At 60.7% G+C, this 51643-nt stretch carries 50 protein-coding genes; 5 read left to right on the top strand and 45 right to left on the bottom strand.

What is annotated here, in order from left to right:
* Positions 1-850 precede the first annotated feature (850 nt).
* The 24 genes from BV106_RS12790 to BV106_RS12675 form a co-directional block, all read right to left on the bottom strand.
* Positions 851-1309: a hypothetical protein gene (locus BV106_RS12790; protein ID WP_038165188.1), complete on the bottom strand. Its 459-nt coding sequence runs from the start codon at positions 1307-1309 to the stop codon at positions 851-853.
* A 38-nt stretch (positions 1310-1347) separates the two neighbouring features.
* Complete coding sequence (locus tag BV106_RS38450) at positions 1348-2181, bottom strand: GNAT family N-acetyltransferase (RefSeq protein WP_063767930.1); 834 nt, start codon at positions 2179-2181, stop codon at positions 1348-1350.
* Positions 2182-2307: 126 nt separating this feature from the next.
* Positions 2308-2973, bottom strand: coding sequence for a hypothetical protein (locus tag BV106_RS12780; RefSeq protein WP_051945728.1), 666 nt, complete (start codon positions 2971-2973; stop codon positions 2308-2310).
* Between the two features lie 76 nt (positions 2974-3049).
* Positions 3050-3955 (bottom strand): hypothetical protein, encoded by a 906-nt coding sequence (locus tag BV106_RS12775; RefSeq protein ID WP_038165186.1) that lies wholly within the window; start codon positions 3953-3955, stop codon positions 3050-3052.
* A gap of 1012 nt (positions 3956-4967) precedes the next feature.
* The gene (locus BV106_RS12770) at positions 4968-5480 is read right to left on the bottom strand and encodes a hypothetical protein (RefSeq protein WP_051945726.1); all 513 of its coding nucleotides are present in this window, start codon (positions 5478-5480) and stop codon (positions 4968-4970) included.
* Between the two features lie 107 nt (positions 5481-5587).
* A complete protein-coding gene (locus BV106_RS12765) occupies positions 5588-6742 on the bottom strand; it encodes an ABC transporter permease (RefSeq protein WP_038165184.1) in 1155 nt (384 codons plus the stop codon).
* Between the two features lie 10 nt (positions 6743-6752).
* Positions 6753-7907, bottom strand: coding sequence for an ABC transporter permease (locus BV106_RS12760; protein ID WP_038165183.1), 1155 nt, complete (start codon positions 7905-7907; stop codon positions 6753-6755).
* Between the two features lie 13 nt (positions 7908-7920).
* The gene (locus BV106_RS12755; RefSeq protein WP_038165182.1) at positions 7921-8631 is read right to left on the bottom strand and encodes an ABC transporter ATP-binding protein; all 711 of its coding nucleotides are present in this window, start codon (positions 8629-8631) and stop codon (positions 7921-7923) included.
* 20 nt (positions 8632-8651) lie between these two features.
* The gene (locus BV106_RS12750) at positions 8652-10226 is read right to left on the bottom strand and encodes an efflux RND transporter periplasmic adaptor subunit (RefSeq protein WP_265595630.1); all 1575 of its coding nucleotides are present in this window, start codon (positions 10224-10226) and stop codon (positions 8652-8654) included.
* Positions 10227-10351: 125 nt separating this feature from the next.
* The gene (locus BV106_RS12745; RefSeq protein ID WP_038165178.1) at positions 10352-10804 is read right to left on the bottom strand and encodes a hypothetical protein; all 453 of its coding nucleotides are present in this window, start codon (positions 10802-10804) and stop codon (positions 10352-10354) included.
* Between the two features lie 477 nt (positions 10805-11281).
* A complete protein-coding gene (locus BV106_RS12740) occupies positions 11282-11758 on the bottom strand; it encodes an arsenate reductase ArsC (RefSeq protein WP_051945724.1) in 477 nt (158 codons plus the stop codon).
* Positions 11759-11794: 36 nt separating this feature from the next.
* Complete coding sequence (locus tag BV106_RS12735; protein WP_038165177.1) at positions 11795-12475, bottom strand: aquaporin; 681 nt, start codon at positions 12473-12475, stop codon at positions 11795-11797.
* A 21-nt stretch (positions 12476-12496) separates the two neighbouring features.
* Positions 12497-12964 (bottom strand): DUF6428 family protein, encoded by a 468-nt coding sequence (locus BV106_RS12730; protein ID WP_038165175.1) that lies wholly within the window; start codon positions 12962-12964, stop codon positions 12497-12499.
* A gap of 16 nt (positions 12965-12980) precedes the next feature.
* Positions 12981-13397 carry a metalloregulator ArsR/SmtB family transcription factor gene (locus BV106_RS35495; RefSeq protein WP_051945721.1) on the bottom strand — a complete coding sequence of 139 codons (417 nt, stop codon included), beginning with the start codon at positions 13395-13397 and terminating at the stop codon, positions 12981-12983.
* Positions 13398-13462: 65 nt separating this feature from the next.
* The gene (locus tag BV106_RS12720) at positions 13463-14221 is read right to left on the bottom strand and encodes an ECF-type sigma factor (RefSeq protein ID WP_038165173.1); all 759 of its coding nucleotides are present in this window, start codon (positions 14219-14221) and stop codon (positions 13463-13465) included.
* A 39-nt stretch (positions 14222-14260) separates the two neighbouring features.
* The gene (locus BV106_RS12715) at positions 14261-14800 is read right to left on the bottom strand and encodes a hypothetical protein (protein WP_038165171.1); all 540 of its coding nucleotides are present in this window, start codon (positions 14798-14800) and stop codon (positions 14261-14263) included.
* A gap of 28 nt (positions 14801-14828) precedes the next feature.
* Entirely contained in the window at positions 14829-16415 is a 1587-nt protein-coding gene (locus BV106_RS35490) for a serine/threonine-protein kinase (RefSeq protein ID WP_081891698.1), read from the bottom strand.
* Positions 16416-16458: 43 nt separating this feature from the next.
* Positions 16459-17169, bottom strand: coding sequence for a prolipoprotein diacylglyceryl transferase family protein (locus BV106_RS12705; protein WP_051945717.1), 711 nt, complete (start codon positions 17167-17169; stop codon positions 16459-16461).
* A 403-nt stretch (positions 17170-17572) separates the two neighbouring features.
* Positions 17573-19993: a PVC-type heme-binding CxxCH protein gene (locus tag BV106_RS12700; protein WP_038165169.1), complete on the bottom strand. Its 2421-nt coding sequence runs from the start codon at positions 19991-19993 to the stop codon at positions 17573-17575.
* A 25-nt stretch (positions 19994-20018) separates the two neighbouring features.
* Entirely contained in the window at positions 20019-21416 is a 1398-nt protein-coding gene (locus tag BV106_RS12695; RefSeq protein WP_265595629.1) for a N,N-dimethylformamidase beta subunit family domain-containing protein, read from the bottom strand.
* A gap of 502 nt (positions 21417-21918) precedes the next feature.
* The gene (locus tag BV106_RS12690; RefSeq protein WP_038165167.1) at positions 21919-23352 is read right to left on the bottom strand and encodes a radical SAM protein; all 1434 of its coding nucleotides are present in this window, start codon (positions 23350-23352) and stop codon (positions 21919-21921) included.
* Between the two features lie 43 nt (positions 23353-23395).
* Positions 23396-23773, bottom strand: a complete 378-nt coding sequence (locus BV106_RS12685) for a hypothetical protein (RefSeq protein WP_265595628.1) — start codon at positions 23771-23773, stop codon at positions 23396-23398.
* The gene (locus BV106_RS12680) at positions 23770-24066 is read right to left on the bottom strand and encodes a hypothetical protein (protein WP_038165162.1); all 297 of its coding nucleotides are present in this window, start codon (positions 24064-24066) and stop codon (positions 23770-23772) included. Before BV106_RS12680 ends, BV106_RS12685 begins: the two co-directional genes overlap by 4 nt.
* A gap of 122 nt (positions 24067-24188) precedes the next feature.
* Positions 24189-25568 (bottom strand): MFS transporter, encoded by a 1380-nt coding sequence (locus BV106_RS12675; RefSeq protein WP_051945714.1) that lies wholly within the window; start codon positions 25566-25568, stop codon positions 24189-24191.
* Positions 25569-25676: 108 nt separating this feature from the next.
* Here BV106_RS12675 and BV106_RS12670 point away from each other — a divergent pair, with 108 nt between their 5' ends.
* Complete coding sequence (locus BV106_RS12670) at positions 25677-26615, top strand: PfkB family carbohydrate kinase (RefSeq protein ID WP_051945712.1); 939 nt, start codon at positions 25677-25679, stop codon at positions 26613-26615.
* Positions 26616-26943: 328 nt separating this feature from the next.
* On the opposite strand, the gene BV106_RS12665 is transcribed toward BV106_RS12670, so the two are convergent.
* Complete coding sequence (locus BV106_RS12665) at positions 26944-28461, bottom strand: hypothetical protein (protein ID WP_038165156.1); 1518 nt, start codon at positions 28459-28461, stop codon at positions 26944-26946.
* 128 nt (positions 28462-28589) lie between these two features.
* On the opposite strand from BV106_RS12665, the gene BV106_RS12660 reads away from it, so the two are divergent.
* Positions 28590-29540 carry a 2-dehydropantoate 2-reductase gene (locus BV106_RS12660; protein ID WP_038165153.1) on the top strand — a complete coding sequence of 317 codons (951 nt, stop codon included), beginning with the start codon at positions 28590-28592 and terminating at the stop codon, positions 29538-29540.
* Positions 29541-30019: 479 nt separating this feature from the next.
* Here the strand turns inward: BV106_RS12660 and BV106_RS12655 are convergent, their stop codons facing one another.
* Together BV106_RS12655 and BV106_RS12650 are read right to left on the bottom strand one after the other, a co-directional pair.
* Positions 30020-30862 carry an anti-sigma factor gene (locus BV106_RS12655; RefSeq protein WP_038165150.1) on the bottom strand — a complete coding sequence of 281 codons (843 nt, stop codon included), beginning with the start codon at positions 30860-30862 and terminating at the stop codon, positions 30020-30022.
* Complete coding sequence (locus BV106_RS12650) at positions 30859-31515, bottom strand: sigma-70 family RNA polymerase sigma factor (protein WP_081891696.1); 657 nt, start codon at positions 31513-31515, stop codon at positions 30859-30861. Before BV106_RS12650 ends, BV106_RS12655 begins: the two co-directional genes overlap by 4 nt.
* A gap of 257 nt (positions 31516-31772) precedes the next feature.
* Here BV106_RS12650 and BV106_RS12645 point away from each other — a divergent pair, with 257 nt between their 5' ends.
* Together BV106_RS12645 and BV106_RS12640 are read left to right on the top strand one after the other, a co-directional pair.
* Positions 31773-32330, top strand: a complete 558-nt coding sequence (locus BV106_RS12645; protein WP_051945710.1) for an FMN-binding protein — start codon at positions 31773-31775, stop codon at positions 32328-32330.
* Positions 32331-32376: 46 nt separating this feature from the next.
* Positions 32377-33264 (top strand): FAD:protein FMN transferase, encoded by an 888-nt coding sequence (locus tag BV106_RS12640; protein WP_050030059.1) that lies wholly within the window; start codon positions 32377-32379, stop codon positions 33262-33264.
* A 481-nt stretch (positions 33265-33745) separates the two neighbouring features.
* Here the strand turns inward: BV106_RS12640 and BV106_RS12630 are convergent, their stop codons facing one another.
* The 18 genes from BV106_RS12630 to bamA all read right to left on the bottom strand — a co-directional run bounded on the left by BV106_RS12630 (position 33746) and on the right by bamA (position 50153).
* Entirely contained in the window at positions 33746-33979 is a 234-nt protein-coding gene (locus BV106_RS12630; protein ID WP_051945708.1) for a hypothetical protein, read from the bottom strand.
* On the bottom strand, positions 33976-34734 hold the full coding sequence (locus BV106_RS38445) for a hypothetical protein (RefSeq protein WP_265595627.1): 759 nt from the start codon (positions 34732-34734) through the stop codon (positions 33976-33978). The genes BV106_RS12630 and BV106_RS38445 overlap by 4 nt, the downstream gene beginning before the upstream one ends.
* Positions 34735-35208: 474 nt before the next feature.
* Positions 35209-35499 (bottom strand): hypothetical protein, encoded by a 291-nt coding sequence (locus tag BV106_RS12615; protein ID WP_038165135.1) that lies wholly within the window; start codon positions 35497-35499, stop codon positions 35209-35211.
* Between the two features lie 31 nt (positions 35500-35530).
* On the bottom strand, positions 35531-35917 hold the full coding sequence (locus tag BV106_RS12610; protein ID WP_038165132.1) for a hypothetical protein: 387 nt from the start codon (positions 35915-35917) through the stop codon (positions 35531-35533).
* Positions 35918-36019: 102 nt separating this feature from the next.
* Positions 36020-36718 carry an SIMPL domain-containing protein gene (locus tag BV106_RS12605; RefSeq protein ID WP_038165131.1) on the bottom strand — a complete coding sequence of 233 codons (699 nt, stop codon included), beginning with the start codon at positions 36716-36718 and terminating at the stop codon, positions 36020-36022.
* 181 nt (positions 36719-36899) lie between these two features.
* Positions 36900-37523 carry a metallophosphatase domain-containing protein gene (locus BV106_RS12600; protein ID WP_038165129.1) on the bottom strand — a complete coding sequence of 208 codons (624 nt, stop codon included), beginning with the start codon at positions 37521-37523 and terminating at the stop codon, positions 36900-36902.
* A 424-nt stretch (positions 37524-37947) separates the two neighbouring features.
* On the bottom strand, positions 37948-38277 hold the full coding sequence (locus tag BV106_RS12595) for a hypothetical protein (RefSeq protein WP_038165127.1): 330 nt from the start codon (positions 38275-38277) through the stop codon (positions 37948-37950).
* Entirely contained in the window at positions 38274-38717 is a 444-nt protein-coding gene (locus tag BV106_RS12590; RefSeq protein ID WP_038165125.1) for a hypothetical protein, read from the bottom strand. The genes BV106_RS12595 and BV106_RS12590 overlap by 4 nt, the downstream gene beginning before the upstream one ends.
* Before the next feature lie 219 nt (positions 38718-38936).
* Positions 38937-39428 (bottom strand): hypothetical protein, encoded by a 492-nt coding sequence (locus BV106_RS12585; RefSeq protein ID WP_265595626.1) that lies wholly within the window; start codon positions 39426-39428, stop codon positions 38937-38939.
* A 50-nt stretch (positions 39429-39478) separates the two neighbouring features.
* Positions 39479-39883: a hypothetical protein gene (locus tag BV106_RS12580; protein ID WP_038165120.1), complete on the bottom strand. Its 405-nt coding sequence runs from the start codon at positions 39881-39883 to the stop codon at positions 39479-39481.
* Between the two features lie 807 nt (positions 39884-40690).
* Positions 40691-40888, bottom strand: a complete 198-nt coding sequence (locus BV106_RS38440) for a GNAT family N-acetyltransferase (RefSeq protein ID WP_265595631.1) — start codon at positions 40886-40888, stop codon at positions 40691-40693.
* Positions 40889-41085: 197 nt separating this feature from the next.
* Positions 41086-41562 carry a hypothetical protein gene (locus tag BV106_RS12560; RefSeq protein ID WP_038165111.1) on the bottom strand — a complete coding sequence of 159 codons (477 nt, stop codon included), beginning with the start codon at positions 41560-41562 and terminating at the stop codon, positions 41086-41088.
* A gap of 500 nt (positions 41563-42062) precedes the next feature.
* On the bottom strand, positions 42063-42716 hold the full coding sequence (locus BV106_RS12555; RefSeq protein ID WP_038165109.1) for a hypothetical protein: 654 nt from the start codon (positions 42714-42716) through the stop codon (positions 42063-42065).
* A gap of 643 nt (positions 42717-43359) precedes the next feature.
* Positions 43360-44472, bottom strand: coding sequence for a protease modulator HflC (gene hflC, locus BV106_RS12550; RefSeq protein WP_038165105.1), 1113 nt, complete (start codon positions 44470-44472; stop codon positions 43360-43362).
* A gap of 51 nt (positions 44473-44523) precedes the next feature.
* Complete coding sequence (hflK, locus tag BV106_RS12545; RefSeq protein WP_038165103.1) at positions 44524-45570, bottom strand: FtsH protease activity modulator HflK; 1047 nt, start codon at positions 45568-45570, stop codon at positions 44524-44526.
* A gap of 353 nt (positions 45571-45923) precedes the next feature.
* Positions 45924-46979, bottom strand: coding sequence for a UDP-3-O-(3-hydroxymyristoyl)glucosamine N-acyltransferase (lpxD, locus tag BV106_RS12540; protein ID WP_038165100.1), 1056 nt, complete (start codon positions 46977-46979; stop codon positions 45924-45926).
* 126 nt (positions 46980-47105) lie between these two features.
* Positions 47106-47753, bottom strand: a complete 648-nt coding sequence (locus BV106_RS12535; RefSeq protein WP_038165097.1) for an OmpH family outer membrane protein — start codon at positions 47751-47753, stop codon at positions 47106-47108.
* 81 nt (positions 47754-47834) lie between these two features.
* Positions 47835-50153: an outer membrane protein assembly factor BamA gene (bamA, locus tag BV106_RS12530; RefSeq protein WP_038165094.1), complete on the bottom strand. Its 2319-nt coding sequence runs from the start codon at positions 50151-50153 to the stop codon at positions 47835-47837.
* A gap of 248 nt (positions 50154-50401) precedes the next feature.
* On the opposite strand from bamA, the gene ruvB reads away from it, so the two are divergent.
* Positions 50402-51436, top strand: a complete 1035-nt coding sequence (gene ruvB, locus BV106_RS12525) for a Holliday junction branch migration DNA helicase RuvB (protein ID WP_038165091.1) — start codon at positions 50402-50404, stop codon at positions 51434-51436.
* The last annotated feature ends 207 nt before the right edge of the window (positions 51437-51643 follow it).

Genomic DNA, 51643 nt, shown 5'->3' with positions numbered 1-51643 from the left:
TCATCGGCCGGGTTACCTTTTCCCTGATGGCATTGGCCTAAAGGCGGAACTCCAACCCTGCTTGAGCACCTGTCATTCTGCTGATGGGAGCCAAGAGGGTTGGAGTTCCGCTTTTAAGCGGTGAAGCTCGTTTCGCGTAGATCGGACACGCAGCGTACGAGCTACGATGCCGCCCCCCAACATGCACGCCCTGCCCCCCACGCCAACGGCGTGATACAACTCCACCCTTGGTATTCATCCGAGGATATCTGGAACTCCGAATGGAGTTCTACAAACCGTTGCAGATCGTGAGATGACACATCTCAACATGAGAGGCCACCGTCCCGCGTCCAGGAACCTGCGGGGTGAAGCATAGTCAATGGCTACAAATCGCATCAACGGATCACATTTCTCCGTGAGTCGATCGCCTCTAAAATCCTTATACGTTCCTGCATGCACCCCCACATCAAGCCCATCACGGTCCAATGCTGACGTGGCATAGACACGCACAAAGTATTCAGGAAACTGCCAGATCGTTTCCTGAGCAGGCATGTCGCCTACAGGCGAAAAGTAGGTCTGAGCGGAAACTCGAAGAGCTTTTGAAAACTCGGAGACAAGCTTGTCTGCCCGCAATGCGATGTATCGTGAAGTGACTCCCCAGGAATCCAAAGTATCCACACCCACACTTCTACCAACCCACCGATCAGGATGCTGAAGCAAATTTGCCGACTCACGCTCAAACTTCACCCGCTCATGGGCGACTGCATTCCGAATCAGGATGCCCGCTCCGAGCACGAGCGCGAACGGAACCAGGAAAAGCAGCCGTGTTATCCGAATTTTTCTCATGGCGAGTTTGAAGGACGACACTCCCTCATTTCCGGAACACTCCTTTCAACCGCTGCCACCACGTCGGCGGCGGCATGATACCGCCAGCAATCACCTTCCCGTCAATCTTTAGAGGCTGGACATTAGTGGTTGCGCACGACTCCGCAGGTGGACTGGCTTGGGAACTGGCTCGGGGGCTCGCACAGGAGGATATCCCGAGGGGAAGCACAATCGCGACCATCGCTGCAGCTGCCCGCAGCGGGCGAGTCATGCGATGAATCAGCAACCAGGTGCTGCTGCGCACTTCGATGGCCTTGGCATTCTGCACCATGGCCACACACTTGCGACCGGGTAGATCCATCACCGCCCCTTGCTCGTCCGGAGTCATGGCCGAGAGGTTGTGCACATGAAGCTGACACTGACTGCAGAACCGGCATTTGTCGTCACCGGTCATGGCCGACCAATCTTGGTCACATGGGTGGGTCAGCTTGGGGACGAGCTTCATGGGGCGGGAGTATAGTCTCTCGGGGCCGTTCCACAACCTCAAGCATCCAACTGCTTCTCACCCGACAGAAACCTCGCATTGAGGATCCAGCCGTCGCGCACCTCATAGGTGGCAACGAGTTGTACAGTACCATCCCCTTCTGGAAAAGTTCGAGCGACAAGCTCGTGATCAATCACGAAAGCGCCCATGACAATGCGATGCAACAGTTTGGCGTGCAGATTGGGTTCCGCTAAACGCTGCCGGAATCGTTCCCGGATCTCTGCCTTTCCAGAAGCCAGCAAGGTGTTCGGATGTTCGAACAAGCGGGCATCCTCAGCATAGGTCGCCACCAGCGCCTCAAGGTCATGAGCGTTGTAGGCATCGAGTTGCTGCTGCACAACATCCGCGGGCAAGATCGGAATACTTGGGGAGCGGGAATAGTAGATGTCCCACTCATCCTCTCCGGTCTGTACAAAGCCATGCCGCGGGTAGAAGCGGTTGGAAGCGCTGTCTCGCAGCGCCCCCAAGAGCACCGGCAATCGGAGGGGGTCAGACTGCTTGAGGAGCATACGGAGGACAAATGATCCCACGCCCTGGGATTGGGCGTCTGGGTGGACATAGAAGTGATCCAGGTGATAAGCGTCGTCAGAAGGGCGAAAGGTGCAGAACCCGATCCGTGCACCATCGAGGACGATGATCTGGCTGTGCTCAGGACTGAACGACTTGCGCAAACGCTCCCTGGCCCGTTCAGGGTCGAATCGTCCCACACGCTCAAGGCTCTCGCGCATGGCCGCGATGCGGAGAGTTGCCAACTCTTCGAAGTCGTTCGGCGAGACAGGGGCGATGGTGACCCGGTCTGCAAGGGTGGTGTGAACGGGAAGTTGCGGGTTCATGAGTGGCTTGCGACAAGGATGAAGAGCGGGACCTCGCAGCCCGGAACCACTTGGTCCAGGGGCCTGAATTCGGGCAGGCTTACCAGATGGTCTTAGTCGAGCATGGCGTATTCAGCATTCTCCCCCTCATGGGTTACCCTTTTGTCCCTTCTTCCATTCGTCAAAGTCGGCCTGCAGCTGCGACAGTGGACGCCGACGCTCGAAATATTTGGAGTCGCGGCCAAAGAAGACGATTGTCCCAACCTTGGTTTCGACGTCAAACTCACCCAAAGCTTCATCAAGGAAGAGATAGCCAATCTGCCCAAGCACTCCTTCTTTCTCCCCTTTCGCGTAGCCATCCAAGAAGAGCATGATGCCGATTTTTTCCGGAGCCTCGTCCTTGAAAACGGCATAGTGAACCTCCTTCGCCTTAACCTCCACCCCGCCGTACTCGATGTCGTTGATCGGAGTCCTCCGCTGCCGGTATTTGATGAATTTCCATCGCTTCAGTTCTGGCGCAGCGCGGTGTAGCGATTCGACGCTCGGGAAGACGGCTTTGAGTCCACCGGCGCTGATGACAAACTCCCGTGTTCCGTCCGTTCGTACAGGCCCAAACTCAAAGGTCAAATCTTCGTGGACCTTCGCCATGGCGTTGTTGAGATGATCAAAAGTCGATTCCTGGTCCTTCTCAAATTGAAAGAGGCGGTCTTCGTTTGCCGCAAACCACCTCCAAAAAACCTGTTCCTTGGTTTCATTGGCAAAAATGGGCATGTTGGTGAGGAGGGACAGCAAGACTAGAATCGCGAGTTTCATTTCAACCAATCGATGTCAACGAGTACCGGTGAAGCCACAAGTGAGCATGAGATTTCGACAGAACTGGTCACCTCACTCAGCGTTGGTCGGGTTGTTGCCCGTCACTTGTCTTTCGGGGAGCTTCGAAGCTGCCGTGATGCATTGTCTCGCCGTGTTTGAGTTCCCGCATCGACTCGACTTTGATTCGACGCCCTCCATCGGCCTTTTCAAGCGCCCCGGTAATTTCGACGTGGGACCCACTTGGTACCGCAGGGGACTTTGGAACTTCAACGAGGGAAATGCTGGCATCCTCTGTTGTAGGGGTCTCTGGAATCCAGAGGACTGATGCTTCGTCCGATGTACCGGCTATGAAAACGCCTCTTGTCTTCAATCCGGCTTGGGGAGGCTTTTCCGAAAGGGTTCGAGCATCGACCCAGTCGCCATTGTCAGGAGCTGGTTTTTCCCCCAAGGCAACCCAACCCATGTCGGTTTCGGACCTGGTTGCGCCGTACTCTTTGTTGTCTATCTCTTTTCGGGCAATGATGCGGCCCTCTTTCACGGTCAGGTACAACGTCTTGCTGTAGACGGAAGCAAAGCCCATGTGGACGTAGCGCAGCATTTCCCCTCGGCGAACCCGCAACACACCTGAATACCAACGGGCTTTCACAGAGCCCTTGGCATCCGGAAACACCGTCGTCAGCGGAAAAACTTCCCCTGCTTTTGTCCAATCGTCGGAGTCGTAGTCCGGTTTGTGCAAGCCGGTGAGATACAATTCGTCGCCTTTTACTTCCCATGTCCCGATGTATTCACGCCACAAACCGGAACTCGAAATTCCGAGCCTCATCACTACCGGTCTTTCATGTCCGCATTTAAAATACACCTCCAACGGAGTAGTAATCATCTCTTCCTTTTTGCCATCCAGAACCAGTATTTCAGGCATTTGCGCCGTGGCAAAGGCACGGCACGGAAGGACAAAAGCCAGGAGGAGGGCGGCGAATCTCATAGCAGCATCTCTGAATGTTGTTTTCAGGCTTGAACGGCGCTTTTTAGCGAGGCAACCATCGGCACTCCAGGCTAGGCGCAAAGCCTACTCACCGCCATTGCGTGGCGCAATCACTTTCATCGAGTGCCGTGCGCGGCCACGCCATAGAGCCGGTCCGTCTTGAAGGCAAAGAGCCGAGACGCCTCGTGCGGCGGGCCGACATTCTTTCAGGTGTCAACGTTATGGTTGCCTCGCTGGCAACAGAAGGCAACATCAACCCCATTCCACCGCTGCAGCACCGTCAGGCCCGTCTCACAACGGACATGTGTTCAGCAACCGGCTGCGCATGGAAAGCTTCACCAAAGGGTCCTCCATTTCGACAATTTCAAGCGAGAACCATGATCGCTTGAGGAGGAACTTCCGTGAAGGGGTCATATGCCAATTGCTACGACCTTTTGGTAAAGTCGTAGCTGGCAAACTTCCCGTGAGGATCATCACCGATTGATCCAATCAGGATGCCATACACCACGACAAGGTGGCGATCAGCGAGACCGACTCGGTAAAGACTTCCCATCCGCCGACGGGTTTAGCTTGTTGTAGAGCGGAATGGCGAGACTGGAGACTAGGCCAATCACGAAGAGCGCCATCAGAGGCCAGAGCAGGAGTCGCCTGAGATCAGGGGGAAATGGATTTCGGAGCTTCATGCCGTCTGATTCGATGTCTGAGACAAGACCGCAAAACTGTAACAGGCATGCCCTACCCGACTCAAGACGAAAACCGGATCGCTGGGTAGATCGAGTAATCCTGATTCCGCCTAAAGGCGGTACTCCAACCCTGTCTGCGAACCTACAGCCGTATCAGGTAAACGAAGAGCGTTGGAGTTCCGCTTTTAAGCGGTGAAGCCGAAACTGCTTTCACCTCTAACCACCGATGCCACGAACAACCCACACAAAAGCGGAGCAACCCGGGCTATCAAACCCTTCGTGCCTTTGTGCCTTCGTGTGAGCGATTCATCGCGCCACACGCCCTGCGTTTACTTCTTCTCCACCTGGATCTGCGTGACGTTCACAATCAGTGCATCTTTACCCGATGCGGCATCCACAGTCCCTTTCACCACGACGGTGCTCAACTCCTTGAGTCCGCCCAACCCGCGGAGAGGTGCTTTGACAATCTTTCCGTCCGCACCGCGGACCTGAATGGTGGCAATGCTGGCTTTGAGTTTCTCTGGAGTTTCGCAGCAGTAGTCCCACGGAGTTGCACAGGTATCGCCGGGCATGGCATTGCAGGCGGTGATGGCTTTCTCATCTGCCAGCACGGCGATGGCGGCTTTGTCGATCAGCGACGTCATGCGACCGCCGATGCGACCACGCAGCACGATCTCGGTCCCGGCCTTGGCGGTCTCTTTGCGGGCAGCAGCGACCGCGACGGCTCCGGACGGAGCGGTGGTGACGAGGATCCCTTCAGGCAAATCGGCAGCCATGGCCTGAGGCAGCGTGAAGGAAAGCGCGGTGAGGACGAACAAGGAGAGGAACGATGTCTTTTTCATGATCAATACAGTTATGAGTTAGGGGTTATGGGTTAAGAGTTGGGTCTGGTGAGTGATGAGTTCGTATTGAGATTTGAAGTTTGAAGTTTGGCATTTGAATTTTCGCATCAAGCCGACCGAAGCGCGGCAGGCAGCTCCGGGCGCAAACACGTCCAGGCCGGGGGCAGCGTGCCGATGATGGCAAGCGTGAGACCACCTAGCACGCCGAGTCCAAGGATGCCCGGGGTGATGCGCAGGAGGAAGGTCCCGATGGAGAAGGGTACGGAAAGACCATCCGCAAAGGCCAGGGCGATGACGGCGGCGAACAGCGAACCCAGCAGGGAGGCGAGAAGGGACTCCTGCAGCAGGCTGAAGGCGAGCGCCTTCCGGGAATAGCCCACGGCCTGCAGGGTGGCCATCTCCCTCACACGGGAGGCAAAGGCGGCGTAGAGGGTGTTCATGCCGCCAAAGACCGCCCCGGCCACGACGAGGCCGGCGGTGACCCAAGTCATGATGCGCAGCGGGGTGTAGAAGGCGGCGAGTTTTGCATAGTAGTCGCTCTCCCGGATGGCGGCGAGCTCGAGGTCCAACCGTTGGAGGGTGAACACCTCCACATCATCGAAGGTGGCGGAGTCCAGCCGCACCACCACGCAGGAGATGGTGTCACGCTGGCCGATGGCCCGGAGGTCATTCAGATCCGCCCAGAGCTCAGCCTCCATCACCGTGCCGGGGGCCTGAAAGATGCCGGAGATGCGCAGAGTGGTGCTACCGACCTTCACCTGGGTGCCGGGCTTGAGAGCCGCCTCCCCCACCCCGAGCCGATGCGCGGCCAAACGGCCCACCATGATCTCCCCGGCCCGCGGAAAGGTGCCTTCCACCAGACGGACTTCCGGATGCACCAGTAGGGCGGCGGGCGTCACGCCACGAAACAGCGCCTGTCGTGAATCCCCCGGGCCGTCGCCCAAGGTGAGCAGGCCATTGTAGTGGATCTCTGGCGAGACCGCCACCCGTCCCAGCACTTCTTCCAGTCCGCTCACGGCGGCCTCCAGCTCGGAGGGGACGGAGGCCTTGATCTCGCTCCGCTCCACACTCTCCTCGCTGCCGGTGCCGAGGACGATGATGTTTTTCTCCGAACCAGAGGATCGCAGCACGCCGTCCATGCCCTCGGACAAGGCAGCGGCCAGCATGAGCAGCAGGATCACCAACCCGCCCCCCAGGACAATCTGGAGGAGCCGGGCTGGCACCCGGAAGAGATTTCTAACAGCGTAGGAAAGGGGCAACATGGCGAATCAATCAAACAGCACGAAGTGAGGAAACAATGGGGCGACGGGCGGCCTGCCACGCCGGGTAGAGACTGGCCAAGAGGCCGAGGGCAAGGGCGGTGAGGAGCCCACGCAGGACGACATCAAGATCCGGCATGATGGCGAGGGTGACGCCTTCATTGCCGATGGTGATGCTCTGCCAGCGCAGGAAGGCCAGGGCTGAGAGGACACCCAAAACGCCGCCAGCCAGTCCCAGCAGCACGCCTTCCACCGCCACCAGCAGGGCAATAGCCCGCTGACCAAAGCCGAGGGTCTGCAGCACGGCATTCTCCTTCACGCGAGCCCGCACCACGAGGAGTACGGCATTGGCTACGAGGCCCAGTACAGCGGCGACGGCCCCGAGCCCCAGCCAGCGGGTGAAACCTACCAGCTCCACCAACTCCTGGGCTGTATCGGCAAAGAAGGCCTTCTCGGGCCGGGTGCGGGTGGGAGCCTGCTCACTACGGAAGTATTCGTCGATCTCCTTGGCCACCGGATCAAGCCGCTCCGCAGAAGTCACGCGCACATTGAACTGCGTGACCACGCCCAGACCGGCGCGGGAGGCCTGCTGGAGGAAGGGCAGGTGGACGTAGGCAACGTTGTTGTCCTGCGGCTCCGGACTGTCGATGATGCCCGCCACGTGCACCACCACACCGGCGGCATCGAAGCGATCCCCCACCTTCAAACCACGCCGGGCGGCGAAGTGCCGGCCCAGCAGGGCGGCATCGCTGCGTTGTTTCCACGACTCCACCGTGCCGTCCAGCACCTGGATCTGCGGGGCGTACTTCGTGAGGCTGTCGGGCGGCACACCGCGGAAGGCGATGATGTCCAGACTGGCCCCGCAGTTGTTCACGACGATCTGGATGGGGATGACTTCGCGCACGCCTTCGATCTTCCGGATGGTCGATTCATAATGCTCCGGGAGCCGGCTGGTGGCGGGGCAGAAGCGGTTGTCCCGGTACACCACGAGCGTAGTGTCATCCGCCGTGGTCTGCGTGGCGCGCCGGAGGCTGCCCTGCATGGTCTCCACCGTGGCAAACAGGAACATGCCTGCGGCCACGCCCAGGATGGTGAGCAGGGAGCGGATGCGGTGGCGCGTCAGTTGCTTGACCGCCAGGAGCACGATGTTGAAGCTTTTCGCGATCATGAGAGGTCAATTTTCAGGCCGCTTGCATGTTCAGGTCGGCCGCTTCTACAAGACGACCTTTTTCAAGGTGCAGCACCGTGTCGGCCGCGGCAGCAGCACGAGGGTCATGCGTGACCATGACGATGGTCTTGCCATGTTCCCTCACCAATTCTCGCAACAGGTTGAGGATCTGCGTGGCAGACTCGCGATCCAGATCTCCCGTGGGCTCATCCGCGACCAGCAATGCGGGATTGGCCACGATGGCGCGGGCAATGGCGACGCGCTGCTCCTGGCCACCGGACAACTCAGAGGGCCGGTGGTCTGACCGATCCCCCAGGCCGACGAGCTCCAGCGCGACCTGCACCTGGCGGTGGCGTTCTTTCCTCGACAGCGGTGCCAGCAGCAGAGGCAGCTCCACATTCTCAAACGCCGAGAGAATAGGCACCAGATGATAGAGCTGGAAAATGTAGCCCACGTGGGAGGCACGCCATTTCGTAAGCTGGCCGCGCTTCAACTTCGCAATATCCACCCCGCCCACATGCAGCGATCCGGAGGTGGGACTGTCGATGCCAGCGATGAGGTTGAGCAGCGTGGTCTTGCCGCTGCCCGAAGGGCCCATCAGCGCCAGGAAGGTGCCGCGGGGCACATCCAGATCCAGCGCGCTCAGCGGAGTGACTGGGGTGTTGCCCTTGTGGTAGGTCTTGGTGACGCCACGGCAGCGGATGAAGGATTCGTATGAGGACATGGGGAAAGGGGGCTTGAGGTTCACGGAGTTACTTTTTCAGGACGCACGCGCCGTCCATCGGCAAGACCGACATGCGGCGGCAGAATGACCAGGTCCCCCGCCAACACTCCGGAGGCGATCGCGACATGGTCCTGGATGCGAGGGGTGCCCAGTTGCACCTTCCGGTGGATGGCGGTGTGGCCATCCGGGGCCACCAGCCAGAGAGAGTCTTCACCTTTTTCACCAGCAGCGGAGATCACCGCCGACTCCGGCACCATGACCACCCGGTCTCCCCGATCGGCTTCAGGTGTCGCCTGGGCAGGCACGCTGCCGGATTTTGAGGAGGCCTCGGCGTTGATGGCAGCACCGGAAGCGGGTTCGAGGAACTTTACTCGGCACAGCATCTCGGGCCGGAGGCGTGCGTCGGGGCTCTGCACCTGAACCTTGGCCTGGAGGGTGTTGCGCTGCAGATCCGCAGCACCGACGATGCGGGTGACCACCCCGTTAAATTCCACCTGGGGCAGGAAATCGGACGTGATGATGGCAGGCTGGCCCACGGTGAGCCCACGGGCCTCAGACAGAGGCACGTCCACCCGCACTTGCAGGTGCCCTTTCTCAAACAGCGTGGCGACCACGGAGGAGTCGTGCTCATCCATGTTCATCACCTTCTTCTGCCCGGGCGCGGCCTTCAGAGCCAGGATGACGCCATCCACCGGGGAGACGATTTGGGTGCGGGTGAGCGCGAGTTGCTGCTTCTCCACCATCACGCGGGCAGAGGCCACCGCGGCAGCAAGTACTTGGATCTGGGCTCGCGCGGCCTGCACCTTGGCCACGGAGGCGCGATGCTGGGATTGCCGGGCAGCGACTTCGGCCACCTGCCCCTGCACCACAAAGCGCGCACGAGCCCTGTCTTGTTCTGAAACCGAACCCGTGGGGATGCGCTCCAGTCTTGCGAGGTTGTCTTTCTCCTCTGCCAGGCGGGCCTCCGCCACAGTCACCTGATCCTGCATGGCGCGGGCTTCGGCATCTGCCACCTCCACCTGCACGGTCTGTAGGGTAACGGCCGCCTCTGCTTCCGCGAGCGTGCGTTCGGCGGCCTTGAGGGCGAGCCGGATGTCTTCTGCAATGAGCTCGGCGATGACTTGGCCCTTTTTCACCTCCTGGCCCTCCAGCACATTCACCTTCTCGATGACACCATCCGTCAGGGCGACCGCGTGTATCGGCAGCGGATCCGGCTCCACCCAGCCACCGGCTTGGAAGAGCATCTTACCCGCACTGGCGGCGGGAGGTGGTGGAATCGCCGCAGGAATCGGAGCAGCACTGGAATGGTCCGATGCATGGGCGCTCGCAGCAGTTGGCGCGGCATCCAGATCTGCCAGCAATACAGCGCGGCTCACTTGAACGACCGGTGCCGGCAGCAACTGATCGCGATAGACCACAGCGAAGACTGCGCCAAACGCGGCGATCAAGGTAAAGGGTAGAAGCCACGCTGGAAGTCGGAGCAGACGCCGCCAGAGACTGCGAGACTCGGGTGCGAAAGATGCGACAGGGTCAGCCGCAGTGAGATCGACAGAGGCAGTGGCCCCCGACGACTGATAAAGTTGGGATAAAGACACGGAATGAGAGAGATGAAATGGGGCGAATCACGCAGGATGCGTGCAACGCGAACAACCACAGTCATGCGCAGGCTGCAGTCTCCGCAGCGCAGCGCACCAGCTTCACAGGGAAGGCTGGTCTCTTCTCAAATCAAAAGCGCACCATAGAGGATGGTGCAGGGCGGCCCTGTTGGTTCAGGGTGATGCGAGCTGTCCCGGGTCCATGCCGGGGTGGGCTCGTCACGCAACATCGTGCGATCGATGATGAAAGGGTCCTCTGTGAGCAACGCCACCGTAGGCAGCGGGGCATCCACATGCGAAGAGGCCGGGAAGGGCTGGTCGCTTTCGGCAGAGGCCATGCGCCAACAATCGTCGGCGGAAAACAGGATGGCAGAAGCCACATCCTGAGGCGATTCCGAGGAGGAAGCCGTCATCTGCAATCCGGCCGGTTCATCCGGGCACTCGCCGCAGCAGGCCTCCGGGGCCTCACCCAGCGAGATGGCACCAGAGCACAGGCACTGCACCACCGTCTGCCCCTGCAATGCAAAGAGCATGGTAGAGAGCAGCAGCAAGATCAGTGCTCGAACGCGGCGCGCCATGTTAGTCTATTCTAAAGGGACGGTGGGGACAATGCAAGGGGGAGGTGCGGCGGAAGCGATGGGAGGGAGGAGATGAAGGGTTTCTCACACGAGGGGGCGCCAGGGCACGAGGGTCTGACATGGAGGTGTTGAAGGTGGTGGGTAGGAAGAAGATGCTGTCGGCCTTCCCACCTGATCAATCCTCTGCGGAGGTACCCAACGTTGACTCGCTTAGGGCTCGTCCAACGTTGGGCTGTGTTAGAGATCCCATTCTGGGATCAACTTCGAACTGGGGCGAGTGCCGCTAGTTTTTTCCTTGGCGGCCACCCAAAACGCCAGACCTGAGCGGACGCTTAAGGGGAGACCAAAGAGATGGCAGCATCATGGGACGCGCGGCTCGAACCGGGACAGGAATGTCCCTCGCTCCTTTTACTGATCAGCCTCGCTGGGCGTGCCCTGTGAGGCGCCAGCTCAGGTCTGCGTCTTGCGTCTTGTGTCTTAAAGTCTGGTGTCTCCGCCGAAGGCGGTTCCGTCTCCCGCAGAGCGGGCATCCCTGCGCCCGGCCGCATAGGCCTCGAACACGGCGCGGATCTCATCCCGCACGCGACGAAACACGGCCAGTTGCTCCTCCTCGGTGCCGGTGGCGTGGGCGGGGTCATCAAAGGGGAAGTGGTGCCGGTTCATCTGTCCGGGGAACATGGGGCAGACCTGATCGGCCTTGCCGCAGACAGTGATGACCGTTTCCACTGGCTGGTTCAGGAAATCATCCAGGTGCTTGGAGTGATGAGCGGAGATGTCGAGGCCGATCTCGGCCATGGCCTTGATGGCGAGAGGATGGACATAGCCTGCGGGCTTGGAGCCTGCGCTGGCCACTTGATAGCCTTCGCCGAGCGCCTGGCGCAGGATGCCTTCGGCAAGGTGGGAGCGACAACTGTTGCCGGTGCAAAGAACGAGGATGAGGGGAGATTGAGACATGGATGGAAGAAGGACTGATGAGTGATGAAAAACGGATCAGGGCTGCCGGGCACCGGAGCAGGCACCGCCACAGCAACCGGCTTCACGCACGCCCACGCAGAGCGGCACGGCGAGCAAAGCCCCCATCACGGGAGCGAGGAGATAGACCCAGAGGTGCTCCAGGTGACCACTGAGCAGAGCGGGTGCGAGGGAACGCACGGGGTTCATGGAAGCACCGCTGATGGGTCCGGCGAACATGGCTTCCAGCGCGATCACGGCACCGATGGCAATACCCGCAGTGAGACCCTTTTCCCTGGCCCCGGTGGAGACGCTAAGAATCGTGAGCATGAGGATGGCGGTGAGCACGATCTCCAGGATGAAACTCTGACTCGCCGCACCTGCGGGCAACGTGGCCCCCAGCGTGGCATTGCCAGGAAAGAGCGCCTTCAAGACGCTGCTGGCCGCGAGCGCCCCTGTGATCTGCGCCGCCACGTAACCCGGCACTTCCCGCCAGGAGAAGCGGCGTGCGACCGCGAAGGCCAGCGTCACCGCCGGGTTCAGATGAGCCCCGCTCACATCGCCAAACGTGTAGATCATCGCGAGCACGATGAGGCCGAACGTGATGGCGATGCCAGCATGCCCGATGGTGCCGCCACTGACCTCATTGATGACGATGGCCCCCGTACCCGCAAAGACGAGGGCGAAGGTACCGAGAGCCTCTGCGAGCAGCTTTTTCATAGAACGCGTTTCCGGTGGTGATCAGCAGCAACCTGTGCCCGTGCAGCAAGCTTCCTGCTCCCCGGAACCGGCGGCAGGAAGGCCACAGCGCTCCATGGCCAGACAGGCGGTGTGTTTGTGGTCCAGAATCAGGATCACCGCCTCGGCACGCACGTCGTGGTCTTCGATGATGTACTGGGAAATCACTTCATCCTCGTACTCCACCTCCACGGGGACCGTTTCATCCGGCAGATAGGGGCGGGCCTTCTCCAGAATGGCGGCCATCTTACCCGTCTCGATGCGGTGATGATAGTCCTCCCCCACCCAGACCTGGAGCTGGCAGGTGATGGTCTCGCGCAAGGTGCCGCCGCAATCGAGGAAGGTCTTTTGCACGCGCCCCACTTCGGTCACGTGGAAGGAGACCGGCACGGCGGTACCATTGGGCAGCTGGATCTGAAAGAGCTTGTCGGAGTGGCTCTTCAGCAGGGATTTGAGTTCTTGGAGGTTCATAGGGAGGAAGGTGGGGTTAGGCGACTTTGGCAGCAGCGGCATTGCGACGACGGACGGGGGGAGAACAAGATGCCTTGAATCCCACACAACAGCTCCCGTCGTTGCCGCGTTTGGCAAGACGTTGCTTGAGCTTGCGGGCGTCTGCCTTCAGGATGGTATCGGCAGCCAGTTCCCGCTCATCCAGCCGGAAGAGGGCCCGGGTGGCGGCGAGCAGGGATTTGGAGAGGGTGTAGTACACCCACTTCCCTTCCTGGCGGGTATTCGCGAGACCCGTCTGGCGCAGGTACTGGAGGTGCGTGGAAAGCGTGGACTGGGGCAGGTCCAGCACATCGCAGAGTTCACAGACACACAACTCCCCCATGCGCAGCAGGGCAATGACCCGCACGCGGGCGGGCTCGGAAAAGGCTTTTCCGATGAGGGTGAGATCTCGCATCGTCATATCGGGTTATAACGATATGACACGTCCTTGCGGACGCTGCAAATGACATTTGCCGAAGATTAGCTCTGGGACTGACAGAGCAATGCGGCCCGGAGGTGTTGCAACTCCTCCTCCACGCTGGCCCCGGCCGTCGTGTCCAGCGTCTGGGCCACCTGCTGCCGCACGGTGTCCCGGTAGCGCTGGCGGAGCCGGTGCAGAGAGACGCGGATCGCACTCTCCGTCACGCCAAGTTCCCTGGCACAGTCCGCGAGAGAACCGCCCGCCTCATTTCCCGCCAGCCAGGGCTTCAGGGTGGTGAACTGGGTTGAGCGCCCTTCTGCGTCCATCTCCTGCTCCAGCGTCTGCAAAGCCCGGGCGAGCAGCGCAAGTGCCCACTGCCGGTCAAACTCCTGGTCCGGCGGGGAATTATGCCTGTCCTCCAGCGCGCCCGGCGGCAGCTCGTCTCCCACCTCGTCAAGCGAGAGTTGAACCGTACCGCCGCCACGACGCAGGGCGCGGGAGCGATCCACCATGTCACAGAGGAAGTGCTTTACCGCTCCCAGAAGGTAGCTGCGGAATCGCCCCTTTTCCGCCTCCGCAGCCCCCAGATGCTGGCGCTGCAACAGTCGCAGAAAGAACTCCTGCGTCAGATCACGGGCACGCTCTGCGGCCCCCGCCCCTGCCCCGCACCACTGGCGCACGAACCGCTCCACGGGAGTGTAATAGAGCGCGCACAACTCTGAGAGAGCTGCCGCTCCACCTTCCCCACCCTGCCCCGTGCGACGCACCAGCGTCCAGCGCGTTTCCACAAAGGAACTGGGGGAAGGTTCAGAGGCCATGCCGCAGGGAGAATCTCATGGTCGCGCCAGCTGGCCCAGTCATTTCGTTTGCGGCACCGTCGAAAGCCCGCTCTCCGAGAAAAACTTCACCTCATCCACCCAGACCGTGCCTGGGCCTTCGATCACCACATTCACCAGCGCCCGCTTCAAGAGTGCCGGTTGATTGATCATCATCGGAAGACGCACCTCCACCCAGTCGGTATCGCCCTGGAGGATCTGGCCGAGCCCCTTGGAAAAGGCACGGCCCATCTTGTCGAACTCGCACCACATCTCCAGATAAGCCCGCTGTTTGATGCCAGCCCCCTTCACCTTGGCCACACACCAGAAGGTGTTCCCCTCGCCGACATGAAACCCGTCCTGGTCCACCAGGGTGACAGACGCGCCCTGCTCCGCCACCACCTTGAGGGAGCCGTTGCCATCTGCCGTGATGTCACGGTCCATGGAAACTACCGTTTTTACCTGGTCGAGCCGGTTGCACGGCAGCACACCGAGATCGCGGGATTGCACCACCGGCACGGTGAGCGCCAGAGCGCATACCACCGCCAGTGACCTGGCAGAAGAGCTGGATGTCATTTTCATAAGTGGGCGTTGGGAAAAAGCTCATGCCTCATGGCGCGGAAGGTTCCGCCGTGAACCGGATGTCATCCACCCAGACTGTGCCGACACCGCTGAAGGCGACATTCACCAGCACTCGCCTGACCTCCACCGGCCGGCCCACCTTGAGAAACAGGCGGATGGTGCGCCAGTCCTGGGTACCCTGCAGGACCTGGTCGGTTCCCTTCACTGCCATGCGGGTGCCGTCAGCCAGTTCACACCACATTTCCAGCAGACCGCCCTGCGCCAGGTCGCGACACTTCATCCTGGCCTCGCACCACAGTGTTTCTCCTTGAACCACCTTGATGCCCTCCAGATCCCCCACCGTGATCACCGCCCCCTGCCGGCCCTCGATCCGGATGGAGCCATCGCCACCGGGAGGGTCTTTCGGATCCATCAGCACATGGGTGCCCATGCGGGAGAGATCGCTCATGGGCAACACCTTCTCCTGCCCTGGCGGCACGGCCCGCCGGTGGTGCTGCGTGTAGGCCAATATGCCAAGCAGCATCGGGATCAGCAGGAGGAGAAAAATGCCTGCAAGCACCATCAAACAGCCCCGCAGCCACCAGGAACCACGACGGGAACCGGCGATCTTCTCCGCAGGAGAGGGATGCGATTTCGGAGCCGAGTTCGATGAAGCAATGGTCCGAACATCCGTACTGACCTCCCCGGCATCCTGATACCGCCTTTCCCGCTGCTTCTCCAGCGTACGGAAGACCACGCCGTCCAGCCGCGCATCCACCCCGCTGTGCTCACTGGGAGCAGGAAAGCGCCCCAGGGGCAGACCGCCGGTGAGCATTTCATAAAACACCACGCCGAGGCTGTAGATATCTGCCCGGTGGTCCACATCCTCCGGATGCTCCACCTGCTCCGGGGCCATGTAGGCCATGGTGCCGAGCTGCATGCCGCTCTGGGTGAGAAAGGTGCCCCGTGCAGAAGCCTCCCCAGGCAGGACAAACTTGGCCAAACCAAAGTCCGCGATCTTGATGGCCCCTTGAGAGTCGAGCAGGATGTTCTCCGGTTTCAGGTCGCGATGCAGCACGCCGCGCTCGTGGGCGTAGTGCAGGGCATCACAGAGCTTCGGCACCATCAACAAGGCCTCCTGCGCTGTCAGCCCGCCCTGCTTCATCGCCTGACGCAGGTTCACACCGTCAACATACTCCATGAGCAGGTAAGCGAAGCGCGGCGTGTCCACGCGGACCTCGCTCTCACCGAAGTCATAGAGTTGCACGATGTGCGGATGATTGAGCCGGGCCAGGGCGCGGGCTTCGCGATGGAAACGTTCCACCCACGCGGGATCGCCCGCCAGTTCTGGGGGCAGCACCTTCAGGGCCGCGAGCCGGTCCATCTGGATCTGGCGCACCTTGTACACCCGGCCCATGCCGCCAGCCCCCAGGGGCTCGAGGATTTGCAAATGGGGAAACGCGCGGGCGAGCAGTTCCGGCTGCGGCGCAGGCATCGCATGGGCTGGCAGCGGTTCCGTCTCCATCACCCCCGCCATGAGGCAGGCCGGGCACAGGCCGCCAGGTGCCTCAGCCGTGACGGCAGCCCCGCACCTGGGGCACGGGAGGGAGTTTTCGGCAGAGGAGGGCGGGTTCATGGCAGCGGGCTCTACCTCATCTTGAGGCACTACATCGCCAACGTTACACGGGTGCCATCTTTTTTCTGCGATGCAGCATATACGCCCCCAGCCCGACCATCACTAGGGCGGCAATCTGGTACCCACTGAGCACCCCTCCCAGCTTGGGCGTGACCCGCATCCACTCATGCAGAAAGCGGAACATGCCGTAGCAGAGCAGGTACAGAAAGAAGAGACGCCCCTGCCACGCCGGCCGCTTCCGCAGCACCATGAGCACGCCAAACATGACCAGTTGAAACACGAGTTCCACTGGAGCCGAGGGCCAGCGCGGCACCCCTTCAGGATCCCGCAGGGCCAGCAGGCGGTTCGTGGTGGGCAGGCCCAGGCAGCAGCCCTGAAGCACACACCCAACCCGCCCCAGCGCGATCCCCAGCGGTGCGATCAGGGCAAAGGCATCCCCCGTGGACTTCCGGTAGCCGATGGCCCATTTCATGAACTCCACTCCGGCATAGCCGCCCAGGAGGCCGCCCACCACCGTCTTGCCTGTTGCCAGACGGAACCACCGGTCAGCCATGTCCCAGTCCCGCCAGCCCTCCGCCAGCAAGTAGAGCACCTTCGCCCCCAAGAACGCGCCCCCCAGGGCACCGATGTACACCGGCAGCATCGCAGGGTTTTTCCGGGAGCGGATCCACCAGTACGTCGCACTCAGCGCCAGCGCTGCGAGGAGCGTCCAGCGATAGGGCGGTGAGGCGCTGAGGGAGTCGGACCAATGCACGGGGAGGAGGAAAAATTAGGAATTGGGAATGGGGAGCGCGAGCGTGCGTGATTCGGGCGAATGATCGCGCATTCGTTGGATGTGTCTTGGGAATTTTCCGTGGGGAGCGCACGCTTTAGGGAAGGTAGAAGAGCCGTCTCGGCTCTTGGTTGCGGTGGGAGCAGCCGGTCGCGGGACCGAGGAAGCAAAGCGGTCGGCAGGCAGATCAACAGGATGGTGAGATTCAATCGACCACTCACATGCTGGGCCCAAGAGCCGGGACGGCTCTTCTACCTTTTCTGCGGCGGGAGTTGGTTGCTGGTTGGATGCGATCTCTGTGATGAGGCGCTGACTGACGTTCTCGGCAAGATGCCGAGAACAGCACGCAGGATGCGTGCGCTCCCCAGCTTCCCTTCCCGCCCCCTCACATCTTCCGCAACCGCGCCAACAGATCGGCCATGTCCTGGGGCGACACGATGCTCTCCAGGCCATCGGGCATCAATGATATCGGCAAAGTTTTCATCGAACCAATCTCGCTCCGCGGCACGGGCAGGTCCACGCCGCCGGGGAGGCGGAGGCTGATGGCTCCTGGTGTCTCGGCGGCGATCAGCCCGGCGAGAATACTGCCGTCTTTCTTGGTGATCTGGGTGGTCACGTTGCGCTGCTCCACGGCGCGATTGGGGTCAAGAATGGCCTCAAGGATCTGTTCCACCGGCTTTGCGGCCACGGTGGCGAGATTCGGCCCCACTTCCACCCCGGCACGGCCGAGCTGGTGACAGGCGATGCAGGCTTTCTGATAGACCTTCTCACCCCGCTCTGCATTTCCCTCCAGAGTCGCGATCTTGGCCAGGTACTCCTTCACCACCCGGGCGCGGTCGGGATCGCTACGGGTGATGACCGGCAGATTCGAGGATGCGGCACCAGGAGCCACACGGGCAGGGAACCAGGCGGCGAGTTCGTCAGGATGAATGTCCTGGCTGCCTGCGGCCACCCGCGCGGCCCCGCGCACCCTGGGATGAGAGGACACCAGAAGACGGATCAACGCGGGCCGTTGCGATTCATCCAGCAGGGCGGCAGTCCAGGCGGCCTGAAGACGGGACGGCTGAGGCAACGCCTCATCGTTGGCGATTTCCTTTAACCATGGCATAGCGGTGAGATCCCGCTTCTCCAGCAGGAGACGCTGTGCGGTGTCCCGCTGCCAGCGGATGCTGGAGCGCATGGCAGACTGGGGATCCAAAGCCCGAGCCGGGGTCCCTGATTTCACGGGGGGACCAGCGATGCGGTAGATGCGCCCCAGCTCCTCCCCTGCCCGCAGATCGATGCCGCGGGTGATACCGGCGGGGATCCACTCCGGGTGCTCCAGGACCATGCGGTACATGTCCACCACATAGAGCGCGCCATCCGGCCCCTCACGCACCTGGGTAGGGCGGAACCAGTTGTCCGCGCTGGCGAGAAACTCCGACTCCGCATCATCCGGGTGGCGGCTGCTGGTGAGGGGGAACGTCGCATAGTCCAGCACATCCCGGCGGATGAGATTGTTGGCGGGCTCACAGATGAGCAGGGAGTCATGCGCGCCATCGTGCCACGGCATGGGCGAGCACGCGGCGGTGAGCACATGGGTGGCTCCCGCGTGATTGAAGCGCTTCACCGGAGGGCTCACGGTAAACACTTTCACATCCGGATTGAGCACCGTGCGGATGGACGCGGGCACCTTGTCGGGATGCGCCTCCATGTAGCTCATGGGGATGTGATAGTGCCAACCGAGCGTCGCGTTGTTGTTGCCGAACCAGTTGCCGTAGTCATCCCGCCACTTGCCATACTGGGAGCGACCCGTTTCCAGCCGAAACTCTCCCGTGTCTGGATGAAAGCGGAAGTCATGTGTGCCCAGGCTGACCTTGCGGCCGGTCTTCACGCTCACCACCTCGCCTCCGCTGTCGCCATTCGCCCCATAGAGCCAGCCATCCTGCCCCCAGGAGAAGCCGTTCACGAGGTGCTGGGGATTGCCTGCTGTAAAACCCTTGAACCACGGCTCGCGCTGGTCGCACTTACCATCCCCATCGGTATCCCTAGCATACAGGATGTCCGGGATGGCAGAGATGAATACGCCCTCTTTCCAGAAGGCGAGCCCGGTGGGATGGCGTAACCCGTCCAGGAAGAGCGTGGCCCGATCATAGACATGATCCCCATCCGTATCCTCCAGGATCTTGATGCGGCCGGTTTGCAAGGGCGACACCTTGCCCTCCCCTCCTCTGCCATCGGAGGTCTTTTCACCAGGAGCGAAGGGATAGTCTCCCATCTCCACCACCCACATGCGCCCCTTCTCATCCCAGTCCACAAAGACCGGATCTTGCGCGAGAGGCTCCTTTGCCGCCAGAGTTGCTGTGTAGCCCGCGCGCAACTGGAGTTTCTTGAGGGAATCCTCCGCAGACAGCGACGGCGGCCCCGGCACGCGCAGCAGTTCCTGCCGGGTCATGAGCACCTTGCCCTGCGCGTTTTTCAGCGCACCCGCGTCGAGCACTACGCCAGTGGCCTTGCCCTCGCCATCCACCAACAGCGGCAGGGTGAGCGCATCCCCCGCCACGCCTTCCCGCAGCACCTCCGTCCAACCCCGCTGCCACTGCACGTTCTTCTTCTCCACCGGGTTATAGAGGTAAACACCATACTGCCGGGGATTGGAGACAATGAGATCCTCATGGCCATCGCCATTGAGATCGGCAAAGAGGAGACCACCATGCCGGGCCGCCTCCGGCAGAGGGGCGCGTTTGGCCGCCTCCCCGGGTGTCAGCGCAACAGCGAGACCAGCCCAGCCGAGGCTCAGAGTGAAGATACAGAGGGAATGTCGCACAGAGTAGAGAAGGCTGGGGTTTAGATTAGACGGGCTTTTGCGACAAGCGGTCCAGGATGTTCCGTGTGATGCGCTGCACCGCCGCATCCCCACCCTGCAGGCCATGGGCCCAGTCGGTGGTGCCGGCGGTGAAGACCGTGCCGCCACGGGTGTAGAGCCCCAGGCAGGCCGCACCGATGCGCCCCTTCTCCCAACGCTCATACCACTCTGCATCATCTGGATGCCACCTCACCGGACAGGTGGCCAGCACCTCGAAGCCCTTGGGCGTGCCATCGCGACTGGTGGCAAAGGGCAGCCCGTCTTTCCACTCCAGCTCGCAGCCATCGCACTCATAGCCCACGATGGTGTCCTTGCCGCCCAGATCATCATCGCGGCGCAGGCCGGTGCCAGCAAAGATCCAGTGGTCCGGGCGATGCACCTTGTACGCCGCCGGCTCCTCCATGAACTGGCCGTGGCTGCGCCGGTAGCCGCCCCAGAGGAAGCCCACCCCAGTGAGCTGGTTCTCCGGACGCTGCACCAGATGATGGCTCCACAGCGTGCTGAGCGTCTTGTACTCACGCGTGGCGAAGGTGGGATCGAGGTGATAATTCTGCTTCCAGCAGGTGAAGGCATTGCCGCCGTCCTCATTGCGCACCTGCCAGCAGCAGGTGTTCCCACTGAAGAAGGCCACGTTGCCCCCCTTCCCGATCCAGTCCTCCAGCTCGTCCCGCATGGGAGTGGACCAGTACTCGTCATGGCCCACGCTCAGCACCAGTTGATAGCTGGCGAGCATCTCCGGGTGATGCTCCAGATCATTGTTGGCCGCGAACTCCAGCACATAACCATTGGCCTCCGCCCACTGCACAAAGGGCAGCTCCCAGCGGGAATACTGCGAGGCAGCCGGACGCTGAAAACTCACCCGGTGGCCTGCGTTGTTGGAAAGACTGTTGTACGCGTAGATGCTGAACCCACCCCAGTTGTTGTACGCATTGTAGGTATTCGTGGCCAGTTGCAGCAGGATCTTGGAAGTGCTGCCAGGGCGGGCCTGCCGCACGATGAAGAAGGCAGACGACTCCGCGGTGCGACGGTTGCGCAGGGTCCACTTGCCCCCGGCATCCGCGATTTTCAGGCGGACCTCATAGTAGCCAGACTTCCACTCCGCCCCCACCGGCACACGGATCGATTCTGCCCAGCCGCAGCCCTTGGCGGAGGCGTCCTCTGGAATGGTCTGCCGCTTCCCAGCCACGCCGGACTTCTGCCAGACCACCTCACGTTTTGCGCCGAGCCGGGCTACCTCGATCTCACAGGCGGCCTCGCTGGTGGTGATGTGTAACGGCACCTCCTCCCCCTGGGCCACGCTGACCTTGCCCGCATAGCCCTCGATAAAGAAGTCCGCGTCAGGCTCCGCCGCGGGCAGAGCCGTGGCCCCAAGGGCCAAGGACATGAGTGTGCGCCGTTTCATTTACGATCTACGGGCGCGACAGCGAGAATCTTGGGAGGAGAATGTGATGAATTAGAACCGCTAAATGATCATTTTATGAACATTGGAGGTGTTTAGTTATTTCCAACACCCCCCGGTGGCGATGATCCGACGCATCCGCAAATGTATAGCGCGTGGATGCCCTCTCAGAAGGGCTGAAAGCCCGGCATCATACCAGCCTTGGGCAACGCCCAAGGAGATGGCATCAAGATCCCACAGAGGGCTGAAGGCCCGGCCTCATCAAATCTGCCCACGATGAGCTCCCCTGAATAACTCCGGGCCTACAGCCCTCAACGTCTTTTTTCTTGATTACCTTGGGCTTCGCCCAAGGCTGGTATGATTCCGGGCTTTCAGCCCTCAGCTCGTTCCCAAAGGGATATACATTTCCCTTTCCCCTGCGGTCTCCCCCCCGTCTCAGGTCTTGCGTCTGGTGTCTGGCAGTCTGGCGTCTCCCGCGCAGCGGGCCTCACGGCGCCAGCTTGGCATCCGGGAAACCCGAATAGTACCGGCAGAACGAATCCAGCTTGCCATCGGGCCTGATGACGTGGGTGCAGCAGCGGTCGATGCGGTCCTCGTCCCAGGTCCAGGCGTCCATGAAGGGCTTGACCATGATGCGGAAGGCCATGCTCCGGGTGCGTTCCATGAGCTTCAGGAGCTCGCCCAGTTCGGTGTTGTCGCATCCGCACTTGGCCAGGTCATCCAGGGTGTAGTGCATCTTGTCCTGCAGGAAGCCCTGGAGCTGGGTGAAATCCAGAAACTGGCTCACGGGCCAGACGTTGACACCCTGGCGGATGAGGTAGCCGATGGTGGCGCAGTTGGGATCGCCACAGGGCAGCGGTGTAAAGTCCTCGAACTTGAGTTTGCCGCCTGACTGGGCCACCACATTGAGCAGGATGTCCGCCGTATTCAGCCGGTCTGTCTTGGCCCGGACAACCTTCTGGAAGGGGGACGCGGCCGCCGCCGCGTCCTGAGGTGCTCTCGCCGAAGCCGCGAAGCCACGCCCGCTCTCAAACACGGGCTGGAACGTGATGCCGTGGACGGAGGTCTGGCCCAGCCCGTAGCTGACGGCGTCCCAAAGGTTGGGCAGGTTGTCCGACGTCACGGCCATGGCCAGCGTGACAGGCAGGTCCGCGGCGGCACAGTTGGCCAGGGCCTGCTCCCGCATGGCGCGCAGATCCCCGCCCCGCAGGGCTTTCTGTCCGGCGCTCTGCACGCCGTCGAACTGGAGGTAGAGCTGCACGCCGGTGCCCTGAAAGGCCGCGTTGAGACGCTTCGCGAAGTCCGGGTCCTTCGCAAGGAGCACGCCGTTGGTATTGATCAGCGTGAAGTCGATCTTCGGGTGCGCCTTGAGCCAGGCGCAGAGTTCAAAGAGCTGCGGGTGCAGCGTGGGTTCCCCGCCGCTGAGCTGGAGGATCTCGATGCCGCCCTTGCGATCCACCACGCCCTGCACGCGGGCCTGGATCTCTTCCAGCGGCACCGCATCCACCTTCATGCCCGTGCCGATGGGCGAGTCTGCGTAGCAGGTGGGACAGGCGAGGTTGCAGGAGTTAACAATCTCAATCAGGGCCAGGCAGGTGGAGAGCACCTCGAAGGGGCCCTCCTCCCGGCCAGCGGCATTGCGCCCCAGCGTGCCTGCGGGTGCGCCCTCGGCGGAGCAACACGCCCCGCCTGAGCAGCAGGAGCCGCTGCGGTTGTCATCACTGCCCTGAGCCAGCCAGTAGAAGCGCTCGTCACTGGCCAGGCAGGCGCTGAAGTCACCGTGGAGAGCACAGGTACGCTCCATGTGTACCTGCCCGCCCCGCTTCACCACGCGGGCTGGGCACTTGGTCCCGCAGACCGGGCACCGGGAGGTGGTTTGCTTGAGCAGGGTGCTCGAGCCCGCAGGCGTCCGGGATGACATGGGTAGGGAAGGAAGGGAGGAAGGGTGCGACTGGCGAACTGAGCTAGTGCCAGTTCTGCGTGGAGAGGAAGCCAATGCAGGCGACGAACCAGACGGCGGTACCGATGGCCACGCTGGCGAGCATGAAGACGATGGAGAAGCCGACCGCAGCGCCGCCGCTGTTGCCGCGATTCTTGCCGAGCCCGACGCCCACCCAGATGGAGGCCGCCAACTGGGAGAGGAGCGCGATGGCAAGGAGCGCAAAATGAATGGACCCATCCTTGTCATCCTCGGCAAAGAGCCAGGGCAGCCCCGGCAGCAACACCGAGACGAGCACCCAGGTGATCCAGCGCGCCTTCATGGGCACGTGCCCGGGCAGCGGCGGCGGACCGCCAGCGGGAGACTCCGGCACGGGTGGAGGGGAAACTTCGCCGTTGCTCATGATCCCAGCACCTCCCGTGCGATCGTGTTCCACTCGGCATCGATCTCGGCCGGCCGTTTGGCGGGCTTGCGAGCCTTGGCATACCAGTAGCCGGCATTGCCGATGTCCCCCTCAATGAGATGGAGGAGCGCATGGATCCACGAGCCCATGGGGGTGTGGATGTCCTGGGCGATCTCGTGGGCCTCGTGCCAGTCACCTTTCTTGGTGTACCAGAGGGCCTTGGCCTCTTCAGAGAGATCATCCGCCGGAGCGGGGTCGCTCTGGGCGGAGGCGGCAAGTTCTAGGGCAGTCATGGCGGCAGGCTAGCGTGTTCCGCCACGTTCTGCGAGTGTGATCACCCGGTGGATTGCAAAAAAGAAAAAGGGAGAAGGCCTCGCGACCTTCTCCCCTTGAGATCCAGAAACTGGAACAAGTACTACGCGTCTTCCGGCAAGGGTTTGCCCTTGGTCTCAGGAAGGAACAACAGCACAACCAACCCAAGGAGGAAGATGCCGCTCATGTAGGTGGCCGCGTTGCGGAAGGCATCCAGCTTCGCTTCGGTCGTGGTCGCCCCGGCCTTGAGGTGCGCCTGAAGGGCACCCAGCGTGAAGGGACCACTCGCTGCCACGAAACGACCCACGTTGTAGCAGAAGCTGACGCCGGTACTGCGCAGACGGGTGGGGAAGAGTTCCGGGAGATAGATGGCGAAGCCGGCAAACAGCGCGAGCTGGCACCCACCCATGATGGCACTCATCCACACGTCACCTTTGCCGCCGAAGAACTGGAAGAAGCCCACGGTGGCCAGCAGGGCGGCCACAAAGGCGATGGCGAAGGCGGGCTTGCGCCCCATCTTCTGCGCCAACTTCGTCATGAGGATCATGCCGATAAACGCACCGATGTTCTGGACAATGGAGTTGATCCCAATCCAGCGAGCCTTGGCGCCAGCGATCTCATTGGCCGGTACATTGGCCTCAACCAAGGACTTCTCGATCACCCCGCCGACCAGTTCCGGGCTGAAGAACCCGATACCCCAAAGGCCGATCACACCTGCTACGCAGAGCACCATGCCCAGAAGGGCGGAGCGACGCCAGCGAGCGACGCCGAAGAGGGAACTGTACGACCCGAAGGCCACCCCGGCCACGCGGCCAGCTTCACGGGCCTTGACCCACTTTTCAGGCTCCTTCAGTTTCAGCTGAATGAACACCACCAGGAACGCTGGCGCGGCACCGACCAGGAACATCAATTTCCAGGAGAAATCAGGGCTGATGGTTTTCGCTTCCACCAGGCCGCCCACCCACATGCTAATGAGACCTGCAGCAACGTTGCCCACGGCGGAAAGCGCCTGCAGCGTACCGAGAGCGCCTGCACGGGCGTGGTCAGGAAGGGCGTCAGCAGTGAGAGCCACGGCAAGGCCGAAGACACCGCCTACTCCGAGGCCCGTGATAAAGCGGTAGATGGCAAAATCAATCCAGCCTTTGGACAACGCCGAGAGACCGGTAAAAACGGAGTACATGAGTACCGTGATGGTGAGCGTCTTGGCGCGACCAATACGATCGCCCACGGAGCCGAAGATCAGCCCCCCTGTTGCCCAACCGGCCACGAAGATGGACGTCGCATAGCCACCGTAAAGGCTGGCGTCATACCCCTCAGGCAGGAGGGTTTTCATCGCCGACCCACGGGCGAGAATGAAGAGCTGCTGATCAAGGCAGTCGAACATCCAGGCAAGGGATGCCATGGCGAAGACGAACCAGTGGTAGCCGGTGAGGCCCTTCCACCATGGAGTGTTATCTGACGTTAATGCAGGACTTTGACTCATGGGCGCGGAGTTTGGGAGAGGTGAAGTAGGATGACAACCGAGAATTGAGGGCTACGGCTGTATTTCCGGCTGGCTATCATTTTTCACTTTTCGACTTAAGTTCTGCACATGTTTTACACTTCAGCCCATGGGACGGACCCGGCCACAGATGCCCGTGAGGTGCTTGGGATCGGAGCCGCGACGTGGGACCGGTTTGTGGTGGTTCCAGAGTTTCCCGCGGGTGATGGCGTCACCCAGGCCCTGGGGATGAGTGAGCAAGGCGGAGGCCCCGTGGCCACGGCCCTGTGCGTGATGGCGGCGCTGGGCACGCCCGCACGACTGCTGGACACGCAGGGGGACGATGCCACCGGACGGGCGATCCTGGAAGAGCTGCGGATGTTGGGAGTGCGAACCGAGTCGATCGCCATCCATCCGGGCGCGCGCTCGGCGCTGGCGCACATCCTGGTGCGGCAGCGCGATGGAGCGCGGCACATTTTTTTCCAACCCGCGGATTGCCCCGAGCCGGATGCTGAGGTCATTCTAAGCAAATCCTTTGGTAAAGTAGGTCTGGTGCACCTCAACGGCCGTCACGAGAACACGGCGCGCCAAGTGCTGGCCTGGGCGAAGGAGGCCGGAGTGCCGGTGTCATTCGACGGCGGAGCCGGGAGATATCGGGAATCGATTCGCGATCTGGTGCTGGGCAGCGGCCTGCGCATCCTGGCGCGGGAGTTTGCCTGCGCGTTCACCGGAGCTTCGAGCCTGGAGGCAGCGGCAGAGGCATTGCGCGGAGATTCCCCCGAGCTGCTGGTCATCACCGATGGCGTCAAGGGATCATGGATCTGGCCGCGCGGGGAGGCATCGTTTCATGAACCCGCCGTGGCGGTCGCGGACGTGGTGGACACCACGGGCTGCGGCGATGTGTATCACGGAGCCTTTCTCCACGGATGGATGCAGCAATGGCCCGCGCAACGTTGTGCCCGCCTGGCCAGTGAGCTGGCAGCGGAAACGGCCAAGTATGTGGGCGGGCGCGAGGCGATCCGGAGGATCGGTAGTTCAGTAAATCGGTAATTCGGTAAAACGGTAAAACGGTAAACCAGTGGGCCGTGGGAGAATGTCAGGGGCGGGGTTGGAGGCGGGGGGGCATAACACGCCATGGGCCTACCGCGCCGCGGTAGATTTCGCCCTGTCCCTTTCCATGGGTAGTCCTCGCTTCACTCGGCCGACCCATGGCTACGCATGGCGAACCCTCCGGGTTCATGAGATAACTCGCGCAACCTACCGACGCACCGACGCACCGACGCACCGACGCACCGACGCACCGACGCACTGACGCACTGACGCACTGACGCACTGACGCACTGAATTACCGTTTTACCGAATTACTGATTTACCGTCCTCACCCCGCCCGGGCCATGCCAATGCCAATCGCCACGGTGGGCTCTTCGGCATCAGCGAAGGCAACCGGGCCCGGTTTTCCGCCATCATCGCGGTAGTCGCTGCCGATGGAGTAGAGGCAGCCTTTTTCGGGATTGTAGCGGAGGGCCTCGCCGGTGTAGGGGTCGATGCCCACGGAGTCGATGTAGCTGCCTTTCAGGGCGTCCAGAGTAGCGGGCAGGCGGGCCTCGGTGACGACGTAGCGGCGGATGGCGAAGAGGGTCATCACCGCGTCATGGCGGAAGCGGGCAATGTGCACGCGGTCAGGCAGCGTTTCATAGAACCCGATGCGAGACTGGTAATACTCCGTGCCGGACCAGTTGGGGTCAAAGAGCGGCCGCCGGGTGGGCAGGCGGTGCTCCAGGCGGGAGGACATCTTCCCACCCCGTGCATAGGCGGCCAGGACAGGCTCCTTCTGAAGCTCGCGGAAGCTGTCGGCGAACTGGCGGAGCGTGGCATGGGGCTTGAAGAACACCCAGCCGGTGCGCGCCGGCAGATAATACGGCGGCAACGGCGGTTCATCAGGGGCGGGGCCGATGAGCAGCTTGCGTTCATAGGCGTAGAAGCCCTTCATGGCGGCACGCAGGCGGTCCATGGAGGGGATGAAAGGCTTGAACTCCACCTCCTGCAGCCGCTTCAGCCGGGCTGCGTCGAGCTGGGTGTTGCGCAGCAGCTCAGCCAGGGAGGCAGTTGAGGCCTCATGGAACGCCAGGGAGCGGTCCATCAGCGAGGGCCAGGCGTCCAACTGCTCCAGCAAGCCGCCGAGCACTGCGAGATCGATGGCAGCGAGGAAGGACGCCTCCTCCTGCCCGCGACGGGCGAGGTAGGCGCTCTCTACTTGCTTCATGAGCACCACCGCAGGCCAGGCACGGTCCGCACCGAAGTCGGCCTTCTTCCACTCCATGGAGCGGGGCTGCCACTCCAGGTCCTTCTCCTCCAGCAGATCGCGAAAATTATCCAGCACGGCACTGTGCTGCTCCAGCAGGGCAGAGAGGGTGGGCGTATCCCACTGCCACACGGGTGTGGTGGGCAGCCCCTCACGACGGACCGACTGCGCAGCCGAGAGCATGGCCTTCATGCGACGCACGGCCGCCATGTCTGAGGGAGGGCTGCCTTCCGCCGGCCCCGGCATGACATCGCTGTCGAACGGAGGAGCTTCATCCCGCAGATAGGCAAAGACACCCAACACCGTGGCCAGCAGACCAAAGAGCACCCAGGTCAGCTTCGAAGGCGGTCCCCAGCCAACCTGGCTCTCCTGCTGCGGCTCATTGCCGGATGGTGAAGTCTCCTTGCGGGTTCGGCTACGATCACCTCCTCGTTCACGAGGACGCTCCACTTCGCCTTCCTCGTCCCGGGCACGATTCCGATCCCGATCCCGCTCGCGACGACGCGGCGATACGGCCTCTTGCTCCTCGTCCTCGTCGAACCAGCGGTGTTCGGGTACAGGATTGCGTCGACGGCGGCGGGGTGGCTCCGACATTTACGCTGGATCATGCCACGCCCCGGCGCAGGTGCAACGTGGGAACCGCTTGAGGCGTAGGCAAAATGACGGCTTCATGCCCTGATGGGCGTCGCATACACCCTTCTTGCTCCTTTCCTCAATCTCTCATGGCTCTCCACAATCATCATTTGCCCAACTACCGCATCGCCATCGTGGGCGCCGGTGCCGTGGGCTGTTACTACGGCGGGCGTCTGGCCCAGTACGGGCGGGACGTGCACTTCCTCATGCGTAGCGACTATGATCACGTGAAGCGGCACGGCCTGAAGATCCTGAGCAAGCAGGGCGACGCCCATCTCCAGGGAGTGAAGGTGCACCGCACGGCGGCGGAGATCGGCCCGTGTGATCTGGTCATCATCGCGCTCAAGACCACCTCCAACGAGGCACTGCACGACATCATCCCGCCGCTCCTGCATGAGAACACGATGTTGCTCACGCTGCAAAACGGCCTGGGCAATGAGGAACTGCTGGCGGAGCGCTACGGTGCTCACCGGGTGCTGGGAGGTCTGTGCCACGTGTGCATCAACCGCACCGCCCCGGGTGTGATCGAGCACCTGGCACAGGGGCTGATCGCAATGGGTGAACACTCCGGCTGGCCTCAACCGCGCACGCATGAGATCGCCTCCGAGTTCAAACGCTGCGGCATCGTCTGCACCGTGGAGGAGAGCCTGGCCACCGCCCGCTGGCGCAAGCTGGTGTGGAACATCCCCTTCAACGGGCTGTCCATCGTCGGGGGTGAGGGGCGCACGGGGTTGGATACCGCCCAGATTCTAAGCGATGACTCCCTCACCTACCTCGTCCGCGCCCTCATGCACGAGGTCATCGGCGCCGCCCGCAAGCTGGGTTGCGAGATCCCCACCTCCCTGGCGGATGACATGATCAAGTCCACCAAAGCCATGGGCGGCTACCGCACCAGCAGTCTCATCGACTTCGAAGAAGGCCGCGAAGTCGAGCTCGACGCCATCTGGGGCGAACCCCTCCGCCGCGCGGCGAATGCCGGTGCCGAGGTGGGGCGGCTGGAGACGCTGTATTACCTGCTGAAGCGGAAATTGAGCCAGTAGGGCAGTGCGTCTGAGCCAGTACGTCAGTGGGCAGTGCGTCAAGGTGTTGGGGCTGGATGGGTCGTTGTGTGTCTAACAGCTTGCGGAAGCTTGGCTCTGTACGGAGTCCAGGCTTCAGCCTGCGGAAGATCCTTTGGACGTCGCCTCACTCAAACGCATCATGGATCTCGCGGGCGTGACCGCGTAAACGCGGAACTCCAACCCTCTCCGTTGGAGCTGGCAGGGGTGGAAGGCCGTCCAGGCAAGATAGGTTGAGCTGGGACCGGGACAGGAATGCCCCTCGCTCCTTTTGCTGACCGTTCCGGCAACATGGCGTGATCAAGACACGCCCAATCTCCCCTGCGGCAGGCTGAAGCCTGTACTACGAACAGCTACGAGCACCCAGCGCGAGGCAGGCTGGAACCCGCACCAAGTACGACTCCAGCCCCAACACCTTGACGCACTGACGCACTGACGCACCGCCCACTGACGCACTGGACCTAAGGGCTGATCATGATGATGCTGCCTTCCCCTTCTGGCACGCCGCCTTCCTTCTCCACGCTCACCGCGAAGCGGGAGGCGTCGGTGATGGGCAGGGCGGGCTTGAAGGTGATGGTGGCGCGACCGCGATCGTTCACCTTCACCACTCCAGCGTCCACCGGCTTGGTCTTGCCCTTGTCGATGACCCAGAGCTGGTAGTCCTTGTTGGGCTGCACGGGCGGCATCTTGTCCATCTTCAGCTGGCCCTGCTGGGCGTTGCTGTCCCACACCACCACGGCCACGCCTTCTTCATAGCGCTTGATGCCAGAGCGGAGGGTTGCGATCTCCATGCTGGAGACAGCGTTAGCCTGCTTGAGCCGGGCCACCTCGGCCGTGAGGGCCGTGGTATCGGAAGTGGCGGCAGTCAGTTTTTGCTGAAGCTCCGTCTTGGCCTGCTCGGCCAGTAGGGTCTCAGCCTTGGCTCGCACTTCACTGGCCTGGAGGGCCGGGATCTGAGCGGCGATCTGCTGCTTCTCCTCCCACAAGCGGAAGGCCCCAAAGGCCAATCCCGCCGCGGCAGCCCAGGCCACCCATGGACTGCGGATGAGCCCAAAGATGACACCAGTGACGATGTTGGAGCGCTTGGAACGGCGGATCTCCGCAAGGAGGCGCGCACGCAGCTCCGGTGGAGGAGCCTCCTCCGGCAGCAGCTGGGCGATCTCGGCAGCGGTTTCCTCAAACTCGGCCACAGCCTCGCGGAGGCGGGCGTCCACCTTCATCTCGCTGCGCAGGATGCGCTTCTCATGCTCATCCAGCACATGCAGCGAGTACATGGCGGCCTGTTCTTCCTGACGATCCGTCATGACAGACCTCCTTTCAGCAAGTCGCGCAGCCGTACCAGGCCGCGGCGGATGTGCGTTTTCACCGTGCCCAAGGGGGCTCCGAAAAGTTCTGACAATTGATGATGGGTGTAGCCTTTAAGGAAGGCCCATTCGATGCATTTGCGCTGGTCTTCAGGCAGGGCCAGCAGCGCCTGACGCACCAGATCGGCGCGCTCCTGACGGTCCGCAGCGTGATCCGAGCGCTCCGCGGAGGCATCGGGGGGAGGCAGCAGTTCCGCCGCCTTGTCCGCCACGCGGGTGCGACGGCGCAGGGCACGCAGGCGGTCGATGGCCTTGTGCCGGAAAATGACCACAGACCAGGTGAAGGCCTTGCTGCGGGTGGGATCATAAGACGGCGCGTGCTCCCACAGGTAGAGGAACCCCTCCTGTAGCACTTCCACCGCCTCCTGCTCGTCCTCCAGAATGCGCCTCACCAGCGCGTGAAGGGAGCCAGAAAACCGGTCGTACAGTGCTCCGAACGCGGCTTGATCCCGCGCGGCAACACGTAGCATGAGGTTTTCATCCGATTCCTGATCCATGGGACACTCAAACAAGGGGACATCCCGGTCCCCGCTGGCAGGCCACCCGGCCCAGTCACGCCTCGTGACCACGCCGCCGTAAGTGGCGAGAGGCATCGTTAGCAGCGTTGGCGCGGTCACACAACTTTTTGCGTGGAAAGGTTGCGCTTGGATGCTGGAATTTATTCCCCCCGGGTGCCCACGAAGGCGAATTCAGGGGTAAAACCAGGGAAGAGGCCCCTTCGGATCGGTTATTGAGACTTGTTCGCAGATAATGGTTGACCGGGTGATGAATTTCATGCACTACTCTTGCGATCCTGTCTCAATAAACACTTTCTACCCGCCTCGACTGCCCGAGGGTTCTCTCTCCCGTCATGACTGTTCGTTTTATCGCCAGCGTCGCCAGCCTCTCCGTGGCCCCGTTGGTCTGCCATGCCGAGGTGTTTCTGAGCCTGGAACAGGCCCAACGGCTGATCTTTCCCGGGGAGACTCTCACCGAATCCTCCGTGAACCTGAGCGAGCGCCAAAAGCGTCAGGTGGAGCTGGCCTCCGGGGTGAAGGTGAAAGACCGTCATGTCCGCGCCTGGCGCACGGCGGGTGGCGGCGTATTTTTCCTCGATACTGTGACGGGTAAAAATGAGGAAATCACCTACGCCTGCGGCATCGCCTCCAGCGGGCAGGTGAAGCAGATCGAGGTGATGGAGTACCGCGAAGCCTATGGCCAGCAGGTGCGCAACGCCTCCTGGCGCAAGCAGTTCGTAGGGGCGACGGTGGACTCCGACCTCACTGTGGGCGGGGACATCCGCCACGTGAGTGGCGCCACCTTCTCCTGCAGCAGCATCACCGCTGGCGTGCGCCGCCTGCTGCACACGCACGCAGTTGCCTTCTCGAACCCCTCCCCTGTGCCGGCCACCGCTTTCACGGTGTGCTGAGACTTGGTCACCGTCCTCCCCGCCTCTCCTCTTCTGCCCCACTGCCATGCCGGAGTACAACCGTATCAAACGCGCCCGCCCCCTCCTTGGGACGCTGGTGGAGATCACGCTGGAGGGCAAGCGCGATGAAAAGACGCTGCACACGCTGGCTGGAGCCGCCTTCACCGAGATCGAGCGCGTGCACAAGCTCATGAGCTTTCACGATCCGCACAGCGACATCTCCCGTCTCAATACGGACGGGCGCGGTCGTCCCGTGCCACTGCATCCCTGGACCATCGAGGTGCTGCGCTGTGCAGAGAATCTGAAGAGCGATACGGCAGGACTCTTTGATGTGTGCATCGCCGGCTCCCTGCTGCATCTGGGCTATCTGCCCGGGCAGGGCACCAAGGTGCCGCCGCTGTGCCGCTTTGGCATCATCAAGCTCTATGACAATCACCAGGCCCGTCTCTACGGCGGCGCCTATGTGGATGTGGGCGGCATTGCCAAGGGCTTCGCCGTGGACAAGGCCGTGGACATCCTCCGCGGCATCGGCGGACTCAGTGGCATTGTGAACGCCGGCGGCGATCTGCGCGTCTTCGGTGCCAAGTCGCAACTGGTGAACTTGCGAGATCCCTCAGAGCCCGGCACCTCGCACCATGCCATCCAGCTCAAGGACGGTGCATTGGCCACCACCGGCAGCTATTTCAGCCGCAAGAAGATGCCCGAGGGCGCCTGGGTGGCCCCGCTCATCCATCCCCACACCCGCCGTGCCAATCCCGGCAGCCGCAGCGTCACCGTCGCGGCCCCCACCGCCATGCTGGCCGATGCCCTCACCAAAGTAGCGTGGTTCGCCCGCGCAGAGGACTCCGCCCGTCTCCTGAAGACCTATCGCGCGAGCGGCTGGGTTTTAGGAAAGCACCAAGAGGTCGTGCCACTCACGGGGAAGGCGGCTTGAGAGTTCTTGGTTCTTGGTTCTTGGTTCTGATTTGATTTTTGAAGTTTCGTATTTGAAGTTTGCACCCCGCGACTCATGAAAGGAGTCGTGCGGCCAGCACTCGACATGACGCATCGCAAGCCCGGTCCTGCCGTCCTGAGTGACAGCGATGGCGACAGTGCAATAGAACCTCTTGAGCCCGTTGCCATAGCGACCTGCAGGGAGAAATGAGATCCTCCCTTCGATGGAGTTCAGGCCATGCTTCACCAGCCTGTCCGTTATCCTCCGCGAACCGGAGACCTCGTAGCCGTAGATCCAGAGAACTTCACCCGGCCGCACTTTGAAGCTGAAGGCAGGCTTCCTCTTCCGTTCAGCGATCTCACAAAGCCGCCCGATGCCCCACCAGCCTGTGATGTCGTGATTCCTCGAACACAGATAGTCGCACAATGAGGCGGCCAAGGCTTCCATTTCACAGCGTTTCATGATGCGTTGATGGATGCAGTCAGCCCTCGCCCAGTCTCACATAGCGGACGGTGAAATCCTCACCCATCTTCACGATACGAATCTTGAAGTCCTCCCCCACTTTCACCTCTTCCCACAGGCCAGGGCTAAAAGCCCCCAGGCTGACCCTTCGCACACTGAGATCTCCGCCCACCCTCACCACGCGCACCTTGTAGTCCTCGCCAAACGCGACGAAGCGGACTTTGCCATACACAGATCTTGGATTGGGTTTCATGGGATCGGACGGAAATACAGTTCATCAGAGAGCCGAATCGCTGGCTCGATTTCAGAAGAAAACACGAGCCACTCTGCATCGGATGGCAGATCCAGAAAGACGGAGACCGTGTAGCTATCTGGACGGGGATTGCAGATTTCGAACCCGTCAAAGTGAGCGGGATCCGAAAACAACCGCTTCAAATGTCGAAGATCGTTTTCGGAGTTGTGGCCGTTGGTACAAGTGATCAACTCCCACTTTGCCATCAAAGGTTGGAGATAGTCGGGCAGGAACACACGTGGAGCCTGAAAGTGAAATATCCGCAGCAGGTCCCCGACTGACGCGTGCTTGATCAAATCGAAGATGAGAGCGTTGGCAGAAGACGCCTGGATCAAATCCCACTGCGCCCTCGAAAGGGCAAGCACTCCTCGCTTTACCATCCATCGTGGTGGCGCCCACTCCTCAGACTGATCCCCCTTCTCCACCATCGTAGCAAAGTCTGGGATCAACAGCACCCTGTCGGATACTCGGCGAATCGCCACCCGCCCTCCCGAACTGCAGCCGGGAACGCGACAGAACTCACACAACTCCACCTGTACTGAATTTGCGTCCCAATCGGTGAGATTGGCAGCATTGCAGATTGCGATGTCATCGCAGATCACCTGTGTGACCACGCAACTCCCCTGCCCCGACCCACTTAGATCGAGTTCGACACGTCGGGTCTCAACTTTCGCTGGTGTCCACATGGAAGCAAGATTGGGCAGGTGAGAAGCCATTGTCTGTGTGCGGTTGACTCGATCGACGAATCTCACAACTCACGAGATTCACTCCACTCAAGCCCCCAGTTTTCGAATTCACGCCTGACCTGATCCCGAGCCCCTTCACGCACGCCATGATGAATGACAACACTCTCTCCTCCTGGGTCAGAGTGTTCGAAATCGAGGAGAACTGGCACCCCATCCAAGTTGCCATACCATCGTGACACTGGTCCTGGCAGGTCATCCTCGCCCCGCAAATCCTCATTCGGCTCTATCGCCCCGATCTTGGACCGCAACTCTTCAAAGGATAGCCGGAAACAGCACCATCCCACATAGTCGATTCGTATCAGCGGGGAAACTCTATCAAAGTAATCCCAGAATTCGCATTGGTTGAACCAGATTATCATCTAATTTCCAGGTGGATCGGAGACATCAAATCTATGTGCCGGATATTATCGTCTGTCCGAAAATCGTCACGACTCAACACAACCTTCAAAACTTGATCGTCGGCTCACGCGAATCGCTGGGATTGTACCCACGAAAATCTGTCGCCTTCAGGATGCGTTTTGCGACTTTCATGAGGATGACCGCGAGGGGAGGCCCCAAGACAGCGGCCGCGAGAAGAGCCCAGAAGTTCTTGTCGATGACCTGTGCCTTGGTCGGCAATTGAGACCACAGATACAGCCCATACCACCCGAGTACCGAGATCACCGCCGGGAAAAGGGCCACGAAACCGACGAGGCATCCTAACGGAGTGCTATGGGTGGGAACGGGGTAGCTCATGTAGCGGAAAGTGATGGGAATGCCGAGAGAATCACCTCCCAGTCTGACCTCTGTGCGTCGTATTTAACGAGCGTCCCTGAAACGCGTTTCCAAGTCTTCGAACCACATTGTCGATGGGAAACACCAGGACCAACAAAAGAAAAACGGCATCACGATAAGGTTCAGGCACCAACGGAAGAGTCACGCCAAGCATCGTGAGCAAGACTGTGAAAATGCCAACAAATCCCAGTGTCTCCCGCCACTGAGGACGAGCATCCGATGACAGCCAGTGAAACAGCAAGGCTGCAGGAACAAAGCAGAGGCCCAGCAACCCCGACGGCACGCCAATCGCAGATCCCATCGTGAGGCCAAAGTACGCCAGCGCCGTCACCAGCAGGGTGTTCCTCAGCAACAGGAAGATCTCACGAAGAATGCTCATCAGGGTATTGAGCGAAGTTAGCTAAGGGTGATGAAGAGGGCGACCACTTTGACAACTTGCGGAAGCTCTCCCCACCGATGGTGGCCCGAAAAGGCTCGCAGGTTATTTGAGCTCGTACTTCACGGTAACGGTCGCGGAATACTCCAGCTTCTCAAACTCCGCCGCGTTGTTTTGACCGAAGAAGGGCTGCACAATCCGGTTCTCGGTAAGCGTCCCCCAGCCATTGTTGACTGCCCCTTCCCGCAATGTCAGCAATGTGCCAAGCTGCACCCCGGCCTCTTTTGCCAAAGCGTCAGCCTTCTCTCTGGCAGCGTTCACCGCAGCGAGCAAGGCCTGCTTTCTGAGCTCTTCGTGTTGTGAGGTGCGCAGTTCCACTTTCACGATTTCAATATGATCATCTTCGAGCAGCGCCGTCTCCAGCGCCTGCCGACGGGATAGATCGGCGATCTCCACAATCGCGGCACGCTCCGCGTAATACCCTTTGAAGACCCGCCCTTCGCGAGCGGTATCATAGGCTTTTCCTGAAGCAATACCGCTGAGGCGCAGGGCATTTTCCTTGAAACCATTTTTCGCGAGCCGGTCGCGAAGCGAGGCGGTGGCGGCATCGAGCCCCTTCGATGCCTCGGCCAGCGAAGCGGCCTCACCCCTGACCTTGATCTGCCAGGAAGCCCGGTCCACATCTGCGGCGATGTTGGCGACGGCGTCCACTTCAATGTATCGTTGCGTGTCGATCTGCTGCGCGGCGGCGGAGGAGGCATAAAGCAGCGTACAGAGAGAGAGGGCGAGGAAGGGGATTTTCATGATGTTGGTCGTTGCACGGTTGGGTCACAACAATTTCCCCACCACCCTAGCAAGATGGAACAGAGGTGACAAGCAGCCATGTCCTGGGGACATTGGTTCGAATATGGAATTGTTCAGGCCACGCTCCGATTTGATTCACCTCTAACGCAATGTGCGAAGATTTCGCCTACACCATCCTCCCTCACACGACATCGATACTCACCGGCTTGTTCCTAACCTCACCGGCAGGACCACCTACCACGGCAGCATTCACAAAATGGATCCCGCCTTCCGTCAAAACGCCGCTGCTGGCGTGCACGTGGCCGAAAGCATGGACTTGAGGACGAATGCGATCCAACTCCCTCCGCAAGTGCGGACAGCCCAGATGGACATCTCCTGAACTGGCCACGTCCAATACACCAAATGGGGGCGTGTGCGTCACCAAGATGTCGATGCCTTCAGGGATCTGACTCCATCTCGTCATCAAGTCCTGCTCTTTAGCATAAAATGCAAATCCTGCGAGGTCGGGACACCAGGGTGATCCATAGACCTTCAGCCCTCTCACTTCAGTGCCTCCATCTTCAAGGTAGATGGCTTGAGAAAAGCGAAACTCCCGGTTTTGCAGCAGGGCATCGTGATTCCCACCGATACAAATGATCTGACCAGCGGGAATCTCAGCAAACCAGGCGTCAACGTCTTCGAACGTCTCCTGTTCTTGCTGTCCGATGTTGCAGAAGTCGCCGCAATGAATCAGCAAGTCGCACTCAGGGATGGTCAAATCCCTGTGCTTGCCGTGGGTGTCGGCGATGATGCAAAGGCGGGTCATTAGTTTTCAAACAGCATATTAGCGGACAGATGGGCGGCAGCGCCAGGCGTCTCCCTTTCAAAATTCGCCAGCCGATAGGTCCGTCTCATAGAGGCGATTGCCGGGACTGCACCATCCAGAGATGCAATCCATCGTATCCAGTATGGCATCATACAGCCTTTCATCCTTGTCGTTTTCATGAAGGGCACGAAACGAGTCGTACAAGCGACAAAGTTCGAGCTGACTCATCCCTTCATCACGAAAACAGCGCGCCAAGGCCAATACTGCTCGAGCAGGTTCAGCTTCGCGAAGGGCGCTTTCGAGCCGTGTCTGCGGTGAGTTCATCGGGGATCTATTGCTAGTCAGGAGATCGCTCCACGTAGTTGAGTCCAATCGCACCGGTTGGAGTCAGCCTGCCCAAACATTCGAATCCCAGCGCTGCTGGCTAGCCCTGGTTCTTCGTTGTTCCGGCCTGTTCCTCGATCACCGCTTTCACGCGCTCCCAATCCGTAACTTCGTCGTGAGCTGGCCACACCTTTAGCAAAACTCGATACCGCCCGATGTCGCGCAAGAATGCTCCACCCATGATGCCAATGACCAACCAACCCGCCTCTGGATAGGCCGATTCGACGACCAGATACCCCAGCCCCGCGACGACGGCCAATGCCAACCAAGATCGAAGGCTTGATCGCGCAAGAACCCAGAAAGTGGGTGGCTGAGTGTGCCAGCCCAAATAGACTTTCAGCGACCGCAATTGGAGTTTGGTGAGCGTCATGAGTGCGATGGTTGGGAACTACTTTCAACTATCGGAGCAAGTATAGAGGCGGCGAAGGTCGTGTAAACGCGATTGGGCGGCAGTACAAGCAACGCCCCTGAAGCGAAGTCGAACGAAACTGCCAACGGACGATGGGCAGCGCTGACGGCCTCTAGTGCTGCCGCCAAGGCTACGGATGGACCGGCCGCCTTCCGAGGAACGATGGTGATCCAAGGGATCTGATCCACATAGCGGTAGCCGCTGAAGGCTGCATCGGCATCCAGACTGCTTTCGGTGAAGGTGGCATGTTTACGAAGTGTGGCAGCCAGGTGATCAAAAAGCTTGTCGTACTCTTCATCAGGAATGATGCCGTTCGCTTCATCTCCGTGCTGGTCACAAAAAGCTGAGGCGAGTTTCTCAATTTCTTCTTCGGAGGTATGGTGGAACTCGATGGGTTGCATCAATACGAAAGGTTGGCGGTGGGAATCTTGAATCTGCGGGATCTCAGGGAGATTGATTGCGCGTCGTTAATGACTTCAAAGTATAAAGCGTCCATTCAATTTGCACCTTGGTAGCGCAACCAGCAATGAGAGACTGGGGCTGCTCGACTGACGAACTAAAGTTCTGCACTACTTTGCCGGAGCCGATGCTGAGCAATAGATCCCACGGAAAAGGCCCCCTTACTTGGAGATCCGCTCAAAAGTGACCCCCTTGGCCCAGGGCTGAATGAACTCCACGTTTGCCGCAGTTCCATCTTCATTCAGGTACACCGAAACTTTCATACCCAAGTACCCATAGTTCCAAAAAAGCGACGCGCCCTGCACCCCTGGACGTGGATGGGCCTCCTCAAGGCGGGAGAGAAACACCCATAGTTCATGTTGCCGCAGTGATGGGAAGCTGGACGGACAGTCAGATCTCCCGAGGGTCACAGTTCCCCCTTGAGGGTGCCGCTTGAGTTGCGTCATGACCCACGCCCGCAGTTCATCTGGATTGACCCGCCGTCTAAATTCTTCCTCAAAGGCATCCAGCTCTTTTGAGGATTGACGGACTTGCCACCCAATATAGGCAAACGGGCTGGCCCACACCAGCAACAATACCAAAAGCCATAGGAACATCGCCCCTCGCCCCCCGGCTTTTCCTTCTGCTTCTTCCAGATTCAGTGAGGTTTCCATCTGAGGAACCATATCAGGATGCGATTGAAGTCATCACGATCTCATAATTTTCAGTCGTATCGGATAACAGCACTACCATAACCGCCCTTGGCATCGAAGCCAGCCCAAATGCTGCCCCAGGCATGTTCGCCCGTCGGGAACCCATGCTCGGCCAGCCATGCCTCCGTTCGCGCCGCTCTGAGATGTTCCGTTTCCTCAGAGAAGTCGTCCCAGCTTGTTCCCAGATCCTCATCCCGGACGGACAGTGAAACGATTTTCAATGTGCCATTGAAGAAGCAGAGCCCAACATTCAACCGGCCTGGATTGGTTGCCTCGTCTTTCAGGTAGTACCAAACATACCCGGTCTTCATGTCATGCCGTTCCACGCCGTTCAGCAGCGCGGCTTCGAACTCACCCAACTTGCGATGAATGCGCAAGCCACGGGGGTGCTCCATGGAGAATTCGCGAGTTTTCATTCGAGAGGGGACAGCGGGATACGCAATGCGCCATTCGGGCCAACGTTATCTCTCAATCGTCAGTTCAAGTCAAAATGGTCCCCGCAAGCGCATAAAAGTCAACGAGGGCACCTAGCGAGGGCCGTCAATCCATCCCTTCGATGCGGAGACCATGGTCTCGCTGTCCGGCCCATTGAAGCATGGACACACGCCGATAGCCACCTCTTCACCGAGCAAGCACTTCAAGTCACCTACGAGTTCAGCATGGGAATCCCCCGTCCAACCCGTATCGGCATTCGCATTGGAGGATGGACATCTCAAACGTGTAATCAAGTACTCGACTCCCCCGGGAATCTCAGCGAGAGCACGGTCAATAAGCGACGGTGTGCAGAGTCCTCGTAGGGGAAGTTGCGGTTGCTGGAAGACGACCGTGTCGGTCCCGACGGGGAGCGTCTCCACCAAGTCACGGAACTCTGTCTCAGACCGACAGAACAAATAGTCCCTCTGCCCACTTGATCGAAGATACCTGAGAACCACAAACACCTCGCCACTCGTGCTGACCCATTCGCAAACTCTGGCGATGAACGCTGATGAAATCTCCCGAGATGGGTCAAAGCGATCTCCAGTTGTCGTCATGATTGCCAGATGTTCAGAGTTTCATACCCCCCAGGAGACTCGAAAGCACCATGGTAAAGGCAAAGAAAGCCCCGCGCCCAAAGGGCACCACGAGTCAACAGCCATGGAAAAAGGTTGGTATCGCGGTCCCCAAACGTCAAGAGCCATGCTTCAAGGCCTGGGGTTGCGATTTCAGAAGCATCAACAAACGTTTCACTTCAACCGGACCGCCATGGACGTCGCATAGTGCTGGAAGCCGAGGGCTTCGGCAAGACGAATGGAACCCACGTTGGACTCCAGGGTGCGATACTGCGGAAGCAGGCCACTGAGTATGGCGCGCTGGGCGAGATGCGCCACCGCACTGCGGCCGAGGCCCTGCCCTCTGAAGTCCGGATGAGTGATGACCGAGATATGGGCAATGGTGCCACCCCATTCCGGTACAAAGCGAAGGCACCCCAGTAGTCTGCCAGCTCATCACTGTGGATCTGGATACTCAGCGGAGCAGCAAACAGGCTGTGCGTTGAGCACCCCAGATGAGAGGCCCAATAGGCATCGGCGATGGTGACGATGGGTTGGCTCAACATGGCTTCTGGAATCTGCCTAGCCCATCAGGAAGCCGCCCTCTCATCGAGACTGGTCCAGATCTGCTTGGCCAGATTGATGTCGTCCTTGTCGTCGAAGTAGATCGCCATCATGATGTGACCACTCTGCCCAAACGCAAAGCTATAGAGAGCCCAGCGCTCCGGGGCATCCTCTTCTGTCTCGTGAAGCAGGTAAGCGTACCGGATGGGATTCGAGTCCGGGGTGAGAAAAGTCTCCACTGCCGCCGCCTCCGGAGCATCCCGCCTGATCCACTCTAAAGTCGACACGGGCGTTTCCCCAGCCTTCATGGTGTACACGGTGGTCCAGCAAGTGATGCCCTTGCGCCAGAGAACCAAGTCCGTTCCGAACTCCCCCTCCTCAAATCGCAAGGCAAACTCGCCGGGCAGAGTGACCCACCACTCCTTCGTCAATTGATAGACATCCCTGACTCGTGGAAACTGCGGCGGCAACTTGAAGTCGTCACCACCCGCCTCCGGGTTCATGGGTGATGAAGCATCACGATTGAGAAGGCGCGATAGAAGTCGGCGGAACATCTGGAAGGTTGTTGGCAGATGAAAACGCTGGAGCCGGAGGCGGTATTGCGCGAGGACGTGGGAAGATTGTGGCAACAGTGGAGAAAAAACTGCTGGCTTCACTGAGCCGAGTCCAGCATCTCGTCAACCTCAGCTCATCGCCGTCTGCTCAGAAACAAGATGCACGAAACGGCAGTGGCCATGAGACAGGGAATACCTGCGACGGCAACGAACCAGCTGAATCCGATGCCGAGCCAGTAAAGCCAGTGAACACCCGTATCGTCGTGGAATTCTCCCTGCGGGTTATGCTCCCAGGCGACATACATCATGAGTGCACCCAGGCAAAGGCCCAACAGGCAGAAGCCTCCAGCAACCAGCCACGCTATCAGCTCCCACGATGAAGCTGGAGACGAGGAGGAGGGCTGAGGTGGTCGAGATTGCCGGGGCATTCAGAAAATAGCGTACCAAACCTACATAATGTCCCCCGTCCGGGCGTGGGTGGCGTAGGCTCGCAATCGAGGATCGGCAATCTCCGTTTGCAGGAACTCGTCCATCGCTGCGGCGACCCGTTCAGGGTACTGGAAATAGAACTCACCGTATCCGTGGATGGCGGCTTCCTGACATGCCGGATGGTCAATCTGTAGCGTCTCAGCCAAGACAGAAAAACAAGCGTTGGCCAACGCCTCCTCATCTGGATTCCCTACAAGATTGGAGAGTGTCGCCACATCCCAAAACATGTAACAAATGGGATTGAGATCAGAGGAAGGCTTGTCGTCCGAAACAATCAACGTGTGGCTACAACGGCTGGCGAAACAACCTCGATACAAGCTGCTGATCGAATCGATCGCGGACAGCCTCAGCTCGAGCGGAACCTCGTTGCTCCGCAGCGCATTCAGATGCTCAGAGTAGGCGAGTGACGCCAGGAACCAAAAGCCCTGATTGATCTGTGCGTTTGAAAAAGGCGCCAGATCCCGCGCGGCGTTGCGGAAGGTGAGTTCAATCAACTGAACCTCCTCCGTCTCGTTGGCTTCAAACGAAGGGGCATTGCAATCAAGATGCCATTCCGGTTGGGTGACCGGATGGTCAAAGACATAACGGATCCACTCTTGATAGCGGGGGTGCATGGTCGTCGGGCGGGCTCAGAGAGGATCTGCGCTTTTGCACTTGGGTCAACGCTGGAGTGAGATGGGTGACAGCTTCCTCTGAGCGCAGGAGAGGTCGAAGCAGGAACGACGGGAGCGGCGGACAAAACCGGCGGGACGCCGGTAGCACGCACAGCCGGGACGGCTGTGTCACTTCATAGATCTCCTGGTCACTGAGCCGTCGCGCCTGAAGGCGAATGCCATCAGGGAAAATGCGGCGAGGCCGATGATCTCCTTTTTGCGAACGAGCTGAGGGCTGAAAGCCCGGAGTGATACCCAGCCTTGGGCAACGCCCAAGGTTGGCGTTTGTTTTAGATGTTGAGGGCTGAAGGCCCGACGTCATTCCGGGATGCTCGTCGTGGGCAGGCTTGATGAGGTCGGGCCTTCAGCCCTCAAGGGTTGTTTGGTCATCGATTCCTTGGGCGTTGCCCAAGGCTGGTATCACGCCGGACCTTCGGCCCTTCTGAAGTGGCATTCCTACAATCGGTATAGTGAATGCGCCGTCGCGGCTCCGGGGCTCACCAAGGCAAACCGTCGAGGGTTACATGAAATACACAACAGGCTTCCGGTCCGTTCCTCCACTGCCCCCAGTGGTTCAAAGACCACCAGGAGCTGTTTCACCGAATCACTGCGCCACCGGCACAGGCGCTGACGTAGGCGCAGGGGTCGACACCGGGGCAGGTGCAGGCACCACGACAGGTGCAGGCGTCGCTTTGGCCTGCGCTGGCTTCACCGCGGGTGTTGCCGTCGCTTCCGTCTTCCCTTCCGGGTTCATGGACTTCAGGTATTTGAAGAAGTCACTGTCGGTGGTGAGGATGAGGGTGCTGTCGCGGCCGAGGGTAGTTTTGTAGGTCTCCAGCGTTTTGACGAACTGGTAGAGCTGCGCGGCGGAGGTGCTGGTGTTGTAGGCCTGGGCGTAGATCTCGGTGGCTTTGGCATCGGCCTCACCCTGAATTTCCTGAACCTTGCGGTAGGCGCTGGATTCGATCTCGCGGAGGTCCTTCTCCTTGCGCCCAATGATCTTGGCGGCCTCGCCCTCGCCTTCGGAGCGGAAACGTTCGGCGATCTGCATGCGCTCAGAGGTCATGCGGTCATAGATCTTGTCGCTCACTGCCGGGTTGTAGTTGATGCGCTTGAACTGCACCTCCAGGATCTCAATGCCCCAGGCCTTGGCGCTCTCCGCGGCGGCAGCCAGGACTTCCTTCTCCAGGACCGAGCGACCGTACTGGATCGCGGGGAGCTGCGTCACCACGGCGATGCCCTGCACGGAGAGTTTCTCCACCTCGACCTTGCGCGTCTTGTCGCTGCGAACCACCTCTACGAGGTCGTGCTTGGCCACGACACCGCGCGTGGCGCTGCCGACGATATCGGTGATGCGGGAAAGCGCGCTGCGCTCGTCACGAAGGCTCTGGTAGTAGCGGAGGGGATCGGCGATGCGCCAGCGGGCAAAGGCATTCACCACGACGGTGAGCTTCTCACGGGTGGACATGGAGTCGGAAGGACCATCCCATTCAAGGATGCGCTTCTCGAAACGGTGCACCTGCTGAATGAAGGGCGCCTTGAAGTGAAGGCCAGCCTCATTCTTCTCGAGCCGGTTGTTGACGGCACCGCCGACGGGCTCGCCGAACTGGGTGATGATGATTTGCTCCGTCTCACCCACGCTGTAGGCGCTGATGGAGAAGAGAAAGAGGAGCAGCACGGCACCTGCCAGGGACAGGATGTAGATGGAAGCTTTCATGAGAAAAAGATCGGGGACAAAACGGATGAAAATCTGCCGGAGGTTTCAGGATCAACGCGCCGGCTGAGTGGCCGGACGCTGAGGGGCGGTCTGCTGATAAGGCACCTGCACCTGAGGTTGCGGCTGCTGGAGATGCATGAGGGGCAGGAACTGTTTGGCCGCGTCATCCAGGATGATCTTGCCTCCCAACTTTGGAATGACCTCGGCCATGGTTTCGAGGTAGATGCGCTGGCGGGTCACTTCAGGGGCCTTTTCATATTGGGTCAGCAGGGCCTTGAATCGGGCCACATCACCCTCGGCCTCGTTCACGCGTTTCACGGCATAACCTTCGGCCTCGCTGACCTTCTGCTCTGCTTCACCCCGGGCCCGGGGCACCACCTTGTTGTACTCGCCGTTGGCCTGGTTGATGAGCTGCTCCCGCTCCTGCTGGGCACGGCTCACTTCGTCAAACGAGCGCTGTACCGGGCGCGGGGGGCGCACGTTGGTCAGCTGCACCTGCTCCACGCGCAGCCCCATGCCCAGGCGGTCCACCACGGTCACCAGTTGCTTGCGCACCTCCGTCTGGATATCCTCACGACCGAAGGTGAGCACCTCATCCACGGTGCGATCGCCCACCACCTCGCGCATCACGCTTTCCGCCACGTCACGAAGGGTGGCCTCAGGGGTGCGCAGATGGAAGAGATAAGCCCGCGCATCCGTCACGCCGTACTGCACCACCCACTCCACCTCGGCGGCGTTCAGGTCGCCCGTAACCATGTTCTTCTCTGCGTCAGACTCGCGGGAGCTCTGGTACTCGTTCGTGGTGTAGCCCGTTGAAAAGCCGAACTCCATCTTGAGCTGGCGCTGGACGGGTACCTCCGTGACGCGATCCACGCCGAAGGGAATACGGAAGCGCAATCCCGGCCCGGAAGTCTCCAGATAGCGGCCGAACCGCTGCACCACCCCCACGGACTCCGCAGGCACGGTGTAAAAGCTGGTGAGCAGGCCGATGCCCACAAACAGGCCCACCGCGCCCAACCCAATGGTGCGGAAGTTGACCTTCATCTGGGGGAACTGCGGGAATTGCGGCAGCTGAGGAGGTTGGTTAGATCGGGTCATAGGGGGAGTTTAATGCAGGAAACGGTAAAAAGTAAGGGCGGAGAGGTAAGCGGCGAGACAATCCATTTTCTCACCCAAAGGCGCAAAGCCCCATCCCCTGTGCAGGAGGTGCCACATCCCTGACTAGGGACGGTCGCGCGTGGCGGTACAGCACACGCGGCCCCTTTACCACCGGGGAGGCTGAGCTGCGGCAGAATGTCGCGGCAGCAGACATTGAGGGCGAAGGGGCGATCCCCCTACCCAAGCACCGCACGGCTCCTGATTGGCACCTATGCAAACAAGAACCGCCGCTCCAGGACGGCGCGGCGGTGTGCTGAGCTCTCGCAGAGAGCTCTGACCGTGTGTTTGGCAGCTTAGGCCTGCTGCGGGCCCAGCTTGCCCTCTAGCTCCTGCACGCGCTTCTCCATGGCCTTCAGCCGGTCAAGGATGTTTGGTACGCGTCCAGGATAGGCCATGGCGCGGCGACCTTCCATGAGCGGTCTGGCGGGGAATCCCATGTAAGACCCCGGTTCCGGCAGGTCCTTGGTGACGCCCCCTCTGCCCATCACCGTGACCTTGTCGCCAATCGTGAGGTGACCGGCAACCCCGGACTGTCCGGCCATGATGACGTAGTTGCCCAGACGGCTGCTCCCGGAAATGCCGACCTGGGAGACGATGAGGCAGTGCTTCCCCACAGAGGCGTTGTGCGCGATCTGGACGAGGTTGTCAATCTTGCTCCCCTCCCCGATCCGCGTGCGGCCGAAGCGCGCCCGGTCAACGACGGTGCAGGAACCGATCTCCACATCGTCATCCACCTGCACGATGCCAATCTGGTCGATCTTGACGTGGCGACCACCGCTAAACTCGTACCCAAAGCCATCGGTGCCGATCATGGCACCGCTGTGGATGATGACGCGGTTTCCGAGGATGCTGCGATCCTTCACGACCGCATGGGCGTGCAGCAGGCATCCCTCCCCCAACCGGGCTCCCTGACCAACAAAGGATCCAGCGTGGATCGCGGTGCCATCGCCAATTTCCACGTCCTCTTCAATTACCACGTGGGGACCAATGTACACCCGCTCGCGATTGAGCTTCGCGGTCTCGCCGATCACCGCCGTGGGGTGGACTCCCGGCTGGAACTCGCGCTTGGGCGGGCTGAACTTCTGAATGACGAGGGAGAACTGCAGGGTGGGATTGGACACGCGAATGACCGCCATCGACTTCGGAACATCTTGAAAATCCTCCCCCGTGAGCACGACACTGGCCCGGGATTTTTTCAGCGCCGGCGCGTACCGGGGATTGCCCAAAAACGTGATGTCACCCGGCTCTGCCTCCTGAATGGAGCTGAACCCCGTGACAAGCAGCTCAGGATCCCCCTGGGTGATGTTGCCTTCGAGCAGCGCGGCGAGTTCCTTGAGCAAGATGTTCATGAGGAGAGATGGCAAACGGTTAGAGGAAACGACGAGCTGAAAAGAAAAACCCTGCTTTGAACTTGGGTCCAAAGCAGGGCTGAAGTCGAATGAACCGGAGAAAAATTCCTGCCTGGAGAGGCGGAATTACTTTTTCTTGGTGCTGGACTTGGTAGGAGCCGGAGTGGGCTTCTCTTCAGCAGCAGGAGCCGGGGCAGCGCCGCCCGCAGGGGCGTCCTTGTTGAGCTCGACGATCACCTCAGCGGTGAAGTCCTGCGTGGTGCCTTCTTTGGCGTGGATGAGGAAAGGCAGGCCCATGGCGCCCATGCCGCTCTTGTCGAACACGAGGTCATACTGGTCAGCCTTGGCCTTGTCATTCACCACCTTGAGGATCTCTTCATAGAGACCCTTGCGCTGCTGCATGCCTTCGGTCTGAAGCTGCTGCTCGCGGAGCTGGCGGAACTCATTGATGTCGCGCTCGAGGGAGCGGATTTCCTGGGCCTTGCTTTCGAACTCAGCCCGCTTCTTGGCGCGGATGGACTCGCTGAGGACGGGGTCCTGGGCTTCCTTTTTGATCTTCTCGATGTCGTCGGCAAGCTTCTTCAGCGTGGCGAAGCGGTCAGCCAGCTGCTCTTTGGCCTTGTCGGCATTTTCCTTGAGCTGGGACTGGGCGCCCTTGGTCTTGTAATACTCAGCGAAAGCCTTGCTGAGGTCTACCACACCGATTTTGATTTCGGCGGCAGGAGCCAGGGCGGCGAGAGAACAGATGACGGCGATGATACGGAGGTATTTCATGTTACGAGCTAGCAAAGGTGTTGGCAGGAGAGCAAAAGGGGCCGCCTTGTCAGCGGCCCCTTCATCAGTGATAAGTGTTTCTTAGAAGCGGTAGCCGAGGTTGAAGTTGAACTTGCCGCCGGAGTCGTTCTCTTCGTCAGCCTGCATAGGCACACCGAAGTCAAGACGGATGGGACCGGTAGGCAGGAAGAAGAGGCGGAGGCCGACACCCACGTCGGAGTTCACATCGCCACCCCAGTCGTAGCTGTCGCCGCTGACGACACCCACGTCATAGAAGACCGCACCGCGGACCTTCTCGATGATGGGGAAGCTGAGTTCGAAGGTCGCGTAGGCGGAAGTCTTGCCACCCAGGGGCTCGCCGTTCTCATCCTTGGGACCCACATCGCGGTAGTCGAAGCCGCGCAGGTTGTTGGCACCACCGAGGAACAGACGCTCAAAGATCGGCACGCCACCGTCGCCACCGCCAAGGGTGTCAACCGTGCGCACTGCACCTTCCACGCTGAAGATCATGTCCATGGGAAGGCTGACGTACTGGGCAGCTTCCAGGCTGAGGCCGTACACGCCGACATCACCACCAAGGAAGTCACCGGAGACCAGGGCTCCGCCGCTCACTTTGTGACCCTTGCGGGTGATGTACACGGAGTCACGAGTGTCGTGCACCAGGGTGAAGTCGAGCTTGCTCTGAAGGTACTCGCCCTCTTCGTCCTTGATCGCCTGGGAAGCATCTTCGTCGATGTTATCGATCGTGACGTTCTGGATCGTGTAGGACACTTCAGCGTAGGCGTGCTCACCCAGCGGCTTGCGCAGGTTGATCGCAGCACCGTAGTTCTGCTGGTCATACTCGTCGCTGAGGTAGTACAGGTCGCGGTAGAAGAGCTCCCCACCGAGTGACAGACGCTGGCCGAGGAACCAGGGCTCCACCACGCTCAAGCTGAAGTCACGGCGCTTGTCACCGTAACGGACGTCCAGGTTGAAGCGCTGGCCACCGCCCGTGAAGTTGGGCCAGTTGGTGATGTCAAAGTTGGTCTGGGTCAGGGAGAAGAAGCCCACCAGGCTGTCGATGGAGCTGAAGCCAGCACCGACGTTGATGGAACCCGTGGACTGCTCCGTCACGCTGACGTCGATGTCCTTGTAGCCGGGAGTGCCGGTCGGGTTGTTGCGGAAGTCCACCTGGCTGAAGTAGCCCATGTTGGACAGACGGCTCCGGCTCTTCTCGATGCGGACGGTGTTGAACTCCTCACCAGGGGCGAAGGCAAGCTCACGACGGATGACGTTGTCCTTCGTCTTGGTGTTGCCTTCGATGTTGATCTTGTTGATGTAGGACTTCTCCCCTTCCGCGATGCGGTACAGGATCTTCACCGAGGAAGGACCGGCAGGCACCACGCTGGTGTCGATGCGGGCGTCAGCGTAACCACGGGATCCGTAGTACTCGCCGAGCATCTTCTCGTCGTTGGAGATGTCCGTGGCGGAGTAGGCTGCACCACTCTCGATCGTGAGGGCGGGGGTCAGCTCGTCATGGGTGAAGACGGTGTTGCCTTCGATCGCCACTTCGGAAACGTTGTACTGCTTGCCTTCGTCCAGGACGAAGACGAGGTCCACGCGGTCATCCTTGACGGGCTCGCGGCGCACCTGCACCACCTTGGCATAAACGTAGCCTTCGTCCTGCACGGCGCGCTCGACGATGCGGATGTCTTCCTGCAGGCCGTCGTTGTTGAGCTTGCCGCTCTTGCCCCAGAGGTGCCAGGGACGCTTTTCCTTCAGCGTCAGCTTGGAGCGCAGCGTGCTCTCCTTCACCGCGGTCAGACCTTCAAAACGGATGTCATTGATGAGGCCGCGCTGGCCTTCAGCAATGGTGTACACCACGCGCACAAAGCCTGCGGTGGGCAGCGACTCGATCTTGTACTCCACGCCCACATCAGCGAAGCCCTTTTTGGCGTAGCTCTCACGGATCTTCGTGACCCCGGCGAAGAGCTTGGCTTCGTCCACGGGTTCGTTGACCTTCACTTCCACGGACTTGCGCAGCTTCTCGCTGTCGATCTCGGAGTTGCCCACGAAGGACACCTCGCCGATCGCACCGCGGCCGGTCACTTTGACAACCACCTTCACCCCGCCGCCGACGTCTACCGTGGAGATATCCACGCTCTCAACCAGACCCGTCGTGTAGAGGTTTTTGATGTCGCGATCCACAGCTTCCTCTTCGAAGGTGGTCCCTTCGCGGGTGGCCATGTTGGCGATGATACGGTTGGAATCAATTTTGGCGCCTCCCACCGAGATGATCTGCACCTCCTTGACCAGCTTCTTAGGACCAGCCCCCGGAACTTGCGCGTACGCCGGAATCGCGGAGAGAGCACCCGCCAAAACTGCGGTGTGCGTGCATCGAATCAACTTGTTGAGTGTCATACCAGACGGGAGGTTGCCTTGAGGATGTTGAGAGAGACTCGCATATCGCTTAGAAGAGCCCGCATCGTCAAGCCGGAAATGCAGGAATCAGAAGGCTCCTTTAAACTATTGATGGTGGAAAATGCGAGGGTTGTCGGTTAAGTCTTCGTCACGCAGAACCAGCCCTTCGACTAGCCCGGTTTTGCCCTATTCCTGTACCTGACAGCACGTCCCGTGCCCGAGCCCCGTCCCATCACCTCGCCCGCCGCTTGAGCCAGACCTTCTACGACCAGACGACCACGGCCCCGGAAACCCCGTACGACGTGGCCCTGCGTCCGCCGGACTTTTCCGAGTTCACCGGGCAGGAACGGGTGAAAGAGCGACTGGTGCTGATGGTGGAAGCGGCACGGCAACGCGGGGACACTCTGGACCACGTGCTGCTCTGCGGCCCACCCGGGCTGGGCAAGACCACACTGGCCCACATCGTGGCCACGGCGGTGGGCTCCAAGCTCCACTCCACGAGCGGCCCGCAGATCGAGCGCGCCGGGGACCTCGCCGGCATCCTGACGAATCTCCAGGAGCGGGACATCCTCTTCATCGACGAGATCCACCGTCTGCACCCCAGCATCGAGGAGTACCTCTACCCGGCCATGGAGGACTTCCGGCTGGATATCATCATCGACCAGGGGCCGAAGGCGCGCACCATCCGGATCGACCTCCCCCCTTTCACTCTGGTGGGAGCCACCACCCGGGCCGGCATGCTCACCGCGCCCATGCGCGGCCGCTTTGGCATCCCCAACCGGCTGGACTACTACACGGTGGACGAGCTTCAAAAGATCCTGCTGCGCTCCGCCAGCCTCATCCAAGTGGACATGGGGCCCGAAGGGGCCCGCGAGGTGGCCAAGCGCTCCCGCGGCACTCCGCGTGTGGCCAACCACCTCCTCCGCTGGGTGCGGGACTACGCCCAAGTCCGTGCCTCCAACCAGGCCGTGAACGGCCCCGTGGCCGCAGCCGCCCTCTCCATGCTGGACATCGATGAGGACGGGCTGGATGAGATGGACAAGCGCATCCTCGATGCCCTCATCAACAAGTTTGCCGGCGGCCCCGTGGGGTTGAACTCCATCGCCGTGGCCGTGCACGAAGACGCCAGCACTCTGGAAGACGTGCACGAGCCCTATCTGGTCATGCAGGGCTACGTGAAACGCACCCCGCGCGGCCGCGTGGCCATGCCCAGCGCGTACAAGAAGCTCGGGCTGCCCGTGCCGCTGTCTGCCACTCGGGACACGCAAGGAGATCTCTTTTAGTAACTCGGTAATTCAGTAGTTCGGTAAACCAGTGGGTGGTGGGAGATCGCTCCTCCGCTCCGCACCGGGGTGGGAGCACCGATTTCAGTCGGCTCAGGGCGCGATTGAGGAGCTTCGGCCGACTAAAGTCCAATGCCATCAGGGAAAAAGTGGCGTGGCCGATGACCTCCTTTTTGGGAAGGATCTGAGGGCTGAAAGCCCGGAGTC

The sequence above is a fragment of the Verrucomicrobium sp. BvORR106 genome (genome assembly GCF_000739655.1).
Lineage (GTDB): Bacteria > Verrucomicrobiota > Verrucomicrobiia > Verrucomicrobiales > Verrucomicrobiaceae > Verrucomicrobium.
Note: the sequence above shows the minus strand (reverse complement) of the source record. Positions and strands in the feature narration are given on the sequence as shown.

What these genes read in the sequence shown, in the direction of transcription:
- BV106_RS12535 (WP_038165097.1), bottom strand. Translation starts at nt 47,753, where the DNA reads ATGAAATACCTCCGTATCATCGCCGTCATCTGTTCTCTCGCCGCCCTG.
- BV106_RS12585 (WP_265595626.1), bottom strand. Translation starts at nt 39,428, where the DNA reads ATGGAAACCTCACTGAATCTGGAAGAAGCAGAAGGAAAAGCCGGGGGG.
- lpxD (WP_038165100.1), bottom strand. Translation starts at nt 46,979, where the DNA reads ATGAACATCTTGCTCAAGGAACTCGCCGCGCTGCTCGAAGGCAACATC.
- BV106_RS12660 (WP_038165153.1), top strand. Translation starts at nt 28,590, where the DNA reads ATGGCTCTCCACAATCATCATTTGCCCAACTACCGCATCGCCATCGTG.
- BV106_RS12760 (WP_038165183.1), bottom strand. Translation starts at nt 7,907, where the DNA reads ATGATCGCGAAAAGCTTCAACATCGTGCTCCTGGCGGTCAAGCAACTG.
- BV106_RS12665 (WP_038165156.1), bottom strand. Translation starts at nt 28,461, where the DNA reads ATGTCGGAGCCACCCCGCCGCCGTCGACGCAATCCTGTACCCGAACAC.
- BV106_RS12790 (WP_038165188.1), bottom strand. Translation starts at nt 1,309, where the DNA reads ATGAAGCTCGTCCCCAAGCTGACCCACCCATGTGACCAAGATTGGTCG.
- BV106_RS38445 (WP_265595627.1), bottom strand. Translation starts at nt 34,734, where the DNA reads ATGGCTTCTCACCTGCCCAATCTTGCTTCCATGTGGACACCAGCGAAA.
- BV106_RS38450 (WP_063767930.1), bottom strand. Translation starts at nt 2,181, where the DNA reads ATGAACCCGCAACTTCCCGTTCACACCACCCTTGCAGACCGGGTCACC.
- bamA (WP_038165094.1), bottom strand. Translation starts at nt 50,153, where the DNA reads ATGACACTCAACAAGTTGATTCGATGCACGCACACCGCAGTTTTGGCG.
- BV106_RS12645 (WP_051945710.1), top strand. Translation starts at nt 31,773, where the DNA reads ATGACTGTTCGTTTTATCGCCAGCGTCGCCAGCCTCTCCGTGGCCCCG.
- BV106_RS12745 (WP_038165178.1), bottom strand. Translation starts at nt 10,804, where the DNA reads ATGGCGCGCCGCGTTCGAGCACTGATCTTGCTGCTGCTCTCTACCATG.
- BV106_RS12555 (WP_038165109.1), bottom strand. Translation starts at nt 42,716, where the DNA reads ATGCACCCCCGCTATCAAGAGTGGATCCGTTATGTCTTTGACCATCCG.
- BV106_RS12740 (WP_051945724.1), bottom strand. Translation starts at nt 11,758, where the DNA reads ATGTCTCAATCTCCCCTCATCCTCGTTCTTTGCACCGGCAACAGTTGT.
- BV106_RS12735 (WP_038165177.1), bottom strand. Translation starts at nt 12,475, where the DNA reads ATGAAAAAGCTGCTCGCAGAGGCTCTCGGTACCTTCGCCCTCGTCTTT.
- BV106_RS12680 (WP_038165162.1), bottom strand. Translation starts at nt 24,066, where the DNA reads ATGACTGCCCTAGAACTTGCCGCCTCCGCCCAGAGCGACCCCGCTCCG.
- BV106_RS12605 (WP_038165131.1), bottom strand. Translation starts at nt 36,718, where the DNA reads ATGAAAATCCCCTTCCTCGCCCTCTCTCTCTGTACGCTGCTTTATGCC.
- BV106_RS12690 (WP_038165167.1), bottom strand. Translation starts at nt 23,352, where the DNA reads ATGTCATCCCGGACGCCTGCGGGCTCGAGCACCCTGCTCAAGCAAACC.
- BV106_RS35490 (WP_081891698.1), bottom strand. Translation starts at nt 16,415, where the DNA reads ATGAACCCGCCCTCCTCTGCCGAAAACTCCCTCCCGTGCCCCAGGTGC.
- BV106_RS12655 (WP_038165150.1), bottom strand. Translation starts at nt 30,862, where the DNA reads ATGACGGATCGTCAGGAAGAACAGGCCGCCATGTACTCGCTGCATGTG.
- BV106_RS12770 (WP_051945726.1), bottom strand. Translation starts at nt 5,480, where the DNA reads ATGAAAAAGACATCGTTCCTCTCCTTGTTCGTCCTCACCGCGCTTTCC.
- BV106_RS12590 (WP_038165125.1), bottom strand. Translation starts at nt 38,717, where the DNA reads ATGCAACCCATCGAGTTCCACCATACCTCCGAAGAAGAAATTGAGAAA.
- BV106_RS12720 (WP_038165173.1), bottom strand. Translation starts at nt 14,221, where the DNA reads ATGGCCTCTGAACCTTCCCCCAGTTCCTTTGTGGAAACGCGCTGGACG.
- BV106_RS12595 (WP_038165127.1), bottom strand. Translation starts at nt 38,277, where the DNA reads ATGACGCTCACCAAACTCCAATTGCGGTCGCTGAAAGTCTATTTGGGC.
- BV106_RS12730 (WP_038165175.1), bottom strand. Translation starts at nt 12,964, where the DNA reads ATGAACCTCCAAGAACTCAAATCCCTGCTGAAGAGCCACTCCGACAAG.
- BV106_RS12780 (WP_051945728.1), bottom strand. Translation starts at nt 2,973, where the DNA reads ATGAAACTCGCGATTCTAGTCTTGCTGTCCCTCCTCACCAACATGCCC.
- BV106_RS12715 (WP_038165171.1), bottom strand. Translation starts at nt 14,800, where the DNA reads ATGAAAATGACATCCAGCTCTTCTGCCAGGTCACTGGCGGTGGTATGC.
- BV106_RS35495 (WP_051945721.1), bottom strand. Translation starts at nt 13,397, where the DNA reads ATGCGAGATCTCACCCTCATCGGAAAAGCCTTTTCCGAGCCCGCCCGC.
- BV106_RS12685 (WP_265595628.1), bottom strand. Translation starts at nt 23,773, where the DNA reads ATGAGCAACGGCGAAGTTTCCCCTCCACCCGTGCCGGAGTCTCCCGCT.
- BV106_RS12675 (WP_051945714.1), bottom strand. Translation starts at nt 25,568, where the DNA reads ATGAGTCAAAGTCCTGCATTAACGTCAGATAACACTCCATGGTGGAAG.
- BV106_RS12695 (WP_265595629.1), bottom strand. Translation starts at nt 21,416, where the DNA reads ATGTCCTTGGCCCTTGGGGCCACGGCTCTGCCCGCGGCGGAGCCTGAC.
- BV106_RS12560 (WP_038165111.1), bottom strand. Translation starts at nt 41,562, where the DNA reads ATGAACCCGGAGGCGGGTGGTGACGACTTCAAGTTGCCGCCGCAGTTT.
- BV106_RS12600 (WP_038165129.1), bottom strand. Translation starts at nt 37,523, where the DNA reads ATGACCCGCCTTTGCATCATCGCCGACACCCACGGCAAGCACAGGGAT.
- BV106_RS12775 (WP_038165186.1), bottom strand. Translation starts at nt 3,955, where the DNA reads ATGAGATTCGCCGCCCTCCTCCTGGCTTTTGTCCTTCCGTGCCGTGCC.
- hflC (WP_038165105.1), bottom strand. Translation starts at nt 44,472, where the DNA reads ATGAAAGCTTCCATCTACATCCTGTCCCTGGCAGGTGCCGTGCTGCTC.
- BV106_RS12650 (WP_081891696.1), bottom strand. Translation starts at nt 31,515, where the DNA reads ATGCCTCTCGCCACTTACGGCGGCGTGGTCACGAGGCGTGACTGGGCC.
- BV106_RS12615 (WP_038165135.1), bottom strand. Translation starts at nt 35,499, where the DNA reads ATGAGCTACCCCGTTCCCACCCATAGCACTCCGTTAGGATGCCTCGTC.
- hflK (WP_038165103.1), bottom strand. Translation starts at nt 45,570, where the DNA reads ATGACCCGATCTAACCAACCTCCTCAGCTGCCGCAATTCCCGCAGTTC.
- BV106_RS12670 (WP_051945712.1), top strand. Translation starts at nt 25,677, where the DNA reads ATGTTTTACACTTCAGCCCATGGGACGGACCCGGCCACAGATGCCCGT.
- BV106_RS12765 (WP_038165184.1), bottom strand. Translation starts at nt 6,742, where the DNA reads ATGTTGCCCCTTTCCTACGCTGTTAGAAATCTCTTCCGGGTGCCAGCC.
- BV106_RS12640 (WP_050030059.1), top strand. Translation starts at nt 32,377, where the DNA reads ATGCCGGAGTACAACCGTATCAAACGCGCCCGCCCCCTCCTTGGGACG.
- BV106_RS12630 (WP_051945708.1), bottom strand. Translation starts at nt 33,979, where the DNA reads ATGAAACCCAATCCAAGATCTGTGTATGGCAAAGTCCGCTTCGTCGCG.
- BV106_RS12580 (WP_038165120.1), bottom strand. Translation starts at nt 39,883, where the DNA reads ATGAAAACTCGCGAATTCTCCATGGAGCACCCCCGTGGCTTGCGCATT.
- BV106_RS12755 (WP_038165182.1), bottom strand. Translation starts at nt 8,631, where the DNA reads ATGTCCTCATACGAATCCTTCATCCGCTGCCGTGGCGTCACCAAGACC.
- BV106_RS12610 (WP_038165132.1), bottom strand. Translation starts at nt 35,917, where the DNA reads ATGAGCATTCTTCGTGAGATCTTCCTGTTGCTGAGGAACACCCTGCTG.